A 57,195-nucleotide genomic window follows, 5' to 3' on the forward strand; every position below is an offset into this window, starting at 1 on the left:
TCAACGCGCTTTTTTCAAGTTTTTCGTTTTTCTTCGTATTCCAACCTAAAAACCGAAAGAAATCACACCCAACCCACTGATTCTAAACGATAATAAAAAACGACAAACAGGGCAGAAAACTTGCCAAACCGCGCATTTCCGGCCTTTTCAGCCATTCTTGCCGGCAAAACTCTAGCCCGCAAAAACCATGTCGCATTCTGACATGTAAAACTGCCCTTACGGCACCCTGACTTTTACCGTCATACCGTCCCGGGCGGGGACCGCTTCTCCCTCTATAAGGTGTGAGCCGATCCGGAGACCTCTTCTAGGGACGTCGGGAATGATCACCCGGCGTACAGCCGAAACGGGACTGAAACGCCCGGCTGAAATTCGCCACATGCCGATATCCGGCATCCCAGGCAGCCCGTTTAATGGAGACGCGCTCCAGCTTTATCCGCCGGGCGGCCTCATCCAGCCGGGCATTTCGGGTGAACTCCGCAACGGTCTCGCCGAACGCCTGGCGAAAGACCTCATTCAGACGCCGCGGCGCCATGCCCACTTCTTTGGAGAGATCTTCCAGCCCCGGCGCATCCGCCAGCCGCGAAAGAACAATATCCTGCGCCGCGCAGGCCGTGGACCGATCATGCTCGCTGATCGCGCGCTCATCTTCCTTGAGGCCGCTTTGCCTGATCACATCACAATAGATTGCCAGAAGCGCATTGACCGTGCCTTCCAGATGCAGGCGACGGGTTTCTCCGCCAAGCTGCGAGTCATTCATCATCGCGCAGAGAAAGCGCACCTCGGGACGGGTCTCGAAATGCTGCACCGTACGCTCTTCCATATGAAAGAGACGGTGCATGGCCTTGGGCGGTGCAAAGCCAAGCCGGCTCTCGATCATCTCCTCGCGCAGGCAGATGCCGGCGGCGCAGACCGCCTTGCCCGGCATGACCCGGAAAGTGCCCCGATGCTCGGGCAGATGCATGGCTAGATTATCGCGGTTCGTGAACACCCCGTCACAGCCATTGAGATCGTAGTGAACGACGCCGGAGGCGCACCCCATGAAACTGACCGTTCCCGGCGGCTGGGTGTTGCCGATTTCCATTTCCGTCTCTTCGCGGAAATGCATGCGGGTCAGATGCAGGATCACCCCGTCATTCAGTTCAAACCGTTCGAGTTCACAGGTCCCGAATGGCAGGGCGGACATCGCCTCGCTGTCATAGGCCGAACCGGCATGGCGCTCGCCACCCTCCGCTTCAAGTTTCACTTCAACGGTCGGTTTCTCGAAAGACCCTGCCATAGACATTTGAAACGCTCCCCCAAGCACACGCAGCCGCCACCCATATATGACGAAGCGGCGCTGCAAATAATGATAACAAAAAGCAATTCACCACAACCCTTGTAAGACTTAGCCGGCGTTTCGCTGTGTAGCATTGCAAATCAGGAACCTTCCGTGACCGTGCGCCGGTATTTCACCGCGCGGCGGGCGGATGCGTTTCGTTTTCAAGGGGGATGAAAGAAGGCCGGAGGCGTTCCGGCGACCTTCTTGTGCGGAATGCGTTCGCAAAGGCGCTCTTCGAGCAGCCGGCAGGCATCGTGTCCGGAAACCCCGACAAACGACATACCGCAACACACCGCATACCAAGGAACGCTTCATGACCGAGCAAAGCCCAACCGTGCTGGCCAATCGCCTGGCGCTTGAAGGCGGCACGCCCGTGCGCACCGCGCCCCTGCCCTGGGAACTGCCCGGCGCACACTGGATCGGCAAGGAGGAGCGCGAGCTGGTCGACCGGGTGATCGACGCGCAGAGCCCCTTCCGGTTTTACGGTCCCGACCCGCAGCACATGGTCGACACGCTGGAACAGGAGTGGCGCGCCGCCTATGGCCATCGCCATGCGCTTGGCGTTTCCTCCGGCACGGCCGCCCTTTCCATCGCCATTTCGGCGCTCGACATCGGGCCGGGCGACGAGGTTCTGATCGCCGGATATATGTGGGTGAGCTGCGTGTCCGCCATCGTGCGCAGCGGCGCGATCCCCCGGCTGGTCGATATTGACGAGACCTTCTGCATGGATCCGGCGGATCTGCGCCGCAAGATCACGCCGCGCGCCCGCGCCATCCTTCTGGTGCATATGAGTGGTGCGCCCGGCCATGTGGCCGAGATCGCAGGGATCGCGAAGGAGAACGGCCTCGCTCTCATCGAGGATTGCGCGCAGGCTGCCGGCGCAAGTTCCGGCGGCACGCCGGTTGGCCGCTTCGGCGACATCGCCACCTTCAGCTTCCAGCTCAACAAGAACATGACCGCCGGCGATGGCGGCATGATCGTCTGTCAGGACGACGCCATCTTCCGCCGCATCACCGCGCTCCACGATCTGGGCTTTGCGCGCAATGAAGAAGGGCGGCTCGACACATCCGACGAGACCTGCCAGCTCTGGGGTTTTGGCGCACGCATGTCGGATCTGGCCGGCGCCATGGCGCTTGCCCAGTCTCGCAAGCTCGGCCAGATCACCGGCGCCATGCGCACGGCCAAATGGCGCATCCGCGAAGCGCTGTCCGACATTCCGCAGATCGATTTCCGCACCGTGCCGGATCCATCCGGCGACAGCGGCCCCTTCCTTGTCACGCTCTATCGTGACGCCGAGACCTGTCAGGCCTTCACCGAGGCACTGCGCGCCGAGGGCATTCGCGGCCCGGCAGGTTCGCTGAGCTGCATCACCATGCGCGAATGGGGACTGCACTGGTATTTCAACATTCCGAGCCTCACCGAGAAGCGATCCAACAGCCGTGACGGCTTCCCGTGGACGCATCCGCTCAACGCCTTTGCCGGCGAGATCGATTATCGCCGCGGCGCGCTGCCCAATTGCGATGCGCTCAGCGAGCGCGGTGCGCTCCTCGCCATCGCTTCCAAACTCACCGACGACGACGTCACCGACATCATCACCGCATTCAGAAAAGTCGCCAATGCCCTCTTCAATCGCTGAGACCGCCGCACCGATGCCGACACTCTCTTCTCTCCTGACCTCCGATCCCTTTTCCATCTCCAAGGCGACCACCGGCATTGACGTGCTGGTGATCGGCTCCGGAACGGCCGGCGTCACCAGCGCCATCGAACTGGCGCGCAAGGGTCTTTCCGTGGTGATCCTGGAGGCCGGCCCTTTCCTGCTGCCAAGCCATGTGGGCTCCACCCCTTTCCGCAGCCGCGAGGACATCACCCCGCAGATCCACAATCTGGTGCGCTACCGCACCGCCTGGACCGACCATGAGCACTTCAGCGATGGCGTCGCCTCACCGCTCAACAATGATGCATGGTCGGCTGTCGGCGGACGCACGCTTTTCTGGGGCGGCTGCACGCCGCGCTTTTCGGAATGGGATTTTGACGACTGGCCGTTCTCTTATGAAGAGTTCGCCAGCTATTACGACCGCGCCGAGCGCATCATGCATGTCTCCGGCCGCTCGGAGGAGCGCCCGCCCTTCTTCCGCGGCAAGGCGCAGGACACGATTCTGGACCGCCTCCACAAGGCCGGCATCGATGCCGAACACGCCGCACTCGGTGTCGACACGCAGGAATCGCGCAATGGCTATGTGCCGCGCGGCTTCGATTCTGCTGCCGACCGCCTGCTGCGCAGCGGCCTTCTCTCAAGAGAAGTGGCGCGCGGACGCATCGTGCTGGTTCCCGACACCATTGCCGAGAGCATCGAGAACAATGGCCGGCAGGTGACCGGCATCGTCGCGCGCGGTGCGCAGAGCGACCGCCGCTTCCGCCTTGTCGCCCGTCATTACAGTCTGGCCGGTGGCGCGATCCAGTCGACGCGGCTGGCGCTCGATTCCGGTCTGCGCGACATTCACCCGCTGGTCGGCACCCACATCGCCGACCACCTGTTCATTCAGGGCCTGTTCCGTCTGAAGGCGCCGCTCAACGAGCCGATCTACACCTTCATTCCCGCCGGCAAGGACCGTCCCTACCACATCCAGATCCAGGGACCGTTCGACGAGACCTGGTATTCGCCCTATCACGCAACCGTGTGGCTCGACTGCGATCCCCAGGGGCTGTACCTCCTCGCCTATTGCTTCGGCGTCGGCGAAGCGGCCAAGAGCAACGAGTTACAGCTGACCGGACAATGCGGCGACGGCCCCGGCAATATGGGCCGCTATGCAGTCCTCAACGGACGCACCGAAAACGACCTGCGCATTCTCGACGAGATGAACGCCTTCCTTCCGCAGGTGGCGGAAGGCATGGGCGCGGAGCTGGTGCGCAGCCAGATCAACCCGCCCGGCGCGGCCCTGCATGAAATCGGCGGCCTGCGCATGTCGGCGGAGCCGGGCGTCGGCGTCACCGACACCCATGGCCGGTTCTGGGCTCTGCCCAATCTGTCCGTTGCCGATTCCGCAGCGTGGCCTTCACAGGGTTCGGCCAACAGCTACCTGACCATCACGGCCTGGTCGCTTCGTCATGCAGAAGGCGTGGCCGAGCTGCTTGGGGAGGAGAACTGATCCATGCTGATCCGACTGGTGATACTGGCCGCCCTGTTCGGCTTTCTCTTCGGGTTCGATGAAGGCGTGATTGCCGGCGCTCTGCCGCTCATTACTTCGACCTTCGAAATCTCCGCCTCCGGTGAAGGCCTCGTCACCGCCTCCGTGCCGCTTGGCGCGGTGGGTGGCGCGATCCTCGCCGCGCTGTGGGCCGACAGTCTGGGCCGCCGCAAGGTGCTCATCATGTGTTCGGTTCTGTTCGGCATCGGTGCAATCGCCAGCGGTCTGGCGCAGGAAGAAATCGCGCTCATCCTTGCGCGCCTTCTGCTCGGCATCGCCATCGGCGCGTCGGCGCTCGCCGCCCCCATGTTCCTCGCCGAACTTGCGCCGGCGCGGCATCGCGGCGCGATCGTCTCTGCCTTCCAGCTCATGATCACGATTGGCATTCTGGTGTCCTATCTGATCGACCTGGCGCTGGAGCCGCTCGGCGCATGGCGCTGGATGCTGGCGCTTGGCGCGGTGCCCGCCTTCGTCTCGCTGATCGGCATCGCGCTCTCGCCGGAAAGCCCGCGCTGGCTCGTCATGCGCGGCCGCCGCGAAGAGGCCGGCTCGGTCATCGCCGCCATCCAGCCGGACCTCGACCGCAAGGAAGTGGACCACATTGTCGGCGACATCGCCGCAACGCATGCAGGCGAACCGCGCACAGCCCCGTGGTCGGACTTCCTGTCGGATCACATCCGCCCGCTGGCGATCTTCGCCATCGCCGCCTTCCTGCTTCAGCAGGTCAGCGGCATCAACGCCGTCATCTATTATGCGCCGACCATTCTCGGCCATGCCGGCTTCGATGGTTCGAGCACCCAGCTCACCGCCACGGTGGGCATCGGCCTCGTCAATGTCGTGATGACCGTTGTTGCGATGCTCTTCGTCGACAGGCTCGGTCGCCGACCGCTCTTCATTCTGGGTTTCATCGGTTCTGCCGTGAGCCTCGCCGTGATCGCCTATGCGATGAACGGACAGGGTTCCGAGCTTGCGACACTGGCGCTGATCGGGCTGTTTGCCTACATCGCCTTCTTCGCCGTCAGTCTCGGGCCGCTTCCCTGGCTTTACATGTCCGAGCTTTTCCCGCTCGCCATGCGCAGCCGCGGCATGGCCATGGCCTCGGTCGCCAACTGGTCGTGCAACTTCCTCGTGGTCTTCATGTTCCCGGTGCTTGTCAGCTATGCCGGTGCGGCGGCAACCTTCGCCGTGTTCTGCGCCTTCTGCGTTCTGGGCGCGGTGGTCGCCTGGCTCTATGCGCCGGAGACCAAGGGCGTAAGCCTTGAAGATCTGGAACAGCGCGAGCTCGTGGCGGCGCAATGAGCGATGCCGCCATTCCCGGCAGACCCGCCGCCTTCGCGGTTGCGCGGGTCGCCGCACTGACAGCCTGCAGCGGGCTGCTGTTCGGCTACAGCACGGCCAGCATCGCCGACTGGCTGGAGCCCATCGCGGCAGTGTTCAGCCTCACCGTTCGCGGGCAGGAATATCTCACCGTCTCGCTGGTCATCTCCTGCTTCTTCGGCGCGGTTGCAGCCGCACCGCTTGCCCGCCGTTTTGGCCGGCGCATGGCTTTGGCCGGCGCATTCGTTCTGGCTGCCGCCGGCTATGGCGTGGTTCTCACCGAACCGTCCCTCTCCCTGCTGGTCTTTGCGCGCGTCCTGATCGGGCTTGCCGTCGGCATCTCCTCCATGGTCGCGCCCATGTATGCGGGCGAGGCCACCCCGGCAGACCGGCGCGGCGGCGTGGTGGCGCTGTTTCAGCTCGCCGTCACGCTCGGCATTCTCGCCGCCTATGCCGTGCCGCTCATCCTGCTCGATCATTCCGCATGGCCGCTCGCCATTGGCGGCGGCATGGTCATCCCGCTCGCCGGGCTCCTCATGCTTGTCGCCGTGCCGGAAAGCCCGAGCTGGCTCATCGCCACGCGCGGCGACGCCGCCGCCCGCGCAGCAGCCGGTGTGCTTGGCGTGCCCACCCCGCACGCCGCGCCGTCCACCGCCGGGCACGCGCGGCCTTCGCTCTCGCTGCGCACCGGCGCGACCTTGGCCGTCCTCGCCCTGTGCTGCGGTCTCTTCATTCTGCAGAACCTGAGCGGCATTGACGGCATTCTCTATTATGCGCCCACCATTTTCACCGAGCTTGGCTTTCCGCCGGGGCTCGCAGCGCTGGGCGCAACCTTCGGCCTTGGCCTCATCAATGTGATCGCCACCGTCATCGCCATCCTGACCGTCGATAGGCTTGGCCGCCGCCCGCTGGCGATCTACGGATCGCTGGTCATGATCCTCGGCCTCTCCGCCGTGGTCGCCGCGCATCTGTGGGACATGCCGTTTCTCGGCCTCGCCGGCCTGTGCGTCTACATCGCCGCCTTCGCCCTCAGCCTCGGGCCACTGCCCTATGTGCTGATGGCCGAACTCATGCCTTCCAGCCTGCGTGAGGCGGGCCTCTCCGCTGCGTCCGCAACCTCATGGCTGTTCAACGCGCTGGTCGCGCTGTTCTTCCTGACCGGCGTAACGCAGTTCGGTCTCTCGACCGTGTTCATGTTCTTCGCCCTGATCTGCCTGTTCGCACTGGTGATCTCGATCATCTGGCTGCCCGAGACCAAGGGCCGCTCGCTCGAGGCCATCGAGGAGAACGTGCTGAAGGGCGTCCCGCTCCGGCAGGTTGGCCGCTGATCAGAGCGCGGCCAGCCGCCGCTCCAGAAACCGGCGCTCCGCCGGCTGGCGGGCCAGCTCCAGCGCCGTGCGATAGGCATCCCGCGCCACGTCGATGCGTCCCAGCCGGCGCAGCATGTCGGCGCGGGCCGCATGGGCCAGATGATAGGCGCCGAGCCTTCCATCGGCCATCGCTGCATCAATGGCCGCAAGCCCCGCTTCCGCACCGTCGCGCATGCTGAGCGCCGCAGCCCGGTTGAGCGCCACAACCGGCGACGGGTCCACCATCGCCAGAATGTCGTAGAGCGACACGACCTGCCGCCAGTTCGTTTCATCCGTGCGCGCCGCCGCGCCGTGCTCCCCTGCAATCGCCGCCTGCAAAAGATAGGGGCCAAGCCGTCCCGCCTGCAGCGCGTGATCGATCAACGCCCGCGCCTCATCGATCAGGGCGCGGTCCCAGCGCGAGCGGTCCTGATCTTCCAGCAGAACGATGTCGCCTGCCGCGTCCACCCGGCTTTCGCGCCGCGCCTCGTGCAGAAGCATCAGCGCCAGAAGGCCCGCCACTTCCGGATCGTCCATCAGCCCCACCATCAACCGGCCGAGCCGGATCGCCTCACCGGAAAGGTCGGCGCGCGTCAGCGCCGGCCCGTCGGTCGCGGCATACCCCTCATTGAAGATGAGATAGATCACGCGCAGGACGCTCTCGATCCGTCCCGGCAGCTCCGCCCGTGCGGGTATCTCGAAGGGGATCGCCTCGTCGCGGATCTTCGCCTTGGCGCGCACGATCCGTTGAGCAATCGTCGGCGGTCGGGTCAGATAAGCCCGCGCGATCTCTTCCGTGGTCAGCCCGCCGACTTCGCGCAGTGTCAGCGCAATGCTGGCATCGGCAGGCAGGTCCGGGTGGCAGCAGGTGAAGATCAGCCGCAGTTCGTCATCGCGGATATGTTCGGGAATAGCCGGTTCCGAAGCCGGATCGGCCAGCGCTGCAAGTTGCGGCAGCGCGCCGGCAAGCCGCGCCTGCCGACGCCAGCGATCCACCATTTTGAAACGGCCGGTCGACACCAGCCACGAATAGGGATTGGCCGGCACGCCTTCGCGTGGCCATCGGTCCGCTGCGGCGGCGAAGGCTTCATGGAGCGCTTCCTCCGCCGCATCGAACCCGCCCAGAAGGCGGATCAGTGTTGCGAGCACGCGCCGCTTCTCGCGGCGATAGACCGCCTCGACGGCAGCGCGTGCGTCGGCCCCGCTCACAGCTGCGGCGGCGGGCTCGAGAAGTCGACCAGCGGACGCACTTCGATGGAACCGATCTTCGCCAGCGGATGACCGCTGATCGCGCGCACCGCATCGTTCAGGTCGGGCGCTTCGACGAGCACGATGCCGCCAAGCATGTCCTTCGTCTCCATGAAGGGGCCGTCCACCGCCGACATCTTCCCGTCGCGCATCTGCACGGTCATGGCGTTTTCCGGCAACTCCAGCGCCTCGCCCATGACGAAGTGGCCGGTCTCCTTCAGCTTCTCGTCATAGCCAGCGCACTCGGCCAGCGCCGCATTCGCTTCCGGGCTACCGCCGAACAGCTCTTTCGGATTGTAATAGATCAGGCAGGCATAGCGCATGGTGTCTCTCCTTATATGAGCGCTTCGAACGCCCATGGTCGTCTGGCGGCAGCCGGATTCGACAACACCATGAAAAATTTTTCGCGCCCTGTCGAAATGAACCTGCCGATACGGCCCACCTTCTCCCCGCCTCTTGCCGTTCCCCGCAGGAAGGATAGAACGCTCGAAACCGTTTTGAACAAGGATGGAATGGCCGTGAGCGTCACAATCGAAGTTACCGAAACGCCGGACAAGGCGGCGCTGGCGCGGGTGGAGACGGAGCTCGCTGCATTCAACGACGCCGATGTCGGCCCGTCCGAAAAGGCCACGCTCGCCATCATCGTGCGCGATGAGAACGGCGCTGTGCTGGCCGGCATCTCCGGCTACACCGCCTGGGGCTGGCTCTACATTCAGAAACTGTGGGTGGATGACAGCCTGCGCGGGCAGGGCATGGCCGGGCGCATGCTTGCGGCGGCAGAAGAAGAGGCAGAGCGGCGCGGTTGCCACTCCGCGCTGATCGACACGTTCAATCCCAGCGCCGAGAAGGCGTATACCCGTCAGGGCTATGTGGAATTCGGACGGCTTGAGAATTTCCCGATCGGGCGCAGCCGCATCTTTCTCCAGAAGCGGCTGCCCTCGTCTCACACAAAAATTTAGCGGGCAATCTTCCCGCCGCGCAGCGGCTCGGGCGCGCCCGTCGTCGTCGGGAAGCTGATCGGCAGATCGCGCAGCACGCGCACCGCAAGGAAAGCGAAGCACTCGGCCTCGATGGCGTCGCCACGCCAGCCAACCGTTTCGGCGGGGGCTGCTTCCACGCCGGCGCGTTCGCCCAGCATCTTCATGATGGTCGGGTTGTGCCGGCCACCACCGCACACGATCAGCCGGTTTGGCCGAACCGGCAAAAGATCGAGCGCCTTGCCAACCGCCGATGCGGTGAAGGCCGTCAGCGTCGCCGCACCCGTGCTGGCGTCGAGACCATCGGCCATGGACGCACCGAAGTCGAAACGGTCGAGCGATTTCGGATAGGGCGCGGTGAGGTAGGGATGCTTCAAAAGCTCCGCCAGCCGCGCCTCGTCCACCGTGCCCGAAGCCGCCAGCGCACCGTCGCGATCCATGTCGCCAAGCCCCTGCGCCTTGACGAAATCATTGATCGGCGCATTGGCCGGGCCGGTGTCGAAAGCGATAAGCCGGTCCGCACCGTCCCACCAGCTCACATTGGCCACGCCACCCAGATTGAGCACCCCCGTCTCGCCGTCCGTGTCCACGTCCCGCAAGAGAGCTGCATGATAGGCTGCCGAAAGCGGTGCCCCCTGCCCGCCGGCGCGCATGTCGGCCGAGCGGAAATCATAGACCACCGGACAGCCCAGAATGGAATGCATCAGATCGCCGTCGCCGAGCTGCCGCGTCTCGCCGAGACGCCCTTCCTGCGGCGCACGGTGCAACACCGTCTGCCCGTGGAAACCGACCGCGCCGATATCGGCCATGGTCAGGCCATGGCTCTCCACCAGCTCTCGCACAGCGTGCGCCTGCGCGCGCGTCAGAACCTCTTCCGCCTCGGCGAAGATCGCCGGTTCATCGCCCTCGAAATTCCAGGCCCGCGCCTGCTGCAACGTCTCTTCCAGAAGGTCGCGCGTCGATTGCGGATAGGGCGCCAGCGCGTAAGCGCCGAACGCTTCGATGCGCTCGCCATCCGTTTTCAGAAGCGCCACGTCGATGTTTCCGTCGAGTACGGTGCCGGTCATCAGGCCGACGGCCCAGACAGGCTCAAATCCTTCAGCCATGTGCGTTCCTATCCTGCGTTCATGCAATCGCCGACCGCCTGTCGCAGCGCAGCGATGCCGCTGTCGAAATGCCGGGTCGGATGTATGCGGTTGGTGAGAAGGGTCCACGCAAGGCCATTGTCGAAATCGACCCACAGCCCTGTTCCCGTGAAACCCGTATGCCCGATCGTGCCGGCGCTGGCCAGCGCCCCGCCGGGCCAGTTTTCATATGGCCGTTCCCAGCCATGGGTGCGTTTTTCGGAAAGCGGCGTGCGCATCAGCGCCACCGTCTCATCCCCATCGGCGTCGCCTGCAAAAAGCCCTGCCGCGAAATCGAGCACGGCGTCGGCCGTGCCGAACAGTCCGGCATGCCCCGCGCCCTCAAGCGCTGAACAATTGTCGTCATGCACCTCGCCGCAAAGCACCCGGTGCCGCCATGTGCAGTCCTCGGTCGCCGCCGTCTTTTCCGGATCGGCGGCAAAGGCGAAGCCCGGCCCCGGATCGAATGCCCGCAGCCGCTTGCCCTCAAGCCGCTCCAGCGCGACGCCGAGCAGAATAAAGTTGATGTCGGAATAGACCGACGGGCCTTTTTCCCAGCGCCGCTGGAGAATGAAGGCGCGCAGCAGGTCAGCATCGCGGCCATAGGTGTAGATCGGCTCCACCGCCGGGAACGGCGTCTGGTGGCCGAGGCACTGGCGAAATGTCACCTGTCGTTCCCATGCGCCCGGATCATACTGGCGCAGATCCGGCAGAAGCGTGGTGAGCCGCGCATCGAGATCGATCACGCCCTCTTTCGCCAGTTCCAGAATGCGCGTGGTGGTGAAGATTACCTTGGTCAGCGATGCAAGATCGAACCAAGTGTCGGTGCGCATTTCACGCTCATGCGGCACACGCTGCGCATAACCGGTGGCGCGCACCATGCGCCCGCCATCCCGGTCGATCACACCGAGCACCCCGCCGGGAATGCGCCCCGCCTCCACCGAAGCGTTCAGCAGGGCAAAGGCGCACTCGAAGCGCGGCGCAAAGGCAGGCGTGTCCGTCATGCTCATGCCTCCGCCCGCGCCATGTGGTCGGGACCAAAACTCTGCCAGTTGGCCGGCTCCGGCTCGAAGCCCAGCGGCCGCACCAGCGACGGCACCTGCCGCGTGTCCACCTCAAAGGTCTCTTTGCGCCGGTCGACGCTCGGCACCGCCGAGATCAGCCGTTTCGTATAGGCGTGTTTCGGATCGGAAAGAACCGACGCCGCATCACCGATCTCGACGATCTGCCCCGCATAGACCACCGCGATGCGGTGCGCGATGCGCTCCACCACCGCCATGTCGTGCGAGACGAAGAGATAGGCGAGGCCGAACTCGCGCTGCAGGTCCACCAGGAGTTCCAGCACCTTGGCCTGCACCGAAACGTCGAGCGCCGAGACGGCCTCGTCCAGCACCACCACGGACGGGTTGAGCATCAGCGCGCGGGCGATGCAAAGGCGCTGCCGCTGGCCGCCGGAAAACTCGTGCGGATAGCGCTCCAGCGCATTCTCCGGCAGGCCCACCCGGTCGAGCAGCATGCGCATGCGCGCCTGCGTTTCACCGTTCAGCCCGCCGCCGGCGGCAATCACCGGCTCGGCCAGAATGCTGTCCACCCGAAGCCGCGGATTGAGCGAGGCATAGGGGTTCTGGAACACCATCTGCACCGGCTTGCTGCTCTGCCGCGCCGCGCCATTCGTGTTCGCGGAGAATGTGCCGCGCGTCGGCTCGACCAGCCCCAGAATGGCGCGCGCCGTGGTCGATTTGCCCGAGCCGCTTTCGCCGACAATGCCCAGCGTCTCGCCCGGCATCAGGTCGAAATCGACCCCGTCCACCGCATGAACCGCACCGGTCTGCCGGCGCAGGAGACCACCGGTCACCGGAAAGCGAACCGTCAGCCCTTCCACTTTAAGCGCCGGCGCGGCGCTTGGCTCGTCGGCCCGGCGATAGTCGGTGCGCGTGGCGCGCCCGGCCTCGAAATGCGGCACGGCGCTCAGAAGATGCTTCGTATAGGGATGCTGCGGCGCATCAAGCACCGCGTCGAGCGGTCCCTGCTCCACCGCCTCGCCATTCTGCATCACCATCACCTTGTCGGCGATGCCGGCCACCAGCCCGATGTCATGGGTGATGAAGATCATGCCCATGCCGGTCTCGCGCTTCAGCTCGGCGAGAAGCGCCATGATCTGCGCCTGCACCGTCACGTCGAGCGCCGTGGTGGGCTCATCCGCGATCAGGAGACGCGGATTGCACGACAGGGCCGTGGCGATCATCACGCGCTGGAGCATGCCGCCGGAAAGCTGGTGCGGACAATATTTCAGCCGGCGCGCGGCATCGGGAATGCGCACGCGGTCGAGCGCGTCCTTCGCCGCTTCCCGCGCCTGCCGGCCGGTCAGGCCACGATGCAGGCGGAACGATTCCTCAATCTGCTCGCCAATGGTCAGAACCGGATTGAGCGAGGTCATCGGCTCCTGGAAGATCATGCCGATCTCGCCGCCGCGGATCTTCGTCAGCTCCTGCTCGCCGGCTGCTGCCAGATCGAGCGTGCTGCCGTCCTCGCGCCGGAACCGGATAGACCCGTCGATGATGCGGCCACCGCCGAAATCCACCAGCCGGTTGATCGACAGCGCGGTGACGGATTTGCCCGAACCGCTTTCGCCGACAATGGCCAGCGTCTCGCCGGCAGCGAGATCGAAGCTCACGCCATGGACGATTTCATTGTCTTCTGGCTTGCGGCCAAAACCGACGCGCAGGTTTGAAACGGACAGAAGCGATGTCATGCGACCGACCTCCGCGTCTTGGGATCGAGAATGTCGCGCAGCGCATCCCCCAGAAGATTGAACCCGAGAATGCCGATCATGATCGCAATGCCCGGGAAGATCAGGAGCCAGGGCGCCATCTCCATCAGATTGCGGCTGTCGGCGAGCATCAGGCCAAGCGACGAGGCCGGCGGCTGCGTGCCGAGGCCGAGAAAGCTCAGGCCCGCCTCCGTCAAAAGGCCCCATGCGAGCGCCAGCGTCACCTGCACCGTCAGCGGCGCGACGAGGTTCAGCATCAGATGGCGCGTCAGAATGTAGTTGCGGCTCGAACCGAAGGTGCGCGCGGCGTCCACGAAGTCGCGCGTCTTCAGGGAGAGCGCCGGCCCGCGCACCACACGGGTGAAGATCGGCGTGTAGACGATGGCGATGGCCATCACGCTGGTCCAGGTGCCCGGCCCCACGATTGCGATGATGAGCAGCGCAAGAAGGATCGCCGGGAAAGCCAGAAGCACGTCCATGAAGCGCATGATCGTGCCGTCCCACCAGCCGCCGAACCACGCGGCCGCAAGACCGAGCACAATGCCCGCCACAGCCGCCAGCGCCACCGAGGCGAAAGCGACGATGAAGGACTGGCTGATGCCCAGCATCAACCGGCTCGCCACATCGCGGCCGAACAGGTCCGTGCCCATCCAGTAGGTCGCGTCGGGCGCATGCAGACGGTCGACGCGGAACTGCATCAGCGGGTCATGCGGCGTAATGCCGAGAAGCCCGAGAATGGCGATGATGATGTAAAGGCCAACGATGGCGCCGCCGATGCGGCCGCTCGAATGGCTGAAAATGGCGCGCAGCAACTGCATCACTTGCCCCCCAGCCGAATGCGTGGGTCGAGCACCGCATAGGCGAGATCGACCAGAAGATTCACGATCATGAAGTTGAGCGCGATGAACAGGACCGAGCCCTGCACCAGCGCGTAGTCGCGCTGGAGGATGGCGTCGAGCACCATGCGCCCGAGGCCCGGCAGCGCAAAAATCTGTTCCACGATCACCGCGCCGCCCAGGAGATAGCCGAACTCGACGCCGCTCAGCGTCACCACCGGGATCAGCGCGTTGGGCAGCGCATGCCGCCAGATCACCTTGCGCGCCGGCACGCCCTTGGCGCGCGCGGTGCGGATGTAATCGTCGCTCAGAATGTCGAGCATGGCCGAACGCGAAATGCGCGTCACGGCGGCGGCGAAGGCAAAGCCCAGCGTCAGCGCCGGCAGGATCATCTGCCCCAGATTGCGCAGCGGATTTTCAAGGAAGGGCGTGAACTCGCCCATGGCCGGCAGCACCCCGAAGCCCACCGACAGAACATAGATCGCCAGAAGCGCGAACACGAAGTTCGGCGTCGACTGGCCGATCATCGCGAAGATGCGCACGGCGAGGTCCGAGGGCTTTTCATTGCGCGTGGCGGCGAAGATGCCCGCCGGAAGACCGATGGCGAGCGCGATGACCATGGAGAGAAGCGCCAGCTCCAGCGTCAGCGGAAAGCGTTCGAGAATCACGTCGAGCACCGGCTTGCCGAAGGTCACGGACACGCCGAGATCGCCCTGAACCGCACCCGCAAGCCAGCGCCAGTACTGGGTGAACCAGCCCTGATCGATGCCGAAATAGGCCTCAAGCGCTGCGCGCTGATCGGGCGTCAGAAGCCCGGCCTCCGTTCCCAGCATGGCGGTGATGGCGTCGCCCGGCACCAGCCGGATCGAAACAAAGACGAGGATGGACACCCCGAGCATGACCAATGGAAAGGTCATCAGCCTTCGGGCCAGGTAATTCATGAAGCTTCCACTCCGTGTCCTTCTAACTGCAATCGTCTTGTGCCGTGGGGTTGAGGGCCGCGCCCTTCATGCCGCCCCCGTGGTTCGACAAGCTCACCATGAGGGCTGGGGATCAGTTCTCACATTGAGGACCTTGGCCCCGGCACTCTGAGGGTTTGAACCAAACACCACACATCTCATACGCCTCCGGTACCGACCTGCAGATCATTGCAGGGTGACGGGCCATCAATAGCCCTCATGGTGAGCTTGTCGAACCACGAGGGCGCTGGGCGGAGCCGCATCAAATTCTCACGTTTCAAGCGCGACAGGGCGCCAGGCGCAAACGGGGCCGCACCTGAACGTGCGGCCCCATTTGGCAATCACTCGCCGACCGTTACCTCGGTCAGGCCGAACAGCGTGCCGGTCGGGGAAGGCACGAAGCCGCCCACATTCTTCTGCTGTGCGGTGTAGGTGTAGCCCGTGTAGAGCCAGATCCACGGCGAAACCTCGGCGAGATGCGTCTCGAACCTGGAGAAGATCTCCTTGCGCTTCGCCGGGTCGGTCTCTTCACGGCCTTCCTGCATCAGGCTGTCCAGCGTGTCGTCGATATAGTTGGCGACATGCTGCAGGTTGCCTGCCTTGGTCCAGTAGCGATTGTACATGGAGAACGGATCGGCGCGGCCGCCATTCAGAGCCACCGCCATGTCGAAATCCCCCTTCAGCCAGGTGTCCACATAGACGTTGAGCTCCATCATCTTGATGTCGAGATCGATGCCGATCTCGGCGAGCTGCGACTGGATCACCTGCGCTTCGGCAGCGGCTGTGGGCGGCTCGCCCGTGGCTGCGATCACCGTTGCGGAAAAGCCGTCTGCATATCCGGCCTCGGCCATCAGCGCCTTGGCCTTCTCGACATCGCGCTCATAGCAGAACAGCGAAGCCGGGTCCGAGCGGTAGGCCGGCATGGTCAGCGGGCCGGTCACGGCGCCCTCGCCCAGAAGCGCTGTATCAAGCACGTCCTGACGGTCGATGGCGCAGGAGATCGCCTGACGCACGGCCAGCTCCGTCATCGGCTCGCGCGACGGGTTCAGCTGCAGCACGTGATAGGCCAGAACCGGCGTGCGGCTCAGTTCGAGGCTCGCCTCGTTCGGCACCAGCGTGGCCACGAGCGGATCGTTGATCAGCGCGAAATCCACCTGCTTGGTGCGCAGCGCCGCCAGAATGGCGGTCTCGTCCGGCAGAACGGAAATGTTGATGCCGTCGACCTTCACCTCGCCGCCGGCCCAGTCCGGGTTGGCGCTCAGAACCTCTTTCTGGTTCGGCTCCCAGCTGTCCAGCTTGAACGGGCCGGAGCCGATCGCCTTCGTGCCGATCGTGCCGGCCTCGATCTCGCTCGCCGGAGCAACGGCAGCGTTGATGCTCGTCATCGCCGTCAGCATCGGAACGTCCGGCTGCGAAAGGTTGAAGACAACGGTCGTCTCGTCCGGCGTGTCGATGCTCTCGATGGAGGTGAAGTTGGCGCGGGCGGCAGCGCCCGTCGCTTCGTCCAGAATGCGCTGGAAGGAAGCCTTTACGTCAGCCGACGTCACCTTTTCGCCGTTCTGGAACTGCGCATCGCCATCCAGCTTGAAGGTCAGCTTCTTGCCGTCCTCGGAGAACTCCCAGGTCTCGGCCACTGCGGGAACGATCTGCAGCTCGGCGTCGAGACGCACCAGCGGCTCATAGACCAGTTCCAGAAGCCGAAGCGACGAGAAGGCCGTCTGCTTGTGCGGATCAAGACCCGTCGCGTCCTGCGACCAGGCCATGCGCAGCGTCTCGGCCGCAGCCGGCGCAATTGCCGTCGTTGCGCCGAGCGTTGCCGCGAGCGCCACCGACGCTGCGAAATTCTTCATCAAAGTTTTTCCCATGATCATCTTCCTCCGAAAGCGATTGATGCCAGCGGCCTTTCGACGGACCGCATGAATGCCTGCTTCACTTGCTGGCCGTCTGGCCCTGCCTGTCGTTTATTGCCTTGCGCAGAAAGCCGCCAGCCTGCTCGAGCGCCGCGCGCGCCTCCTCCACATCCATGTCCGTCAATGCGATGAAGATCGCGAGTTTCACATCATTGCCACTCTGGCCCAGCAGCGTCTCGGCCTCGTCCGCCGAGCAGCCCGTTGCCTCCATGACAATGCGCGATGCACGCGCCAGAAGCTTCTGGTTGCTGATGTTAACGTCCACCATCAGGTTCTGGTAGATCTTGCCGATGCGGATCATGCTCGCCGTGGAGAGCATGTTGAGTATGAGCTTCTGCGCCGTACCCGATTTCATCCGCGTCGAGCCGGTCAGGATTTCCGGCCCCACCACGGGCGCGATGGCGATATCGGCAATCGCGCCGATGGCCGAATCCGGGTTGCACGAAAGCGAAACGGTTTTCGCACCGGTCTCGCGGGCGTATTTCAGGCCGCCGATCACATAGGGCGTGCGGCCGCTCACCGCGATGCCCACCACGACATCCCTGTCGGTGAGCGCCAGATCGACAAGCGCCTGCCGACCCTGTTCCGGGTCGTCTTCCGCGCCTTCAACGGCGTGCCTCAGCGCATGGTCGCCGCCGGCGATCACCCCGGTCACCATGTCTTCTGGCACGCTGAAGGTGGGCGGGCATTCCGAAGCGTCGAGCACGCCGAGCCGGCCGCTCGTGCCAGCGCCCATATAGATGAGCCGGCCACCGTTCTGAAACGCCTCGACGATCCGGTCGACGGCTTCCGCGATCTCCGGGATCACCTTTTCGACCGCCAGCGGCACGTCCTTGTCTGCCGTATTGATGAGTTTGAGGATTTCGGTCGTCGGCTGCAGATCGATCTGCATCGTGTCGGGGTTGCGTCCTTCCGAAACGAGCTTTTCCAGCTCCGACATAAGCGTCTGCGCGTTCATAACGTCTCCCGAAATCGCCTTCCGGCGCGCGGTCTCACCGCTTTCGCCGGTCTACTCGCCTTTCAGAAGTGTTAAGATTGAAAATTCCAAGAGTCAATTACAGTCAGGAATAATCTATTCCTGACTGGATGCGCAGAAACCCCGACCGGACCGGCTCTCCCATGAGAGCTGGTCCGCCGGTTCAGGTACAAAATGACCGTCTGGAAACAGGATGGCGGGGTGCCGGCGCTACCCCCCGGAAGGAGGAGGCCGGCGTCCGATTCAGCCTTCGCGCAGCGCCGTGATGCGTTTCACCATGCCTGCGGTTGCGGCATCGCGATCGGCAGCGTCCGCCTTGCCCTCGACCACGGGCAGGAGTTCCGTGGCAAGCTCCTTGCCCAGCTCCACGCCCCATTGGTCGAAAGCGTTGATGCCGAAGAGCTGCGCCTCGACGAAAACCCGGTGCTCATAGAGCGCGATCAGGCGGCCAAGCGCATAGGGATCAAGCTTGCGGTAGAGAACCGTCAGCGACGGCCGGTTGCCGGTGAAGACCCGATGCGGCGCGATCCGCCTGATCTCGTCTTCGGGGAACCCCTTGTCCAGAAGCTGCGCTTCGGCCTCGGCCAGCGTGCGCCCCTTCATCAGGGCTTCAGCCTGCGCAAGACAATTGGCCACCAGCAAATCGTGATGGTGCTGCAGGCCAGCCTCATGGCCTTTCGCCGCCAGCATGAACTCCACCGGAATAATGTCGGTGCCCTGGTGCAGAAGCTGGAAGAAAGCGTGCTGGCCATTGGTGCCCGGCTCGCCCCACACCAGCGGCCCGGTGGGCGTGATGACCGGCGAACCGTCGAGCCGCACGCCCTTGCCGTTCGATTCCATATCGAGCTGCTGGAGATAGGCCGGCAGCCGCTCAAGGCGCTGGTCATAGGGAATGATCGCGCGGGCCGGATAATCGCACACGACCCGGTGCCAGTAGCCGACGAGACCAAGAATAGCCGGCAAATTTTCTCTGAGCGGTGCGGATTTGAAATGCCGGTCCATGGCTTCCGCACCGGCGAGCAGACGGCGGAAATCATCAGCACCAAGCGCGATCATGATCGGCAGGCCAATGGCCGACCACAGCGAATACCGCCCGCCGACCCAGTCCCAGAATCCGAACACGCGCGCCGGATCGATGCCGAACTCCGCCACCTTGTCGAGCGCGGTGGAAACGGCGGCGAAATGATCGCCCGTCGCCGACTGCCCGAGCTTTGCGGCGACCCATTTCTGCGCCGTGCGGGCATTGGTCATCGTCTCGATGGTCGTGAAGGTCTTCGAGGCGATGATGAAGAGCGTGGTCTCCGGATCGAGCCCCGACAGCGTGTCGGCAATATGCGCGCCATCCACGTTGGAGACATAATGAAGGCGCGGCCCGTCATGATAGGGCGAGAGCGCCCGCGTCACCATGACGGGGCCAAGGTCCGAGCCGCCAATGCCGATGTTCACCACATCGGTGAAGGCCTTGCCGGTCGCGCCATGGATCGCGCCCGAACGCACGCCGTCGGCAAAAGCGTCCATCGCCTCCAGCACGGCGCGCACATCCGGCATCACGTCATCGCCGTCATTGTAGACAGCACCGCCGGAGAGCGCGCGCAGAGCCGTATGCAGCACGGCGCGGTCCTCGGTGACGTTAATGTGTTTGCCGGCAAACATATCGTCCCGCGCCTGCTCCAGCCCGGCAGCCTCGGCAAGCTTGAGGAGCAGCCCCACCGTTTCCTCGTCCACTGCGGCGCGCGAATAATCCAGCGTCAGATCGTCGAGAGCGAGCGAGAAGCGGGCAAAACGATTCGGGTCGGAATCAAAGGCGGCGCGCATATCCATGGGCGCGGTTTTCCCGCGATGCTCCTGAAGCGCAGCCAGCGCGGTTTCGAATGCCGTGTCCAAGGGGGCCCTCCTGCAAAAAGAAACGCGCCTCTTTTATCAGACAAAATGAGGCGGCACAGGGGGTTGCTGGCATCCATCAATTTCTTTGTTGGAACAATCAATTGTACCAGGGTTGACATGCATTGCCCCAAGGTTACGCTCCGCCCCGGAGAGGAAAACCATATGTCAGCCAGAAACGACACCGCCCTCTGGACCGGTCTGTTCAAGATTTCCCCCGAATCGGGACAGACGCTCCAGGCACAGATCCGCCAGGCCATCGTGTCGGCAATTCTCGATCGCCAGATCGCCCCTTCCATGCCGCTTCCATCCTGCCGCATTCTCGCGGAAAAGCTGGGTGTTGCGCGTGGTACGGTGGTGCTGGCCTTCCAGCAGCTCGTCGATCAGGGCTTCCTGATCGCGCGCGAGCGCCGCGGCCACTTTGTCAATCCGGAAGTGCTGGCCGCGCCCCCGCGCCCGCCGCGCAAACAGGGTGGCAAGGATGGCGTGAACTGGGGCGAGCGGTTCCAGATTCTGGCCAGCGAAATGCCCGAACCGCGCAAGAACGAAGACTGGATGAAGGCCTCTTATCCTTTCGTCTATGGGCAGTTCGATCCGGGGCTTTTCCCGACCGCCGAATGGCGCGAATGCAACCGCATGGCGCTTGCCGTTCTGGAGATTCGCAACTGGGCGGCCGATATGGTCGACCGTGACGACCCGTTGTTGATCGAGCAGATCCAGGCGCGGCTCCTTCCGCGTCGCGGCATCTTCGCCAATCCCGACGAAATCCTGATCACGCTCGGATCGCAACACGCGCTTTACATGCTCGCCACGCTGCTCATGAGTCGTGGCAAGAAGGTGGCTGTCGAGAACCCCGGCTATCCCGACGCGCGTTCCATCTTCCAGCTCGCCGGCGCACAGATCGCACCGGTTCCCGTCGACCGGCAGGGCATCGACGTGGCGCAGATCCCGGAAGATGCAGACTTCGTTTTCGCCACGCCGAGCCATCATTGCCCGACGATGGTGCCGCTCAGCCAGGCGCGCCGCGAGGCGCTTCTGGAAGGGGCGGAGCGCAATGACTGGATCGTCATCGAGGATGATTATGACAGCCAGCTCGCCGACGAGCGCCCGCAGGCAGCCCTCAAGGGGCTCGACCGCACGGGCCGCGTTGTGCATCTGGGCTCCATGTCCAAGACGCTCGCACCGGGCCTGCGCATGGGCTACATCGTTGCCCCGGCTGACCTGATCGCAGAACTGCGCGCCTTACGCCGCTTCATGCTGCGCCATCCGCCGGCCAACAACCAGCGGGCCGTGGCGCTGTTCCTGTCGCTTGGCCATCACGACACGCTGGTGCGCCGTATCTCTGCGGCTTTCGAGGAGCGGCGTGAAAAGCTTTATCAGGCTGTCGGCGACATCCTGCCGGACTGGAACGCAGCCGACATTCGCGGCGGCACCTCGCTCTGGCTCGAAGGCCCGCCCGGACTGGACACCGTGGCCCTTGCCAAATCGGCGGCCCGGCGCAGCGTTCTGATCGAGCCCGGTGCGCGCTTCTTCATCGACCGCCCGCGCGCGACGCAGTTCATGCGGCTTGGCATTTCGTCCATCGCGGCCCAGCAGATCGAGCCCGGCATCCGCGAACTCGCAGCAGCCGCTTCCGCAGAGCATCGACGCGCCGCTGCATAACCGCAGACAAAGGCCCCTCCCGGTTTCCGGGACGGGCCAGCCCGTTAAATGCCGGCCAGCGCCATTCCCGCCAGCGCGCACAGCACCACCACCACCCATGGCGGGGTCTTCCACACCGTCAGAAGCAGAAAGCCGACCGCCGCCAGCGCAAAGTCTGCCGGTGCAAGGATCGCCGTGGTCCAGAGCGGATCGTAGAGAGCCGCCGCCAATATGCCGACCACCGCCGCATTCGTGCCCATCATCGCCGCGCGCGCCGCATCGAACTGGCGGAAACGGTCCCAGAAGGGCGCAACGCCCATCAAAAGCAGGAAGCCCGGCAGGAAGATCGCGACAAGCGCGATTGCAGCGCCGGCCACGCCCGTGGGCGGCATGTCCAGAACCGCGCCCAGATAGGCAGCGAATGTGAAGAGCGGTCCCGGCACGGCCTGCGCCGCGCCATAGCCGGCAAGAAACGCATCCTGCGGGACCCAGCCGGGCTCGACGACGCCCGCCTCAAGAAGCGGCAGCACCACATGCCCGCCGCCAAACACCAGCGCGCCCGCACGATAGAAGGTGTCGAACACGGCAAGCCCCTGCGTCATCTGCCCTGCCAGCGGCAGACCGAACAGCAGAAACGCGAAAAGGGAAAGGCAGATGATCCCGGCGCGCTTCGACAGCCCGAAGGCCACCGTCTGCCCAGCCTCACCAACCTTATCCCGGCACAGCCACCAGCCAAGCAGCGCGCCAGACAGAATGGCCGCAATCTGCGCGAAGGCGCTGGCCGCGAACGTCACCAGAACAAGCGCTGCAAGCGCGATGCCTGCGCGCTCGCGGTCCGGGCAGAGCGACCGCGCCATGCCCCACACCGCCTGCGCCACCACGGCCACCGCCACGATCTTCAGCCCGTGCAGCAGCCCCGCGCCGAGCGGATTGTCGAGCGCCCCCGCAAAAAGCGCGAACGCAAAGAGAAGCAGGGCCGAAGGCAGGGTGAAGGCCGCCCACGCGGCTGCCGCCCCCATGGGGCCTGCCCGCAGGAAACCCAGCGCAAAGCCCACCTGGCTGCTCGCCGGGCCGGGCAGGAACTGGCACAGCGCAACGAGGTCCGCATAGGCCTTTTCGTCCAGCCATTTGCGCCGCACCACCAGCGCGTCGCGGAAATAGCCGAGATGCGCGATGGGGCCACCGAACGAGGTCACACCGAGCTTGAGAAAGACGCGGAAAACCTCTCCCGCCGTTCCCTTTGCCTCTGCCCCTGTTCCGCCCCGCACGTCGCTGTCGCTCATTGTTCCACCTGATGTCTCGGCCGATTCGATGTCGCATAATCGCGGCACATGTCACCTGCAAGACAAGACTGGTCACCCGCAAGACAACACTGCCGACGCCCGCGCGGATGGACAAGACGCAAGCAGTGGGTTAGCCAGATTGAGACATGATTTCAGGAGGGACGCGCCATGGCCATGGTCATCGAAGGTGAAGAACGCATCGAAGCGCCGGTGGAAACGGTCTGGCAGGCGCTGAACGACCCGGATGTGCTGAAAGACTGCATTCCCGGCTGTCAGGAACTGGAAAAGACGTCGGACACCGAGTTCGAGGCAATCGTCGCCCTGAAGATCGGCCCGATCAAGGCCAAGTTCAGCGGCGCGGTTGAGCTCACCAATCTCAACCCGCCGCACTCCTACACGATCAGCGGCGAGGGCAAGGGCGGCGTGGCCGGTTTCGCCAAGGGCGGCGCCGATGTGTCGCTCAAGGAAGACGGCCCGGACGCCACCATCCTGACCTACAGCGCCAAGGCCGATGTCGGCGGCAAGATGGCCCAGCTCGGCAGCCGCCTCATCCAGTCGACCTCCAAGAAGCTGGCCGGCCAGTTCTTCTCCGACTTCAACACCCGCGTCACCGGCGGCGACACGGAAGAAGCCGAAGCGCCCTCAGCCTGAGGACGCTTTTTCGTTCTGGAGATTTCCTGATCGAGCAGGTCATCGTTTCAGTGAAACGCTGCCCGCTCTTTCTCTTTTGCACCTGAATACGCAAGGGCGCATGAATAAATGTCAGGCACGGGCAACTGACTGCAAGATGCCCTAGCCCTTGAACACCGGCTTGCGCTTTTCGAGGAACGCCGCGACGCCTTCGCGGTAATCGTCCGAGCGGCCGGCCTCGCGCTGCAGCTCGCGCTCCAGCTCCAGCTGCGCGTCGAGAGAGCTTCCCGGCGCGGCGTGGATCGCCTTCTTGATCAGGCCATAGGCCTGCGTCGGACCGTGCGCCAGCTTGGTCACCAGCGCTTCGGCCTCTTCCATCAGGGCTTCGTCTTCCACGGCACGCCAGATCAGGCCCCAGTTCGCAGCATCTTCCGCCGAGAGCGGCTCGCCCGTCAGCGCCAGCGCCTTGGCGCGCGGCTCGCCCAGAATGCGCGTCAGGAACCATGTGCCGCCGGAGTCCGGCACCAGCGCGATCTTGGCGAATGCCTGGATAAACTTCGCCGATTTCGCCGCCAGCACGATGTCGCATGCCAGCGCGATGTTCGCGCCGGCGCCGGCCGCAACGCCGTTCACCGCACAGACGATGGGCTTGTTCATGCCGCGCAGCTTGCGCACCAGCGGATTATAGAAATTTTCGATCGTATAGCCGAGGTCCGGCTTGCTTTCCATCTTGGCCGGATCGCGATCGCCCAGATCCTGCCCGGCGCAGAAGCCGCGCCCCGCGCCCGTCAGAAGCACCGCACGGCAGCCCTCATCCGCAGAACAGGCTTCCAGCGCGTCCCGCAGCGCCACATGCTGCGCTTCGTTGAAAGCGTTGAGCTTTTCCGGCCGGTTCAGCGTGATCCGGTGCCAGCCATCAAGGCGCTCATGGAGAATGGTTTCGTTGTTTTCGACGCTCATGCTTCAACCTCCAGAGCAAATGGCACGCGATTGGCAGAGCGTCCCGCGCACGCCCGAACGGGCGTGCGGTGCTCCCTGATGGCGGTTACGTTACACAGGCGACCGCTTTGTTCAATCGCCCGTAACGCATTATTCCCCTAACGCATTAATCGAAGACGATGGCCGGGGCCTCGTCCGCCGCGCTCTGCATGGCCGCTGCCAGCTGCGTCTGCACCTTAGCGGCGATGTCCCTGTAGACCTTCGCCTGCGCGCCCTCCGGGTTCGACGCCACAACGGGCGTTCCCGCATCCGAGGTTTCGCGCACATCCATCGTCAGCGGCACTTCGCCAAGGAACGGAACGCCAAGCCGCTCCGCCTCGTTTTTCGCGCCACCATGACCGAAGATGTCGTAGCGTGCGCCCGTATCGGGGGCGAGGAAGTAGCTCATGTTCTCGACGATGCCGAGCAGCGGCACATCCACCTTGCGGAACATGTTCAGCCCCTTGCGCGCGTCGATCAGCGCCAGGTCCTGCGGCGTCGAGACGATTACCGCGCCGGCCAGCGGCACCTGCTGCGCCATGGTCAGCTGTGCGTCGCCCGTGCCGGGCGGCATGTCGACCACAAGCACGTCCAGTTCGCCCCAGGCGACATCGCGCAACATCTGCCGCAGCGCCGAAACGACCATCGGACCGCGCCAGATCATCGGCGTGTCTTCCTCGACAAGGAACCCCATGGACATGACCTTCACGCCGAACGCCTCCATCGGCTTCAGCGTCTTGCCATCGGCGGTTTCCGGCTTTCCCGTGAGGCCGAGCAGACGCGGCATGGAAGGCCCGTAAATATCCGCATCGAGAATGCCGACCCTGAGCCCGAGCGTCTTCAGCCCCAGCGCCAGGTTGACGGCGGTGGTGGATTTGCCGACGCCGCCCTTGCCGCTGGCCACGGCGACGATGGCCTTGATGCCCGGCACATCCTGCTTGGCCGGCTGCTGACCGGCTTGTGCGGCGGGGCCACCCGGCATCGGACGCTGGGGTGCCGGTTTCGGACGCGGCGGTGGTGTGGCGCCCATGCCGCCGCCCTGCTTCTCGGCTGTCAGCGCCACCACGGCGCCCTTGACGCCCGGCAGCGACTTCACGGCGTTCTCCGCCGCCTGCCGCAGAGGCTCCAGTTCCTGGGCGCGGCTCGATGGCACGGTGATCGAGAAGAACACCTTGCCGTCGGCGATGAAAATCTCCGAGACGAGCCCGAGCGAAACAATGTCGCCCTCCAGATTCGGCCCTTTCACGGACTTTAAGCGGTCGATGACGGTCTGTCTGTCGAGAGTCATGTGCACGTGCCTTTGCTTTTTCTCCCAGATAAAGCAGATGGGTTCGATGGCCAAGAGAGGCAAATCGACCGACCCCGTAATGCAGCATTGCCAAACCGCCCCGTCACGCCCTGCAAGATGGGCGCTCTGCAAGATGGATTGCCCGCAGCGCGGCTGCGCTGTAGCGTCGGCGCATGATCGACAAGCTGGAATTCTTCATCGCGCTCGCCAGGGAGCAGCATTTCGGGCGGGCGGCAACGGAGCTCGGCGTCACGCAGCCAACGCTCTCAGCCGCCATCAAGCAGCTGGAAGACCAGCTCGGCGTCATGCTGGTTCAGCGCGGATCACGCTTTCAGGGCCTCACGCCCGAAGGCCAGCGCGTGCTGGAATGGGCGCGTCGCATCGTTGGCGACACGCGCACCATGCGCGCCGAGATGAAGGCTGCGCGGCGCGGTCTTGCCGGCCATGTGCGCATCGCGGCGATCCCCACCGCGCTCGCCATGCTGCCCGAACTCACCACGCCCTTTCGCGACAAACACCCCGAGGTGACCTTCTCGATCATCTCGCGCACCTCGCTGGAAGTTCTCTCGCTTCTGGAGAATTTCGAGATCGACATCGGCATCACCTATCTCGACAATGAGCCGCTCGGCCACGTCGCTGCCGTACCGCTCTACTCCGAGCGCTACCAGCTCATCACCGCCGCAAAGAGCCGGATGTCCGACCGCGAGAGCGTGACCTGGAAAGAGGTGGCCGACCTGCCGCTTTGCCTTTTGACGCCGGACATGCAGAACCGCCGGATCATCAACAAACACCTGGAAGAAGTGGGGGCGACGGCCCACCCCACGCTCGAATCGAACTCGATGATCGTGCTGTTCTCCCACATCCGCACCGGGAGATGGGCCTCGATCATGCCGCTCAACCTGGCCGAAGTTCTCGGCTTCTCCGAGCCGATCCGCGCCATTCCCATCGTCGAGCCCGACGCCAGCCACCTGGTCGGTCTGGTCGCCGTCAAGCGTGAACCGCACACGCCGCTCGTCTCCGCCCTGCTCTATGAAGCGGGCCTTCTGGCCGAGCGATACGGCGAGCATCGATAGAAATTTTCTATCGTCTGACGGATATGCTATATTGATCCTTCACACGGGATTTGTTTCTCCTCCAGAACGAGCATCGTTAGGGAGGGCGCTGCGAGATGCAGCAAGCACGTACCGAAATCACTTCCGCCGTCGAGGTCATTATCGACCGCTGGAAGAACGAAGAGGGCCCGTTACTCCCCATTCTCAATGGGATTCAGCGGGAACTCGGCCATGTGCCGCGTGAAAGCCTGCCCATCATCGCCGAGGCCCTCAACCTGACACGCGCCGAAGTTTATGGCGTCGTATCGTTTTATCACGACTACCGCGAGAAGCCGGCAGGCCGTCACGTGCTGAAACTGTGCCGGGCCGAAGCCTGCCAGTCGATGGGCGGCGATGCGGTGGCCGAGAAGCTGCAGAAGCTGCTCGGCATCAAGTTTCATGAGACCTCCGCCGATGGCGCGGTGACGCTGGAGCCTGTCTATTGCCTCGGTCTGTGCGCCTGTGCGCCCTCCGCCATGCTCGACGGCGAGGTGATTGGCCGGCTGGATGAGGCGCGGGCCGAGGAAATCGCAGCAGAGGTGCGAGCATGACCATCAACATCTACATTCCGCGCGATGCCGGTGCGCTGGCGCTGGGCGCCGAAAAAGTCGCTGCCGCCGCGCGCGAGGAAATCGGGAAACGCGGCCTCGACGCGAAGATCGTTCGCAATGGCTCGCGCGGCATGTTCTGGCTTGAGCCCATGGTCGAGGTGGAAACCGCCGAGGGCCGCGTGGCCTATGGGCCGGTGAAGCCCGGCGATGTGGCGGGCCTGTTCGACGCAGGCCTGATCGAAGGCGGCGCGCACGACCTCTCCCTCGGCAAGCCCGAGGAAATCCCCTTCCTTGCAAAGCAGACCCGGCTGACCTTCGCCCGTTGCGGCATCATCGATCCGGTCTCGCTTGAGGACTACGAGAAGCATGGCGGCCTCCGTGGCCTGCGCAACGCGCTTGAAAAGACGCCGCTCGGCATCGTCGAGGAAGTCACCGAATCCGGTCTTCGCGGCCGTGGCGGAGCGGGCTTCCCGACCGGCATCAAGTGGAAGACGGTGCACGACACCGACGGCCCGCAGAAATACATCGTCTGCAACGCCGACGAAGGCGATTCGGGCACCTTCTCCGATCGCATGATCATGGAAGGCGATCCCTTCGTGCTCATCGAGGGCATGACGATTGCCGGCATCGCGACGGGCGCCACCAGGGGCTATGTCTATCTGCGTTCGGAATATCCCAATGTTCACCGCATCCTGAACGAGGCCATCGACGCCGCCCGCGCCGCCGGCATGCTCGGCAAGAACGTGCTCGGCTCGAAATACGCCTTCGACATGGAAGTGCGCGTGGGTGCCGGCGCTTATGTCTGCGGTGAGGAAACGGCGCTGCTCGACAGTCTGGAAGGCAAGCGCGGCCAGGTCCGCGCCAAGCCGCCGCTGCCGGCGCATGAAGGCCTGTTCGGCAAGCCGACCGTCATCAACAATGTGATCTCGCTCGCCTCCGTGCCGATCATTCTCGACAAGGGCGGGGCCTATTACCGCGATTTCGGCATGGGCCGTTCGCGTGGCACCATTCCGATCCAGATCACCGGCAATGTGAAGCATGGCGGATTGTTCGAGGCAGCCTTCGGCATGACGCTCGGCGAGCTGGTGGACGATATCGGCGGCGGCACCGCCACGGGCCGTCCCGTGCGCGCCGTGCAGGTGGGCGGTCCGCTCGGCGCTTACTGGCCGCGCGACCTGTTCGACACGCCCTTCGACTACGAGGCGTTCGCCGCCAAGGATGGCCTCATCGGCCATGCCGGCATCGTGGTCTTCGACGATACGGTCGATCTCCTGAAGCAGGCGCGCTTCGCCATGGAGTTCTGCGCCGTGGAAAGCTGCGGCAAGTGCACACCCTGCCGCATCGGCTCGACGCGCGGTGTCGAAGTGCTCGACCGGCTGAAGCAGGGCATCGCGCCCGAAGAGCAGATCGAGACCGTGACCGATCTCTGCAACACGATGAAGTTCGGATCGCTGTGCGCACTGGGTGGCTTCACGCCTTACCCTGTCATGAGCGCACTGACCCATTTCCCGGAAGATTTCCGCCCCGCGCCCGTGCGCGAAGCAGCGGAATAGGAGGAAACCCATGTGCGGAACTCAAGAACGTGGAACCGACAAGCGTTTCGTAGAAGAAATCGACTACGGCACACCCGCTGTACGCTCTGAAAAGACGGTAACGCTGACCATCGACGGCCAGTCTGTCACCGTTCCGGAAGGCACCTCGATCATGCGCGCCGCGCGCGAGGCCGGCATCGCCGTGCCCAAGCTGTGCGCCAACGACATGGTCAAGAGCTTCGGCTCCTGCCGTCTCTGCCTCGTCGAGATCGAGGGCAAGGGCGGCACGCCGGCATCGTGCACCACCCCGGCCATGGACGGCATTGCCGTCAACACGCAGACCGACCGCCTCAACACCATCCGCCGCGGCGTGATGGAACTCTACATGTCCGACCATCCGGAAGACTGCCCGGCCTGCGCCATGGGCAATTGCGAGATGGCCAACATGGCCGAGAGCGTCGGCCTGAAGCAGAACCGCTATGGCGATGAAGGGGCAAATCACCTCGAACCCTCGCCGATCGGCGAGCATGGGGTGAACTTCAAGGAACTGGACGTTTCCAACCCCTATTTCGCTTACGATCCGTCCAAGTGCATCGTCTGCTCGCTGTGCGTTCGCGCCTGTGAGGAGCAGCAGGGCACCTTCGCCCTGACAGTGGAAGGCCGTGGCTTCGAAAGCCGCATCACCGCCGGCATGGACGAGCCCTTCCTGCAGTCGGAATGCGTTTCCTGTGGCGCCTGCGTGCAGGCCTGCCCCACCGGCGCGCTTCAGGAAAAGTCCATCATCGAGATGGGCATGCCCGATCATTCCGCCGTCACCACCTGCGCCTATTGCGGCGTTGGCTGCTCGTTCAAGGCAGAGATGAAGGGCGAGGAAGTCGTCCGCATGGTGCCCTACAAGGATGGCAAGGCCAATCGCGGCCACTCCTGCGTGAAGGGCCGCTTCGCCTATGGCTACGCCACCCACAAGGACCGCATCCTCAACCCGATGATCCGCGAAAAGATCACCGACCCGTGGCGCGAAGTGTCCTGGGAAGAGGTCTACGCCCATATCGGCAGCGAGATCGGCCGCATCCAGGAAAAATACGGCAGGGCTGCCGTCGGCGGCATCACCTCGTCGCGCTGCACCAATGAAGAGACCTATCTCGTTCAGAAACTGGTGCGTCAGGGCTTTGGCAACAACAATGTCGACACCTGCGCCCGCGTCTGCCACTCGCCCACCGGCTATGGTCTGAAAACCACCTTCGGCACCTCTGCCGGCACGCAGGATTTCGATTCGGTCGAGCATTCCGACGTGGTTCTGGTCATCGGCGCAAACCCGACCGACGGTCACCCCGTGTTCGGCTCGCGCCTGAAGAAGCGCCTGCGCGAAGGCGCGAAGCTGATCGTCATCGACCCGCGCCGCATCGAGCTGGTGCGCACGCCCCATGTGGAGGCGAGCTACCATCTGCCGCTGAAGCCCGGCACCAACGTTGCCGTGCTGACCGCGCTTGCCCATGTGATCGTCTCCGAAGGCCTCTTCAACGAAGCGTTCATCCGCGAGCGCTGCGACTGGGACGAGTTCCAGGACTGGGCGAGCTTCGTTCTCCAGCCGGAAAACAGCCCGGAAGCCATCGAAAAGATGTCCGGCGTTTCGGCGGAGCTGATCCGCGGTGCGGCGCGTCTTTACGCCACCGGCGGCAATGGCGCGATCTATTACGGCCTCGGCGTCACCGAGCACAGCCAGGGCTCCACCACCGTCATGGCCATCGCCAACCTCGCCATGGCCACCGGCAATATCGGCCGGCCGGGCGTGGGCGTGAACCCGCTGCGCGGTCAGAACAACGTGCAGGGCTCCTGCGACATGGGCTCGTTCCCTCACGAGATGCCGGGCTACCGCCACATCTCCGAGGATGCGACCCGCGCGATCTATGAGAGCCTGTGGGGCGTGAAGCTCGACAATGAGCCGGGCCTGCGCATTCCCAACATGCTCGACGCCGCCGTCGAAGGCACCTTCAAGGCGCTTTACGTGCAGGGCGAAGACATTCTCCAGTCCGATCCCAACACGCATCATGTGGCGGCCGGTCTGGAAGCGATGGAATGCGTCATCGTTCACGATCTCTTCCTGAACGAGACCGCCAACTACGCCCACATATTCCTGCCGGGTTCGACCTTCCTTGAGAAGGACGGCACCTTCACCAATGCCGAGCGCCGCATCAACCGCGTCCGCAAGGTGATGGAACCCAAGAACGGCTATGCCGACTGGGAGGTCACGCAGGACATGGCCCGTGCGCTGGGTCAGGACTGGAACTACACGCATCCTTCCGAGATCATGGCCGAAATCGCGGCCACCACGCCAAGCTTCGCAGGCGTGACCTATGAGCTTCTGGAAAAGGAAGGCTCGGTCCAGTGGCCGTGCAACGAGAAGGCCCCCACCGGCACGCCCGTCATGCATATCGACGGCTTCGTGCGCGGCAAGGGCAAGTTCGTGCGCACCGCCTATGTGGCCACCGACGAGAAGGTCGGTCCGCGCTTCCCGCTGCTGCTCACCACCGGCCGCATCCTCTCGCAATACAATGTCGGCGCACAGACGCGCCGCACGGAGAATGTGGTCTGGCATGAGGAGGATCTGCTTGAGATCCATCCCTTCGACGCCGAGACCCGTGGCGTTCGCGAGGGCGACTGGGTGAAGCTCAAGAGCCGCTCCGGCGAGACCAGCCTGCGCGCCACCATCACCGAGCGCGTTGCGCCGGGCGTCGTCTACACCACCTTCCACCACCCGGCCACGCAGGCCAATGTGGTGACGACCGAGTATTCCGACTGGGCCACCAACTGCCCCGAATACAAGGTCACGGCGGTGCAGGTTGCCCCGTCCAACGGTCCGTCCGAGTGGCAGGAAGACTACGAGGAGCACGCGCGCCAGAGCCGTCGCATCGTGCATGTGGAGGCGGCGGAATAACCCCGCCGGTTCCAGCATGAGCAGCGGTGTTCCAGCCACAGCCCGCGTTACCAGAACGGCCCGCCGAACCGGCGGGACGAAGGTCAGCGCGCGCACGGTGCCCGAGGAAACGCCGGTGGCGCTTTCCTATGGTGGCACAACCCATGCCGTGATGATGGCGACGCCGGCGGACCTCGAAGACTTCGCCCTGGGCTTCAGCGTCACGGAAGGCATCATCGCCAGCGCCGACGAGATCGACACGATCACGGTTCAGGAGCTGGGTGCGGGCATCGACCTGCAGATCCGCCTGCGCGACACCGCCAACAGACGCTTCGAGGCGCGGCGCAGGCGTCTTGCCGGCCCGGTCGGCTGCGGCCTGTGCGGCATTGAAAGCATCGAGGAAGCGATGCGCAGCGTGCCGGAGGTTTCCGCATCGCCGCGCTTCACCGCCGCCGATCTCACCGGGGCGGTCAGCGAGCTTCACAAGTTTCAGGAGCTGCATCACGCCACCGGCGCGGTGCATGCCGCCGGCTTCTATGTCGCCGGCAAGGGCATCGTGGCCGTTCGCGAGGATGTGGGCCGGCACAATGCGCTCGACAAGCTGGCGGGCGCACTGGTGAAGGCGGGCATCGATGGCGCTTCCGGCGCGGTCGTCGTTACCTCTCGCGTGTCCGTCGAGATGGTGCAGAAAACGGCGGCCATCGGCGCGCCGCTCATCGCCGCCGTCTCCGCGCCGACAGCACTTGCCATCCGCACGGCGGAAACCGCCGGCATGACCCTCGTCGCCCTCGTGCGGGGCGAGGAGTTCGACATTTTCACCCATCCGGAACGCGTGACGATTGGAGCGACCAGACATGTCGCATGACGATAAGTTCAAATCCGGCGACGAGCGCCTGGTCTACATGGCCAACCAGATCGCCACCTTCTTCACTTCCCAGCCAAAGGAAGAGCAGGTCGCGGGCGTGGCCGACCACATCAACAAGTTCTGGGAGCCGCGCATGCGCACGCACCTGTTCCAGATCATCGAGCAGGGCGGAATGGGCCTGTCGCCCATGGTCATGGAAGCCTCCGGGCAGATCAACCGTCCGAAGGCGGCCTGAGTCATCAATGGAGCATCGGATCAATCCGAAAACCGGGTTCCACTTTTCGGTCCGATGCTCAAAACGACTTCCTTAAATTGATCGAGACATCCGTCACCGCGCTCTCCGGCGCGGTGATGAAGAGATCCGCATTGGCGTTGAGGCTCAAATCGAAATTCCGCGCTGTGCGATGCGTATAGGAAAAACCGAAGCGCGCGGGCAGATCGCCGCTCGCCAGGTTCACATCCACGGTTTCATATGTGATCAGCCCCTCTTTTGTGCGCGCCACCGGCACGCGCAGCGTGGTGTGGCCCGCCAGCGGGTTGGGTTTCATGCCCGCATAGAACCTTGCGCGGTCCCCCGCCTGCAAAAGCCCGGTCTTGTCCAGCATCAGGCCGCCACTCGCATAGGTGAGTGCGCCGTAATCGATCAGCGCCTCCTCTCCTTCCTGCGCATGAGCCAGACCCACCTCGCCATAACCCGAGAAGGACCAGCCCCCGCCGAGCCGAGCCGTCAGCGTTGCGCCGGCGGAGAACCGGCCGCTGCTTTCAGCAAGGGCGAACGGGCTTGACGTCGACATGCCAAAAAGCCGGCCGCGCCCGTGCCCGCCCGAAAGCGTGACCTCGCTCGTTATGCTCCCGCGTCTTGTCAAACGCGACAGCGCGAACTGAACCGCCGCGCTTTCATTCCGCTCCACCATACCGCCTGCAAATTGCAGGTAGTCCCCCGCCCCCAGCGGCATCAGGCGGGAGAGAACCAGCCCGTCCTGTGTCTCGGTGAAGCCGTGTGAAAAGAACAGTTTGGCCGATGCGGTGCTGTGCAGGCTCTGCCACTCGGATGAGGGCAGGTTTGCAAAGGCAAAGGCGAAATCCAGCTTTTCCTGCTGCGCGGCGAGCCTCTGCGCCACACCGATGCCCGATGGCGCATGCATCCTGTTTGCTGGCGCGAGCACCCTGCCATCGAGATAAAAATCTCCGCCCAGCGCATCAAGCGCCATGATCCGTCTGCCCGAAAGCGCCTTGGAAACCGCGTTGCCGACAATCGGTGGCGCGCTTGTGGCGGCTGCTGAAAGCGGCGTCTGCGGCCCCTCGCCCACCCTTGCGCCCGAGGCGATTGAGAGCCCCCCCACCGGCGAAAGCGCCGCCTTCATGTCCGGCACGCCATGGCCGTAAAGATGCGAATAGGCGCGGCGGACACCCGGCGCAAAATTCTGATGCCCGGCGATCGAATTCTGAAAACCGTCCCAGTCGCGCTGCGCCGTGGCGAGCAGGCGCGTGGTCCACTCCCCCGGCGAAAGGGTCGGAAACGCCTGCGCGAGAAGCGCTATCTCTCCCGCCACCTGTGGGGCGGCGTAAGATGTTCCCGTGCCAAGCTGGTAACTCCGGTCATCGACATCTGTCGCGACACGCAGCGTCCCGTCGGCAATGACGCAATAGCGCGCCGCCATACCACATGGCGCTGAAAGGAGATCTGCGTCGAGAATGTCTCCCGTCCTCCCGTCGACGGAGAAGAGCGCATTGCCCACGGCGATCCACGCCTCGGCGAGTTCGGGAACGAACTCGGGCAGGGCAGCCCAGGCTGTTGCATCATGCAGAGTCCGGTCGTTGGAGTTCGTGAAAACCAGAACACCGCCTCTCTGGAACGCATTATATGCTGCAAACAGCGTACGCCATGTCTGAGGGTCGTCGCCCTGCCGGTCAGCAAGATGTCGCGCATAATCCGTGGTTCCCGAGGCCCCGAAATCCCGCGCCTCCGCATCGGCCTGCTTCTCCGTTTGCCAACCCCAGGAATTGTTTTGCGCCACAGCCCCGTGCCTGGCTGCATCGCGAATTGCGGCCACCATATGGGCCATGGCGTCATCGTCCGACACGTCTTCCCAGGAAGAGAGATGAAGACGTGCATCGGGCGCCACCCCCATCGCGCCGACACCATCGGCGGCCCCTGCTGCAATTGCGGCGACCGCCGTGCCATGGCTGTCACGCCCTATCGTGCGGCCCGGCGCGGTGTAGCGGATGATATCCTTGCCCGCGAGTTCTCGATGCGACAGGCGATATCCATTGTCGAAGATCGCAATCGTCTGGCCATGGCCCGTCAGGGGCCTGCCGCTCCAGTCGGTGGCCGTATGGGCGAAATGGATGTTCTGCAAGGCATAGGCGGACGTGCCCGTACAATCGGGATTGGCAGACTTCGAACACAATTGCGGCTGGCCGAACTGGCTGCGAATATGGTTCTCCTCACCTTCGCCAGGGTCGGAACGTCTGAACTCCAGCGTCTCCCGGTATTGCGCTGCCGCCACCGGATCGAGAACGGGGTAATCGCCCGTATAGACCGGCGGCTCGGGTGGCTCGGGTGGCGCGGGCTGTTGAACACTGCTCGTCTTTTCCCCGTCTCCACCACCGCAGGCGGTGAGAAAAAGGCTAATCCAGACTGTCAGAAAGAAGTGACAGTAGCGACCCATGAAATGACGCTCCCTTGTCGAGACCGAATGGCATCAACACGGATACATCCTTATGCGCAAAGCAAGATGAACTTATGCAGGGTCAGGACCCATTAATATGGCCGCTCATCATGCCGTCAGGCGCATTGTCCCGACGGCGCGAACAGGCAACAGAAAACCGGCCGCAACCTCCGGCGCGGCTTACTTCACCACGGCCCAGTGGATCGGGAACATCGGATCGAAAACAGTGATCGTCCCGTCCGAACTGTAGACCGAGTGCGGGAACTCCACCGGTTCGTCGCGACGCTCGAGCGTGATCGTGTCTTCATTGGCCGGCAGACCGTAATAGGCCGGTCCGTTGAGCGAGGCGAAGGCCTCCAGCCGGTCCAGCGCCCCCTCTTCCTCAAACACATGCGCCAGGCACGACATGGTGTTGATGGAGGTGTAGATGCCAGCGCAGCCGCAGGCCGATTCCTTGGCAGGATCCAGATGCGGAGCCGAGTCCGTGCCGAGGAAGAAGCGGCTGTCGCCCGACGTCGCCGCCTTGCGCAGCGCCAGCCGGTGCTCTTCGCGCTTGGCGACGGGCAGGCAGTAGTAATGCGGGCGAATGCCGCCGGCCAGAATGGCGTTGCGGTTGATGATCAGGTGATGGGTGGTCAGCGATGCCGCGAGGTTCTTCTCCGCATCCTGCACATAGTCGACGCCATTCTTCGTCGTCACATGCTCCATGATGACCTTGAGCTCGGGCAGACGCTCGCGCAGCGGCTGCAGCACGGTTTCGATGAACACGGCCTCACGGTCGAAAATGTCGATGGAAGCATCCGTCACCTCGCCATGCACGCAAAGCGGAAGACCGATTTCAGCCATGCGCTCCAGCACCGGCTGCACCTTCAGAAGATCGCGCACACCGCTCTGCGAATTGGTGGTCGCGCCCGCCGGATAAAGCTTCACCGCCGTAATGTGTCCGTCGCGATAGCCCGCAGCCACATCCTCGGCACCCGTCTGCTCGGTCAGATAGAGTGTCATCAGCGGCGTGAAATCATGGCCTTCCGGCTTGGCCGCCATGATCCGCTCCCGATAGGCGAGCGCGTCTTTCACCGTCACCACCGGCGGCACCAGATTGGGCATGATGATCGCGCGGGCAAAGTCGTCGGAGGAATGCGGCAGCACCGCCTCCAGAACCGCGCCATCGCGCAGATGCAGATGCCAGTCGTCGGGGCGGCGGATGGTGAGAGATTTCACGGAACGGATACTCCTGACAGCAAACGGGGCGCGCATGGAACCTGCGCGCCCCTTTTCAATCGCTCATGCCGCACCGGATTTCAAGGGCGGGCGCAGCGCCGCCAGTCGATGAAGGCGGCGCGGCAAAGCCTCACGCCACCTGATAGTCGGGCGCAGACCGCAGATAGCGCGCATAGGCATCGGCATCGGGCGGCGAGAGGTTCTCGGCCAACGGGTTCCGCCGCTTCTCCCGCGCGCCCATATCGTCGATCAGCTCATCGAAATGCTTGAAGTGATAGGGCGCGACGCAAAGGCCACCATAGATCTTGGCCGCCGGGCGTTCATTGCGTCGCCAGTTCAGCATCATGTCCATATTGGCCCGCATCTCGTCCGGCGTCGGCTGCTTCGCCAGCTGGCCGTCCGCGTAACGCACCAGCCATTCGGAGGCGAGGTCGGCGCACAGCACCGTGCAGAAGGACGAGTTGAAACCGACAAAGCCCAGATCTGGAATGTCCGGATTGGCGATCAGGCGATAAAGCCGGTACTGGCCGTCCGGCTCCACCAGCTTTTCGCGATACTCGGCCGGCAAATAGGGCACGCCCAGTTTCCAGCCCACTGCGAGAATGGCCATGTCGGCCTTGATCCGCTCGCCGCCCGTGAGCCGGATCGCGCCGGGCTCATAGCTTTGAAACGTGCCCTGCACCGCCTTGATGCGCCCGTCCGCCACCATCTCGAAAAAGCCGGGCGTGGCGATGGGCACCGAGCAGTTGACCCCGCCCTCAATCGGCTCTTTCGGCTTCAGCCCGGTCTTGTTCAGCTTGAGCTGCACGGTCAAAAGCGCCTCGAGCGCGCGCCAGTGCGCCCAGACGAATGGACGGGCAACTGCATGGTTGAAACGCGCGAGACCGCTGAGGCTCCAGCCGGGAAACATCTTTTCCTGCGCGCGGATATAGAGGATGCGTTTGAAGTTGATCAGCCCGCCAACGAAGTAGGGAATGCGCCAGACCGATTCCAGATAGACGATGGTGACCGAGGCAGCGCCCGATCTGACCGCACTGACGGCAATGTCCGTGGCGGATTTCGAAAAACCCAGAACGGTGACATTCTTGCCCTTCACCATGGCGGGGTCGGTGTATTCTGAGGAATGGATGACCGTTCCGCCCGCTTCCTCGAATTGCTCCTGCCCCGGATGGGTGAGGATGTTCTTCTCGCTGAACTGCCCGGTGCAGATGGCGACGAAATCAAAGCTCTCGCTCACCTTCCCGCCATCGGCGGTTTCCAGATCGAGTTCCCAGCCGGGCATGCCGTCTGCCCGCCGGCGCATCGAGGAAACGGCGGTGTTGAAGCGGATGAGCGGGCGCAGGCCGTGGTCGTTCGCGTAATCCGAGAGGTAGGAAAACACCTGCGGCCCCTTGGGCCATTCGGGAAAATCCTTCGGCATCGCCTTGTCGGTGTAGCGATACAGATCCTTGGGGCTTTGCGTCTGCACATCCGGGTAGGAGCGTGACGGTTCCCACACCCCGCCCAGTTCGTGACTGCGCTCCAGAACCGTGACCGCGTGGCCGCGTTTCTTGAAGGAGCGGGCTGCGGCGAGGCCGCTGACGCCTGCGCCGATCACGCAGACTTTCTTTCGTGTTGTCATGGCGTTGTTCCTCCCGTCCGGCAAATTCGGGACGAGCATCTCCCCGCGCCGCGTTCCCGCACGTCGCCGAAGATCCGATTGCCGGTTCGATTGTTATCGGGTCTGTGGGCCGGCCCAACCCTGAGCCGGCCAAATGCCTGGAATGAAACGCTCTAGTCGTTTGCTTCCGGCGGCAGGAAGTCCACTTCGTGAAGCGCTGAGACCTTCACCACTTCCTCCGGGTCGGTCATGTTGTGCAGCTTCTCGAACAGGGCTTCGAGTTTGCGCGCCGGCGACACCCAGAAGAGCGCGCGGGCCGGCTTGTCGGACTTGTTGAAATAGCCATGCGGAACGCCGCGCGGCATGCGCACCAGGTCGCCGGCCTTCGCCTTCATCCACTTGCCGTCAAGCTTCAGGTCCAGCTCGCCCTCCTGCACCAAAATGAACTCTTCCTGGGTGGGGTGAACGTGAACGGGCACGAACTGGCCCGGGTCGCTGTTGGTTTCGAATGCGAAGGTGGAATCGCAGGTGGCCTTGGGGAAATAGACCTGGCCCAGAATGTTCCATTCCGTGCCGGCATAGCCCTCGCCATTCGCGGTGACGCCCTTTTCGAGTTCCTTTTCCATGATGTTCCTCCCTTGATCACAGAGGCTCATGGTGCGCCGAGGGAGGGCGAAAGAATATCCGGAAACCGCAGCGAATATCCGAAAAACGAAAAAAAATGACCGCATTTTTCCCGAAAACGAGACGGTTCTTGGCGAAACCGCAGCGCCTGCTAAACTCCGGGAATGGTGATCGCCCGGGAGGAGTGGGGCGGCCACCCGTTGTCCAGCCACGTCCTGTTTCAATCGGACGATTTGGACTGCGCGCGGGAGAAGGTCGCCCGGAAATTCTGCAACCATCGGCTTGAAGTGGTCGGTGGCGGGCAGTTTCGCGCCGCGCATCACCACCAGCCCGGACGCCTCATCTCACTCAACTACATCAGCTATGGCGCCGATGTGCTGATCGATCCCGGCGCGCTGGAAACCTTCTATCTCATTCAGCTTCCGATCTCCGGCTGCGCCACGATCAAGCACAACCGGCGGGAGTTTCTGACCGATGGCGAAACCGCCTCGCTGCTCAACGCCGACCGCGAAACCACCATGCGCTGGTGGGCGGGGTGCGAGCAGGTTCTGGTGCAGATCCACAAGGCCTCGTTCATGGATTTCGCCGAGCAGCTGTGCGAGCGCAGCCTGCCGGGGCCACTCGTGTTTGACCCGGTGATCGACTTCACCCGGCCCGAGCTTTCCGCCTGGCGCTATCTGGTCAACGCCATGTTTCGCGCCGCCGATGCGCGCGAGCAAAAGGCCTTCAGCCTGTGCGCCGCCTTCAACGAGCAGCGCATTCTCGAAGCGCTTCTCAGGCTCCAGCCCAACAATCTCTCGCCCTTTTTCGACAGGCCGCAGGAGGCAGCGCCCCGCCAGGTGAAACGCGCGGACGACTTCATCCGGGCCAATGCCCACCGCCCGGTCACGCTGACCGAGATTGCCGCCGCCTCCGGCGTTGGAGCGCGGGCGCTGCAGCTTGCCTACAAGCGCGCGCACGGCATGTCGCCCATGCATGCGCTGACGCATGAACGGCTGTGCCGTGTGCGGTTCGATCTGGAGAATGCGCAGGGCGACGTGTCGGTAACGGAAACGGCCCTGCACTGGGGCTTCACCCATCTCGGACGCTTTGCCGCCGACTACAGAAAAACATTCGGCGAACGCCCCAGCGACACGGCGCGCCGCGCCGCTTACTGACGGCCTGTTTTGCCTACGGCATTTTCAGCGCGGACACCGAAGCCTCACTGTTGTGAACGTAATCGGCCGCGTCCGGCTGCCGCTGCAGGATCAGGATGAACAGGAAATCCATCAGCGTGAGCTGCGCATCGCGCGAAGTGATGGCCGAGGAGCGCACCCGCTCTTCATCGGCCACCGTGTGCAGACGAATGTCGGCGGCGCGCATCAGCGGGTTCTGCTGAAGACCCGTGACGGAAATGACGGTCGCACCACGCGCTTTGGCGAGTTCGGCAATGCGCACGGTCTCGATGCTGGTTCCTGAATAGGAAAGCGCGAACAGCACATCCTCTTCGCGCAGTGTCGAGACATTGGCCATCTGCACATGGCTGTCGCTGTCATGCAGCGCGTTGCGGCCAAGCTTTTGCAGCTTGTAGGAGAAGTCACGCGCCACCAGCGACGAAGCGCCGACGCCGGCAATGTGGATGCGGCGCGCACTGTCGAGCGCATCAAGCGCCCGGACGATCTCCGGCTCGTGATTGGCGGCCAGCGTCTGCTGCATTGACAGAAGCTTGCTGCTGATCAGCTTCTGCGAAATCGTGGCATGGCTGTCGCCCATCTCGATGGTCGAGTGGATCATGCCCGGCGGCACCTGCCATTCCTGCGCCTTGGCCTTGCTGACGGCCAGCTTCAGATCCTGATAGCCGGAAAACCCGAGCTTCTGACTGAATTTCACCACGCTCGACTGGCTGCGGCCCGTCTCTTCGGCAAGGGCTGCCGATGAAAGCCTGAGCACCCGGTCGGGATTGTCGATGATGAACTGCCCGATCTGCCGATCGGCCGGAGCCATCGTCTCAAGCTGCGCGTCGATGATCTTCAGGACGGACATGGCTTCCTTTCGTGGGCGCAGGGCCGGAAATGCGGCCGGGCATGAGACTGGGGCGCGAAACTAGATGAATTTCGCTGCCAGGGGAATCCCGAAGGAATTACGGTATGGAATAATATATTCCCAAGAGGGCTTGATCAAAGGAATTCGCCCGTAGAGACTGGCCCTTCGCCACACGGTGTTACCGGAACAGCAATCATGGACAGACTGAGAATAACAGGCGGAAAGCCTCTTCACGGCACCGTCGCCATTGCCGGGGCAAAAAACGCAGCCCTGCCGCAGATCGCAGCGGCGCTTCTGAGCCCGCACCCGGTTGAGCTTTCAAACCTGCCGCTGGTTTCCGACGTGGAGAACATGCTGTGCGTCGCAGAACTCTACGGCGCGAAGGTGACCCGCAACGCGCATTGCGCCACCATCGACGCCAAAGAGATCGCGGCGCGCGAAGTCTCCTATGAGACCGTGCGCAGGATGCGCGCCACGGTTCTGTTTCTGGGACCGCTTCTGGCGCGCTTCGGCGTGGCGCGGGTTTCGCTGCCGGGTGGCTGCGCCATCGGCGCGCGGCCCGTGGACATGCATCTGAAGGCGCTTGAAATGCTCGGCGCGGAAATCGACATGGAGGGCGGCCTGATCGTCGCCCGCGCGAGTGACGGCCTCAAGGGCACGCGCGTGATCCTGAGCTCGCCCTCGGTGGGCGCGACCGAGACCACCATGATGGCGGCGACCACGGCGCGCGGCGAAACGGAGATCCTGAACGCTGCGCGCGAACCGGAAGTGGCCGACCTCGCCGCCTGCCTGAACGCCATGGGCGCGAAGATCGAGGGAGCGGGAACGCACCGCATCATCATTGAAGGCGACACGGCGTGGCGCGCAGCGGCGCATCACATCATTCCCGACCGCATCGAGGCGGGCACCTATGCGGTGGCTGCGGCCATCACCGGCGGAGCGCTGGAGCTGGTCAATGCACGCATGGAGAACCTCGCTGCCGTAATCCAGGCGCTGGAGGTGATGGGGGTGAATGTGTGGCCGAGCGACCGGGGGCTGGTCGTTTCAAGAAACGCGCCCCTGCGCACGGCGGACCTGACCACCGAACCCTATCCCGGCTTTCCGACCGATCTTCAGGCGCAGTACATGGCGCTTGCCTGCTGCGCGGAAGGCACCTCGCTGTTCCGCGAGACGATCTTTGAAAACCGCTTCATGCATGTGCCGGAACTGACGCGGCTCGGGGCCGACATCGCGCTTCAGGGCACCACCGCCGTGGTGCGCGGCGGGCGACCGCTCAAGGGCGCACAGGTGATGGCGACGGATCTGCGCGCCTCGGTCTGCCTTGTGCTGGCGGCGCTGGCAGCCGAAGGGGAAACCGTCATCAACCGCGTCTACCATATCGACCGGGGCTATGAACAACTCGACCGCAAGCTGGCGCAGTGCGGCGCGGATATCGAACGGTTGCGGGCATGAGTGGATCGCAGGCGCAGGAGCGCTTTTATCTTGGCGTCGATGGCGGCGGCACGGGTTGTCGGGCGCGCATCGAGGATGCACGGGGCGCGGTGCTCGGACAGGGCCTGTCAGGCCCTGCAACCACCCGGCTTGGCGTCAATGAGGCCTGGGCCTCGGTGCGGCGCGCCTTCGAGGCCGCCATCGAGGAAGCGGGTTTTGGCGACGCGCAGACTGCCCGCACATATGCCGGCGTCGGCCTTGCCGGCATGCGCCGCAAGGGCGCGGTTGAAGCCTTTGAGGCGCTGCCGCATCCATTTGCCGGCATCGTTTTCGCCAGCGACAGCGACACGGCCTGTCTGGGTGCGCATTCGGGCCTCGACGGGGCCATTGCGATTGCCGGTACCGGGTCTGTCGGGCTTGGTCTCGTGGAAGGAAGACGGCTGCGCATCGGCGGTTATGGCTTTCCGATTTCCGATGAAGGCAGTGGCGCGGATATGGGTCTCAACGCCGTGCGCGCAGCCCTTCAGGGGCATGACGGGCGCATCCCCAACAGCGCGCTGCTGACGGAACTCATGCGCCGGTTTGACGATGATCCCGCCGAGGTTATCGCGTGGATGGATCGGGCCACCGCCACCGACTACGCCACCTTTGCGCCCATGGTGCTGCGCCACGCAGATCAGGGGGACGCGGCAGCCCGGCGCATCGTGCAGGATGCGGCGGCGCAGATCGACATGCTGGTGCGCACGCTTTTCGATCAGGGCGCACCGCGCGTGACGCTTCTGGGTGGTCTCTCGGGGCCGCTGGAACCCTGGCTCTCGCCCGATGTGCGCCGGCGGCTGAAACCCGCCGATGGCGACGCCGTGGATGGCGCGATCATTCTGGCGCGCCGGGCGGCGGAGGGGCGGGCAGCGCTTTAGGCGCATCACGGTTGGGTTGAACCGTACAACCGCGTTGCATCAACGCGGTGCGTGGTTCGACAGGCTCACCATGAGGGAGGACGCTGGCTGCATGCCTGATCCAGGCACCTTGGAAAAGAGGGCACCTAAACACAGTCCCCTTTCCGCAAGGTATGTTCCTCCCTCATGGTGAGCCTGTCGAACCACGCACAGCGCTGCTGCCACGAAATCACCGCATGCCGCCCTCAAGAAGCGAGGCCCGCGCACCGGGCGCGGGCCATCCTGTTCAGCGCAGTTCCTTGCGCAGGATCTTGCCGACATTGGATTTCGGCAGATCGTCGCGGAACTCGACATATTTCGGACGCTTGTAGCCGGTGAGGTTTTCCTTGCAGAACTTCTTCAGGTCCGCCTCGGTGAGGTTTGCGTCCTTGCGGACAACGAAGAGCTTGGGCACCTCGCCCGAATGCTCGTCCTCGACCCCGACAATGGCCGCTTCCAGAACGCCGGGATGACCAGCGACCACCTCTTCCACCTCATTGGGGAAGACCTTGAAGCCGGACACCACGATCATGTCCTTCTTGCGGTCGACAATGGTGACCTGACCGTCTTCGGCCATGGTGCCCATGTCGCCCGACCGGAAGAAACCATCCTCCGTCATCACCTTGGCGGTCTCGTCCGGGCGGTTCCAGTAACCGGCCATGACCTGCGGGCCGCGAATGCAGATCTCGCCGACCTTGCCGCCGGGCAGATCCTTGCCGTTGTCATCGCGAATGGTGATGTCGGTCGAGGGAACCGGATAGCCGATCGTTCCGGTGAATTCCTTCGCGTCGAAGCTGTTGACGGTTGCGACCGGAGAGGTTTCCGACAGGCCGTAGCCCTGTGAAATGACACAGCCCGTCAGCTCCTGCCAGCGTTCGGCAACGCCGCGCTGCACCGCCATGCCGCCGCCGAAGGTGACAAGAAGGCTCTTGAAGGGAAGCTTGCGGAAATCCTCATTGTTGAGGAGCGCGTTGAACAGCGTGTTGAGGCCCGGGAAAATGTGGAAGTCGAAGCTCTGCAGCTCCTTCACGAAGGCCGGGATATCACGCGGATTGGGGATCAGCACATTGTTGCCGCCCAGCTTCATGCCCATCAGCGCGTTCACCGTGAGCGCGTAGATGTGATAGAGCGGCAGCGCGCAGATGAGCACCGGCGCTTCGGGCTTCGGCTTGCCGATATAGGCGCTGCGGAACCACAATTCGTTCTGGATCACATTGGCCATGACATTGCTGTGCAGCAGCGTCGCGCCCTTGGAAACGCCCGTCGTGCCCCCCGTATATTGCAGGAACGCATTGTCGGACAGTGTCACATTGACCGGCTTGAAGCCCTTTGATGCGCCGCGCTTCAGCGCATCGTTGAAGGAAACATGCCCCGGCAGCGACCAGGCCGGCACCATCTTCTTCACCCGGCGCACGACCAGATTGACGATGAAGCCCTTGAGCCCCAGAAGATCGCCCATCGAGGCCACGACCACATGCTTGACCGTCGTTCTTGCCGCGACGGCCTGAAGCGTGTGGGCGAAATTCTCAAGGATGACGATGGCCTCGGCCCCGGCGTCGTTGAGCTGATGCTCAAGCTCGCGCGGCGTGTAGAGCGGATTGACGTTGACCACCACGTAACCGGCCCGCAGCACCGCCATCATGGCGACGGGATATTGCAGGACATTGGGCATCATCAGCGCAACGCGCGCGCCGGGCTTCAGTCCAAGCGACTGGAGATAGGCGGCGAAGCGCTCCGACAGCGCATCAAGCGCGCGATAACTGAGCGCCTTGCCCATGCAGGTGAAAGCCGGACGGTCGCCATGGGCCTTGCAGGCATCGACCAGAAGATCGCCCAGCGACGCGAACGGATAGTCCCCCATCTCGGCGGGAACGCCTTCGGGGTAATGATCGACCCAGGGGCGCGGAAAATCCGCCCCGGTATTTTTTGTCTTTTTGGCCGCCGTTTTGGCGCTTTTGGCGGGCTCCGCCGTGGGGGCGACGGTCTTCTCGCCCTTGGCGGTCGTCTTTGCGCTTTTAGACAACTGTTCCTCCCAGAAAGAAAACCCAGCTATAACGTTTACGTTCACGTAACAAAAAACGCAACGCCAAGCGTTTTTGAAAGGCCAACCGTATTTGAAAGAAAGGGCGGGCGCACGGCTTCACTGCGGCTCTGCCCGGAGCAAGGCGGGGGACGGCATCACTGTCCATAGCCTTCATGCTCTTCGAGAAACGCCAGCTCTTCCGGCCCGCTCTCGCGGCCAAGCACCCGGTTTCGATGCGGAAACCGGCCAAAGCGCGCAACGATGTCGCGGTGCTCGATGGCGAATTTCAGCGCCTCTTCCTGCCCGAGCGAACGGAACAGCATCACCGCGCGCTCCTGATCCGCAAGCACTTCGGAGTGCATGTAGGGCATGTAGAGGAATTGCCGCTCGCGCTCGTCCATCCCATCGTCGAAGCCTTTCTCGATGGCCTGCGCTGCGACCTCGATGGCGAGTTCATCCGAGGAGAACGCGCCGGGCTGACGCCGATGGATGTTGCGCGGGAACTGATCGAGTACGATCACGGCGGCCAGAGCGGCCTTTGGATCGGTCTTCACATTTTCAGGCAGCTTCTGCACGAGCTGTTCGTGCAGCGCGCCGAAGCGCTCGCGGATCAGCGCGTCCGTCTCTTCACTGACGGTGAACCAGTCCCTGGGCGTCAGCGTGCCGAACCAGAAGTCCAGAACCTCGTCTTGCCAGTTTTCGCCCATGCGGTTCTCTCCTCGAAATAACGGTATGCTTATGCATATGGTCCTTGCGGGACCTATACTACAATATCCTGGATGGAGATTTGTTGCGCCCATCAAGACTGATTCGACAAAAAGTTGCATTTGCGGCGTGAAAGTGATCGAGGGAGTTCCCTCACCTTTCGATCTTTGCTTATATGCCGGCTTCCAGGGCCTCATAAGCAGGCTCATGCGAGAGTTAGGGAGACCTCAATGAAAACCAAAACGACCTTTGCGGCTGCGCTGCTTGCCGCCACGGTTCTGAGCGGCGCTGCCAGCGCCAAGACGCTTGTCTATTGCTCGGAAGGAAGCCCGGAAGGCTTTGATCCGGCGCTCTACACCGCAGGCACCACGTTCGACGCGTCGTCGAAGCCCGTCTACAACCGTCTCGTGCAGTTCGAGCCGGGTACGACGAAGACTGTTCCGGGCCTTGCAGAGAGCTGGGAAGTTTCCGACGATGGTCTTGAGGTCACCTTCAAGCTTCGCGAAGGCGTCAAGTTCCACACCACGGACTTCTTCACGCCGAGCCGCGACTTCAACGCTGACGACGTGCTGTTCTCCTTCAACCGTCAGTACAGCAAGGACCACCCGTACAACGCCTATGTCGAGGGCGCGTCCTGGGAATACTTCAACGGCATGTCCATGCCGGACCTGATCAAGTCCATCGACAAGGTCGATGACTACACGGTCAAGTTCGTGCTGAACCGCCCGGAAGCACCGTTCATCGCCAACCTGGCCATGGACTTCGCCTCCATCTTCTCGAAAGAATATGCTGACCAGCTCGCAGAAGCCGGCACCATGTCTGACCTGAACCAGAAGCCCGTCGGCACCGGCCCCTTCCAGTTCGTGGCTTACCAGCCCGACGCCGTGATCCGCTACAAGGCGCATCCGGACTACTGGAACGGCAAGCAGCCGATCGACGATCTGGTGTTCGCCATCACCACCGAAGCCTCCGTGCGCCAGCAGAAGCTGATCGCAGGCGAGTGCCACATCACGCCTTACCCGAACCCGGCCGACATCGAGAGCCTGAAGGCAAACGATGCGCTGAAGGTTGACGAGCAGGAAGGCCTGAATGTCGGCTACCTGGCTTACAACACCAAGGTTGCGCCCTTCGACAATGCGAAGGTCCGCAAGGCGCTGAACTCGGCGATCAACAAGGAAGCCATTCTCGACGCCGTGTTCCAGGGCGCCGGTCAGGCAGCCAAGAACCCGATCCCGCCGACAATGTGGTCGTACAACAACGCCGTTGAAGACGACGCCTACGATCCGGAAGCATCGAAGAAGATGCTTGAGGAAGCAGGCGTTACGGATCTCTCCATGAAGATCTGGGCGATGCCCGTTCAGCGTCCGTACAACCCGAACGCACGCCGCATGGCAGAGCTGATCCAGGAAGACTTCTCCAAGGTCGGCGTCAATGTCGAGATCGTCTCCTTCGAATGGGGTGAGTATCTCGAGCGCTCCAAGGAGGAAGACCGCGACGGCGCAGTGCTGCTCGGCTGGACCGGCGACAATGGCGATCCGGACAACTTCCTCGCCGTGCTGCTCGGCTGTGACGGTGTTGGCGGCTCCAACCGCGCCCAGTGGTGCAACGAGGAGTTCGAGGGTCTGATCCAGAAGGCCAAGACGCTTTCCTCGCAGGACGAGCGCGCCAAGCTCTATGAAGAGGCCCAGGTCGTCTTCAAGCGCGAAGCACCCTGGGCAACCATTGCGCACTCCGTGGTTCACATGCCGATGCGCAAGGAAGTCACCGGCTACAAGATGGACCCGCTCGGTGGCCACGCCTTTGAAGGCGTAGACCTCGCCGAGTAGGCCCCACAACAGAGACAGGAACCGGCGGCAGCGCGAGCTGTCGCCGGTCGTGTATTAGATGCTCCGTTTCTTTCTTTCACGGCTGGCGCTGCTGATCCCCACATTCATCGGGGTCTCCATTGTTGCCTTTGCCTTCATCCGCCTCCTGCCAGGCGATCCGATCATGCTTCTCGCCGGCGAACGCGGCATGAGCGAGGAGCGCTACCAGCAGCTTCAGTCGCTCTACGGGTTCGACCAGCCGCTGTTCGTTCAGTATTTCCATTACATGACGGACCTGCTGCAGGGTGATTTCGGCACCTCCATCGTCACCAAGCGCCCGGTGCTTCAGGAGTTCCTGACGCTGTTCCCGGCCACGCTGGAACTGTCGCTGTCCGCGATCATCGTGGCGATTGCCATCGGCGTTCCCGTCGGCGTCATCGCCGCCGTCAAGCGCGGCTCCTGGCTCGACCAGACGGTGATGGGTGCGGCCCTTGTCGGCTATTCCATGCCGATCTTCTGGTGGGGTCTGCTGCTGATCATCCTGTTCTCCGGCATTCTTGGCTGGACGCCGGTGTCAGGCCGTATCTCGCTGCTCTACTTCTTCCCGCCCGTGACCGGCTTCATGCTGATCGACAGTCTTCTGTCGGGCCAGCCCGGCGCCTTCAAATCGGCGGTTTCGCACCTCATCCTGCCGACCATCGTGCTGGCCACGATCCCGCTTGCGGTGATCGCCCGCCAGACGCGCTCGGCCATGCTTGAAGTGCTTGGCGAGGACTATGTGCGCACGGCGCGCTCGAAGGGCCTTCCGCCCCGCCGGGTGATCGGCCTGCACGCGCTGCGCAACGCTCTTATCCCCGTGGTGACCACCATTGGTCTCCAGGTGGGTGTGCTGCTCGCAGGCGCCATTCTGACCGAGACGATCTTCTCCTGGCCGGGCATCGGCAAGTGGATGGTCGATAGCGTGTTCAAGCGCGATTATGCGGTGGTGCAGGGCGGACTTCTGCTCATTGCCGCCATCATCATGATCGTGAACCTGATCGTGGACGTCCTCTACGGTCTGATCAATCCGAGAATCAGGCACTGACCATGACCTCGACAAACACAAAAGACCCGAATGCCGCCGTCGGTCTCGAAGGCGGCACGGTCATCGCGGTCTCACGGCGCGCCCGTCTTGCGGAGTTCTGGTACTATTTCAGCCAGAACCGTGGCGCCGTGATCGGCCTCTATGTCTTCATCGCAATCGTTCTGATCGCCATTTTCGCGCCGGTGCTTGCACCGCACAGCCCGACCATGCAGAACCGCGGCTTCTTCCTGCTGCCGCCGGTCTGGGAGGAGGGCGGCAACTGGTCGTTCATCCTCGGCACCGACGCCGTGGGCCGCGACGTGCTTTCACGCCTGATCTATGGCGCGCGCTTCTCGCTGTTCATCGGCGTGGTGGTGGTGTCGGTCGCCGTCTCCGTGGGTATTCTGATCGGCCTCATCGCCGGTTATTTCCGCGGCGCGGTAGACACGGTCATCATGCGCGTGATGGACATCATCCTCGCCTTCCCGTCGCTGCTTCTGGCGCTGGTTCTGGTCGCCATTCTGGGCCCGGGCCTCGTCAACGCGATGATCGCCATCGCGCTTGTGCAGCAGCCGCACTATGTGCGCCTGACGCGCGCTGCGGTGATGTCGGAGAAGGGACGCGACTATGTGACGGCGGCACGCGTTGCCGGCGCGGGCAACATCCGGCTGATGTTCAAGACCATCCTGCCGAACTGTACCGCACCGCTGATCGTGCAGGCGGCCCTCTCCTTCTCGGCCGCGATCCTTGATGCGGCGGCGCTGGGCTTCCTGGGCATGGGCGCACAGCCGCCCACACCCGAATGGGGCACGATGCTGGCCGAAGCGCGCGAGTTCATCCTGCGCGCCTGGTGGGTCGTCACCTTCCCGGGTCTCGCCATCCTGATCACCGTTCTGGCCATCAACCTGATGGGCGACGGTCTTCGCGATGCGCTCGATCCCAAGCTGAAGAGGTCGTGACATGAGTAACAAGAACGGTGCTCTTCTCGACATCCGCAATCTGAGCGTCGAGTTCGAAACGGCGGGTGGCACCCTGCGTGCGGTGGATGGCGTTTCGCTGTCCGTCGATGCGCGCGAGGTGCTGGCCATCGTCGGCGAATCGGGCTCGGGCAAATCCGTTTCGATGCTTGCGGTCATGGGGCTTCTGCCCTGGACCGCGAAGGTCAAGGCGGATGCGATGCTCTTCCAGGGCCGCGACATCATGAACCTGTCTCCTGCCGAGCGACGCAAGATCGTCGGCAAGGACATCGCCATGATCTTCCAGGAGCCGATCGCCAGCCTCAATCCGTGCTTCACGGTCGGCTTCCAGATCGATGAAACGCTGAAGATGCACACCAACCTGACGTCCCGCCAGCGGCGCGACCGGACGGTGGAACTCTTCGAGGCCGTGGGCCTGCCCAACGCCGCCGATAGGCTGAGCGCCTATCCGCACCAGATGTCGGGCGGCCAGTGCCAGCGCGTGATGATCGCCATGGCGATTGCCTGTGATCCCAAGCTTCTGATCGCCGACGAGCCGACCACCGCGCTCGACGTGACGATCCAGAAGCAGATTCTCGATCTTCTGGTGTCGATCCAGGTCGAGAAGGACATGGGCATGATCATGATCACCCATGACATGGGCGTGGTGGCGGAAACGGCCGACCGTGTGATCGTGCAGTACAAGGGCAAGAAGATGGAGGAAGCCGACGTGCTTTCGCTGTTTGAAAAGCCCCAGCACCCTTACACCAAGGCGCTGCTTTCGGCCCTGCCGGAGAATGCGACGGGCGACCGCCTGCCGACCGTCTCCGACTTCGTGTTCGATGAAGCGCCGCAGACAGGAGCCCGCCCATGAGCGAGATCGTCCTGGAGACGCGCGGCATTACGCGCGACTATCACATCGGCGGCGGCTTTTTTGGAAAAGGCCGCACCGTCCATGCGCTGAAAGGCGTCGACCTGAAGGTCGAGAAGGGCAAGACGCTGGCCATCGTCGGCGAATCGGGCTGTGGCAAATCCACCCTCGCCCGCATCATGACGATGATCGATGCGCCCACCTCCGGTGAACTGCTGATCGACGGCAAGCCGGTTGAGATCGGCAAGAAGGGCGTGGATCCCGAAATGCGCCGCAAGGTGCAGATCGTTTTCCAGAACCCCTATGGTTCGCTGAACCCGCGCCAGAAGATCGGTGACGTTCTGATGGAGCCGCTGATCATCAACGAGAAGGTTCCTGCCCAGGAACGGCGCGAACGCGCCATGGAGATGCTCTTGAAGGTTGGCCTGCAGGCCGAACACTTCAACCGCTATCCGCACATGTTCTCGGGCGGCCAGCGCCAGCGCATCGCCATCGCGCGCGCGCTGATGCTGCGACCACGCCTGCTGGTGCTGGACGAGCCGGTTTCCGCGCTCGATCTTTCGGTGCAGGCGCAGGTGCTGAACCTTCTGGCGGACCTTCAGGAAGAGTTCGGCCTCACCTATGTCTTCATCAGCCACGACCTTTCGGTGGTGCGCTACATCGCAGACGAGGTGATGGTGATGTATTTCGGCGAAGCCGTGGAGTACGGAACCCGCGATGCGGTGTTCTCCGACCCGCAGCACGAATACACCCGGTCGCTCTTTGCAGCGACGCCGCGCGCCGATGTGGAAAGCATCCGCAAGCGGCTGGCTGAAAAGGCCGCCTGAAGCGCCTCAGCCTGACAGACATTGAAAAGCCCGGGACCACAGAGGCCCCGGGCTTTTTTTATGATCACAGCGCGGCGCCTGAAAGAATGCGGCTAAAGCAAATTCCAGGAAAAGTGGGAACCGGTTTTCCGTCCGGAATCGCGTTAAAACAAAGAGCCAGGGTGTTTTCGCGTTTCAGCGAAATTGCTCTAGGGGCTCTTCGGCAGCGCATAGCCTGCCTCTTCCGCCCAGCGCACATGCTCCTCCGCCTTTTCCAGAAGCCATGTGCGCATGGCGATGACGGAGGGGCTGACAGGCCCGCGCGACACCGAGGAGAGATAATAGCTGTTGCGTCCGGGCACGGACGGGCCGCAGGGCCGCACCAGACGCCCGTCGCGCAGCATGGCCGCCGCCGTGACGTCATCGCCAAGCGCCACGCCAAGCCCGCGCGCAGCAGCCTCAAGACAAAGCTGCGTGCGGTGAAAGATGAGATGGCCCGATGCGGCGCTGAGGCTGGACCCCTGACGCCGCAGAAGCTCGTCCCATGTGTTGACGCCCCGGTCGTAGATCAGCTTGTTGGCGATGAGCCCGTGGGTGCGCACATGCTCTGCGCGCTCCGGCGTGCAGACGGGGAAGATCGTGAAATCCAGAAATGGCTCGCGCGAATAGCCCGGCACATCGAGCCGCCCCCAGGTGAGCGCCAGATCCGTGTCGGGCGCGATGGTGCGCGGCGGCTCGGGATAGGAGCGCAGTTCCAGCTCGATGCCCAGCGTTTCCAGAACTTCGTCGGTGAGCAGCGGCATGAGCCAGAGGGCCGCCAGATCCGAATCGGATTCCAGCACCACCCTGCCCTTCGCGTTTCGCGTGGCGCGCGTGCCCGTATCCAGCGAGATGAGCATCAGTGCATCGGCGACGATTTCCGCATAGCGCGCGCCACCCGGCGTGAGCGCCACCTGCCGGTGCCGCCGCTCGAACAGCGGCATGCCGAGATCGGCTTCGAGATTCTTGATGTGTCGGCTGACGGAGGCATGGGTGACGCCAAGCTCTTCGGCGGCGCGCGAGAAGCTCTGGTGCCGGGCGGCGGCATCGAACGCCCGAACGGCGTTGAGATTGGGCAGACGCTGGCGCATGACTTGGGGTCAGGACCTCTTCCTATGGCCGCAATGGTCGGCCTGATTTGCGCGGATATGCTCGCCGGGCCGGTTCGATGGACGCTCGATCGACCGGCGACCTGCTGCGTCAAAGCCCTTGATCCCGGGGGGAGGGGGGAATGGCCCTGCCCGCAGCGTAACATAAACGCACACAACGGGAAGAATAATTTCTATTGTGTAAAACGGCCATAGACCCCAAATAGGAACTGTAGCGATGGGTTGACCGGCCGAAACCGGCAGCACACCGCCGCAGACTCTCTACATTGCTAACCCTCTCAAGGAGGTTCTGATGTCACACTACACGGTGGGCGTTGGTTCCAGCCCTGAAATGCAGCGCTATGCGCGGCAGGCGAACAAGGCCCGTTCGGCGGTCCTCAAGCATGCCCTGACCGCAATTGGCACGCGTATCGGGCACATCTGGCGCAAGCCCACGGGCACGCCGCCGATTGGTGGAGCGGATCCGGTTTGAGACTGCCAGGGCAGAGCGCCGAATCGCTTTTGGAACACGACGAATAAGGGCCGGTCCCGATGGCGGGAACCGGCCCTTATTGCATTCAGACACAGAACGCTTCGCTTGGGGCGCAACCGCCCGGCCGCAGACTGACTAGACCACCATGACCGGGCAACCGGCCAGACTGGTGACCTTGTGCGACACACTGCCCAATAGATACCCCTCCAGATCACCCAGTCCACGGCTGCCGAGCACGATCAGATCCACCTCGCGTTCCTTTGCGAACTTGACGATGGTGCGCGCCGGCTGGCCGTTCTTCACGAAGGCGCGGGGGTTTTCCGCCCCCATCTGCAATGCGGCCTTCTTGGCCGCATCGGCGATCTCCTTGGCATGCTCCCGCATCACGTCATCAATGTTCTGCGGATCATCGGGCCGCACCATCGACATGGACGCCTCAAGCAGGCTGTGATGCCGGAACACGGTGAGCGTCATCAACTCGGCGCCCGTGGTCTTCTGCATCTGAACGCCCATCTCGAGTGCCTTCAGCGCGTTTTCCGAACCGTCGACGGGTACAAGTATTCTCTTGAACATGACGCGTCTCCTAATCGAATGCCAGGCTGGGCAGGAACAGGGCGATCTGCGGGATGAAGATCAGCGCCACCGACACGCCAAGCAGGATGAGCGTGAATGGCGGGATGCCACGGATCACGTCCATATAGGGCCGCTTGAAGATGGCGATGGCCGTGAAGATGTCACACCCGAATGGCGGCGTGGCAGAGCCGATGGCCACCTGCAGCGTGATGATCGTGCCGACCAGAACCTTGTCGAGACCGACCGAATCCACCACCGGCGCGAAGATCGGCACCAGAACGAGAATCACCACGATCGGGTCCACGAACATGCAGCCGACGAAGAACGAGATCGAAATGACCGCGAGGACCATTTTCGGCCCCATCTCGTCAATTCCGATGGCGCCGAGGATCTCCTGCGGGATCTGGGCAAAGGAGATGACCCAGGAAAAGGCCGTGCCCGCTGCAACCAGAATGAACACCACCGCAGTGATGAGGCCGGTCGACTTGGAGATCTTGTAGATGTCGGCAATGGAAAGCGACCGGAAGATCACCAGCTCCAGGAACAGCGCATAGGCCACACAGATGGCCGCGGCCTCGGTGGGGCTGACGATGCCGCCATAAATGCCGCCAACGATGATGACCGGGAAGAACAGCGGCCAGATGGCCGCCCGCACGGCTGCGACCCGCTCGCCCCACGGCGCTTTTGGTTCCGTCGGCACGCCCTTGATGGTCGCGTAGACGATGCAGTAGGCGGAGAACAGGACCAGAAGCAGAAGGCCCGGCCCGATGCCGGCGATGAAGAGTTCTGCAATCGAGGTCTTGGAGACGACGCCATAGATGATCATGCCGATGGATGGCGGGATCAGGAAGGCGATGTCACTGGCGTTGATGATCAGCGCCAGAACGAAGGAATCATTGTAGCCGGCCTTGAGCATGCGCGGGCGCAGCGGCGAGCCGACAGCAACGACCGTGGCCTGCGTCGAACCGGACACCGCGCCAAACAGCGTACAGGCGGTGGCGGTGGAGACGGCCAGGCCGCCCTTGATGTGGCCGATGAACTTCATGACCATGTCGATCAGACGGTCGGCCGACTGGCCACGGGTCATGATGTCTGCGGCGAGGATGAACATGGGCACGGCGATCAGCGACGCCGGGCGAATGCCGGCCAGCATCTGCTGAACCATAAAGTCCATGCGGTCGAAACCGCCGAACAGGCCATAGAAGCCGTAGCCCGCGCCCAGAATGAGCGGAATCATCATCGGGAAGCCGAAGAGCAGCAACACGATCATGATGGTGGAGATTTTGAGTGTCATGGTCGCTGGCCCCGGTCAGATCTCGATTTCGTCTTCTTCGTATCCCTCCAGAACATGCGTGGAGAGATAGATGTCCTTCTGGACGACGTTCTTCAGCGCGGTGAGCGCGTACTGCACACCGGTGATGAAGAAGCCGACAGGGACCCAGAGATAGATCCAGTAAACGGGGATCTGCATGGCCGGCAGGATGCGACCGGACTTGGCCACCTTGCCGATGTAACCAATTGCGAAATAGCAGAGCGCGAACATGGTCAGCGCGGTGATGACCGTGATGACGATCATCAGCACCTTGCGCGTCTTGGGCGGCAGGGCGTCGTAAAGGGCGGACATGCGGATGTGACGCCCGTGACGCGCGGCATAGCCGATGCCGGCGAAGGTGATGAGAATGATGAGGATGCTGTTGAGCTCCTCGGAGAAAAAGATTGTGTGGCCGATGCCCCGGCTGACCACATTGGCGATGGTGTTGAGCGCCATGAGCATGACGCCGAGCGCGAGCATCACCGACTCGATGCGGCTGATGGCATTGTCGAACATGCCGATCACACCGGGCAGTGTGGATTCGTATGTTTCGCTGTGCTGTTCAGATGTTTCGTCGTCACTGCCCATCTTCATTCCCCTCAGTGAGATGACGGAACCCCGCGACCCAAAAGGGGCCGCAGGGCTCTTCTTGTTTTTGCTGCGGGCAGCGGGCTACTGCGTCGCGGCCTTCAGGTCTTCCTTCATCTGGTCAAGAATCTTCTTGCCGCTGTCGCCGGTCATCTCGATGAACTTGGCCTCAACCTGCGCGGCGGCTTCCTTGAAGGGAGCGCGCTGCTCTTCGGTGAGATCGCTGATGGTCATCTCGGGCTTGGCTTCCTTGATCTTCGCAAGCGATTCCTCGCTCAGACCCTTCTGGTATTCGAGGATGTGCTCGAATGCTGCGGAAGACGCGTCCTGGACGAGCTTCTTCTCCTCGTCGCTCAGGCCATCATAGAATTCCTTGTTGGCCATCACAGCGGTGGTGAAGTTGTTGTGGCCGGTAAGCGTGATCGCGCCGGTCACTTCATACATCTTCGTGGACTCGACCCAGAACAGCGGGTTTTCCTGACCCTGAATGATGTTGGTCTGCAGGCCGCCATAGACCTCGCCCCAGGGAAGCGGCGTCGGCGTTGCGCCGAATGCCTTGTAGCTTTCCACCAGAAGCGGGTTGGTCATGACGCGGAACTTCACTTCGTTCAGGTCTTCCGGCTTCTCCACCGGATCCTTGGTGTTCATCACCACTTCGCCCTCGGGGAACATGGTGAGAAGCTCGAGGCCCTGCTGAGCGTAGAGCTCCGGGAACATCTCGTTGATGGCCTTGGAGTTGCGGAAGAAGTCGCCCAGTTCTTCGGACTTTGCCGGAAGCAGGTAAGGCACGAAGAAGACCTGCGCTTCGGGGATCAGCGCGCCGGTGAAGCCCGGGGACTGGTCAACGAACTGCAGGATGCCGGCCTGTGCCTGCTCCATGATGTCGGCAGACTCGCCAAGCGTGCCGAACGGGAAGAGCTGGACCTCGTGGTCCGAATTGGCCTCGATCTCTTCCTTGAACTTCTGGGCGTAGACGCCCTGAACGTCGGTCATCGCTTCTTCGAAAGCGTATTTCCAGGTGTCCGCCTGGGCAGCGGTTACACCGGCCGCAAAGATCGCGACGCCGGCGAGGCCTGCCTTTAAGCGGGTCTTGATGGAACGCATTCTGTTCTCCTCTGTCTTTGACGTACTTGGTTTAGGCAAAAAGGGAATCCGCGCCAGAAGCCGTTGTCGGCTAAAGGCAAATCGTATTCAGGCGAACGGCGTCAACTGGCTGGAAACCAGCCCGGTACGGTCGCAATTCCGCGCAAACGCGCTTTTGCCGGGAATCTACGACGGCGCTTTTTGCTGCGCCCGAGAAGCAGGGGGAAAGATGCGGCGCTCATGATGACAGCGACGATATACGCCTGCTGCCAGCAGAACGAACGCAGATGGCCACACCGCAGGGGCATGGCCTCATCATTGTTCGCGCCGATCATTTGGGGTGCGCTCAAGCGCGCCTCCTTGCTCCCAGTCGTCGTTCGACCCGGCCAGCGTGAAACAGACGCACGGCAGAGTCAATCGATTGTGCAATCGATTGTTTCCATTAGCAGAAGCGACGGCGGGAGATAAAGTTCCCGAAAAATCGGAAACTTTATATTTGCGGCTGTAATTGAGGGGAGTGAAAACCGATGACGGGCTGCCCGCAATCCTGCGGACAGCCCTGTTTTATACTATGCGCGGGCTGCTGCCTGGCGATGCAAGACTTCCCTGAGATTGAACGCTGCTTCCATCAGGTCCTTCGTGTAATCGCTCTGTGGATTATC

General features: G+C 63.3%; 50 protein-coding genes (1 of these 50 running past the window's edge). 22 read left to right on the forward strand and 28 right to left on the reverse strand.

Annotated features, from left to right (window positions below; translation table 11 throughout):
• Positions 1 to 304: 304 nt before the first annotated feature.
• Positions 305 to 1,282: a helix-turn-helix domain-containing protein gene (locus AC4PTT_RS00295; protein WP_492161901.1), complete on the reverse strand. Its 978-nt coding sequence runs from the start codon at positions 1,280 to 1,282 to the stop codon at positions 305 to 307.
• Positions 1,283 to 1,631: 349 nt separating this feature from the next.
• On the opposite strand from AC4PTT_RS00295, the gene AC4PTT_RS00300 reads away from it, so the two are divergent.
• From AC4PTT_RS00300 to AC4PTT_RS00315, 4 genes are read left to right on the forward strand one after another with little or no spacing between them, the layout of a single operon-like run.
• Positions 1,632 to 2,954 carry a DegT/DnrJ/EryC1/StrS family aminotransferase gene (locus tag AC4PTT_RS00300; protein ID WP_420507367.1) on the forward strand — a complete coding sequence of 441 codons (1,323 nt, stop codon included), beginning with the start codon at positions 1,632 to 1,634 and terminating at the stop codon, positions 2,952 to 2,954.
• A complete protein-coding gene (locus AC4PTT_RS00305) occupies positions 2,935 to 4,464 on the forward strand; it encodes a GMC oxidoreductase (RefSeq protein ID WP_222512273.1) in 1,530 nt (509 codons plus the stop codon). Before AC4PTT_RS00300 ends, AC4PTT_RS00305 begins: the two co-directional genes overlap by 20 nt.
• A gap of 3 nt (positions 4,465 to 4,467) precedes the next feature.
• Positions 4,468 to 5,802: a sugar porter family MFS transporter gene (locus tag AC4PTT_RS00310; RefSeq protein WP_206549147.1), complete on the forward strand. Its 1,335-nt coding sequence runs from the start codon at positions 4,468 to 4,470 to the stop codon at positions 5,800 to 5,802.
• A complete protein-coding gene (locus AC4PTT_RS00315; RefSeq protein WP_492161902.1) occupies positions 5,799 to 7,148 on the forward strand; it encodes a sugar porter family MFS transporter in 1,350 nt (449 codons plus the stop codon). Before AC4PTT_RS00310 ends, AC4PTT_RS00315 begins: the two co-directional genes overlap by 4 nt.
• Here AC4PTT_RS00315 and AC4PTT_RS00320 read toward each other — a convergent pair whose 3' ends face one another.
• On the reverse strand, positions 7,149 to 8,378 hold the full coding sequence (locus AC4PTT_RS00320) for an RNA polymerase sigma factor (protein ID WP_492161903.1): 1,230 nt from the start codon (positions 8,376 to 8,378) through the stop codon (positions 7,149 to 7,151).
• Positions 8,375 to 8,740, reverse strand: coding sequence for a YciI family protein (locus AC4PTT_RS00325; RefSeq protein ID WP_113153789.1), 366 nt, complete (start codon positions 8,738 to 8,740; stop codon positions 8,375 to 8,377). The genes AC4PTT_RS00320 and AC4PTT_RS00325 overlap by 4 nt, the downstream gene beginning before the upstream one ends.
• 207 nt (positions 8,741 to 8,947) lie before the next feature.
• On the opposite strand from AC4PTT_RS00325, the gene AC4PTT_RS00330 reads away from it, so the two are divergent.
• Positions 8,948 to 9,376: a GNAT family N-acetyltransferase gene (locus tag AC4PTT_RS00330; RefSeq protein ID WP_492162576.1), complete on the forward strand. Its 429-nt coding sequence runs from the start codon at positions 8,948 to 8,950 to the stop codon at positions 9,374 to 9,376.
• Here AC4PTT_RS00330 and AC4PTT_RS00335 read toward each other — a convergent pair.
• From AC4PTT_RS00335 to pgi, 8 genes are all read right to left on the reverse strand, one after another.
• Positions 9,373 to 10,500, reverse strand: a complete 1,128-nt coding sequence (locus tag AC4PTT_RS00335) for an anhydro-N-acetylmuramic acid kinase (RefSeq protein ID WP_492161904.1) — start codon at positions 10,498 to 10,500, stop codon at positions 9,373 to 9,375. The two genes, AC4PTT_RS00330 and AC4PTT_RS00335, sit on opposite strands and share 4 nt — an antisense overlap.
• A gap of 8 nt (positions 10,501 to 10,508) precedes the next feature.
• Entirely contained in the window at positions 10,509 to 11,522 is a 1,014-nt protein-coding gene (locus tag AC4PTT_RS00340) for a serine hydrolase domain-containing protein (protein WP_492161905.1), read from the reverse strand.
• Between the two features lie 2 nt (positions 11,523 to 11,524).
• Entirely contained in the window at positions 11,525 to 13,270 is a 1,746-nt protein-coding gene (locus AC4PTT_RS00345) for an ABC transporter ATP-binding protein (RefSeq protein WP_206553376.1), read from the reverse strand.
• Positions 13,267 to 14,106 carry an ABC transporter permease gene (locus tag AC4PTT_RS00350; RefSeq protein ID WP_065816583.1) on the reverse strand — a complete coding sequence of 280 codons (840 nt, stop codon included), beginning with the start codon at positions 14,104 to 14,106 and terminating at the stop codon, positions 13,267 to 13,269. Before AC4PTT_RS00350 ends, AC4PTT_RS00345 begins: the two co-directional genes overlap by 4 nt.
• Positions 14,106 to 15,065, reverse strand: a complete 960-nt coding sequence (locus tag AC4PTT_RS00355; protein WP_113153785.1) for an ABC transporter permease — start codon at positions 15,063 to 15,065, stop codon at positions 14,106 to 14,108. Before AC4PTT_RS00355 ends, AC4PTT_RS00350 begins: the two co-directional genes overlap by 1 nt.
• Before the next feature lie 359 nt (positions 15,066 to 15,424).
• Positions 15,425 to 16,933, reverse strand: a complete 1,509-nt coding sequence (locus AC4PTT_RS00360; protein WP_492161906.1) for an ABC transporter substrate-binding protein — start codon at positions 16,931 to 16,933, stop codon at positions 15,425 to 15,427.
• A 79-nt stretch (positions 16,934 to 17,012) separates the two neighbouring features.
• Complete coding sequence (gene murQ, locus AC4PTT_RS00365; RefSeq protein WP_113153784.1) at positions 17,013 to 17,951, reverse strand: N-acetylmuramic acid 6-phosphate etherase; 939 nt, start codon at positions 17,949 to 17,951, stop codon at positions 17,013 to 17,015.
• Between the two features lie 261 nt (positions 17,952 to 18,212).
• The gene (pgi, locus tag AC4PTT_RS00370) at positions 18,213 to 19,790 is read right to left on the reverse strand and encodes a glucose-6-phosphate isomerase (RefSeq protein ID WP_492162577.1); all 1,578 of its coding nucleotides are present in this window, start codon (positions 19,788 to 19,790) and stop codon (positions 18,213 to 18,215) included.
• Between the two features lie 225 nt (positions 19,791 to 20,015).
• Here pgi and pdxR point away from each other — a divergent pair, with 225 nt between their 5' ends.
• A complete protein-coding gene (gene pdxR, locus AC4PTT_RS00375; RefSeq protein WP_113153782.1) occupies positions 20,016 to 21,512 on the forward strand; it encodes a MocR-like pyridoxine biosynthesis transcription factor PdxR in 1,497 nt (498 codons plus the stop codon).
• A gap of 44 nt (positions 21,513 to 21,556) precedes the next feature.
• Here the strand turns inward: pdxR and chrA are convergent, their stop codons facing one another.
• Positions 21,557 to 22,774: a chromate efflux transporter gene (gene chrA / locus AC4PTT_RS00380; RefSeq protein ID WP_492161907.1), complete on the reverse strand. Its 1,218-nt coding sequence runs from the start codon at positions 22,772 to 22,774 to the stop codon at positions 21,557 to 21,559.
• A 168-nt stretch (positions 22,775 to 22,942) separates the two neighbouring features.
• Here chrA and AC4PTT_RS00385 point away from each other — a divergent pair, with 168 nt between their 5' ends.
• A complete protein-coding gene (locus AC4PTT_RS00385; protein WP_113153780.1) occupies positions 22,943 to 23,425 on the forward strand; it encodes an SRPBCC family protein in 483 nt (160 codons plus the stop codon).
• Positions 23,426 to 23,566: 141 nt separating this feature from the next.
• Here AC4PTT_RS00385 and paaG read toward each other — a convergent pair whose 3' ends face one another.
• Positions 23,567 to 24,364 carry a 2-(1,2-epoxy-1,2-dihydrophenyl)acetyl-CoA isomerase PaaG gene (gene paaG, locus AC4PTT_RS00390; protein WP_206546572.1) on the reverse strand — a complete coding sequence of 266 codons (798 nt, stop codon included), beginning with the start codon at positions 24,362 to 24,364 and terminating at the stop codon, positions 23,567 to 23,569.
• Positions 24,365 to 24,509: 145 nt separating this feature from the next.
• Complete coding sequence (locus AC4PTT_RS00395) at positions 24,510 to 25,670, reverse strand: Mrp/NBP35 family ATP-binding protein (RefSeq protein ID WP_206546571.1); 1,161 nt, start codon at positions 25,668 to 25,670, stop codon at positions 24,510 to 24,512.
• 173 nt (positions 25,671 to 25,843) lie between these two features.
• Here AC4PTT_RS00395 and AC4PTT_RS00400 point away from each other — a divergent pair, with 173 nt between their 5' ends.
• The 6 genes from AC4PTT_RS00400 (at position 25,844) to AC4PTT_RS00425 (ending at position 32,858) form a co-directional block, all read left to right on the forward strand.
• Entirely contained in the window at positions 25,844 to 26,743 is a 900-nt protein-coding gene (locus tag AC4PTT_RS00400; protein WP_492161908.1) for a LysR family transcriptional regulator, read from the forward strand.
• A 95-nt stretch (positions 26,744 to 26,838) separates the two neighbouring features.
• Positions 26,839 to 27,312, forward strand: coding sequence for a formate dehydrogenase subunit gamma (locus tag AC4PTT_RS00405; protein WP_113153776.1), 474 nt, complete (start codon positions 26,839 to 26,841; stop codon positions 27,310 to 27,312).
• Complete coding sequence (locus tag AC4PTT_RS00410) at positions 27,309 to 28,865, forward strand: formate dehydrogenase beta subunit (protein ID WP_492161909.1); 1,557 nt, start codon at positions 27,309 to 27,311, stop codon at positions 28,863 to 28,865. The genes AC4PTT_RS00405 and AC4PTT_RS00410 overlap by 4 nt, the downstream gene beginning before the upstream one ends.
• Positions 28,866 to 28,875: 10 nt before the next feature.
• Complete coding sequence (gene fdhF / locus AC4PTT_RS00415; RefSeq protein ID WP_297563751.1) at positions 28,876 to 31,779, forward strand: formate dehydrogenase subunit alpha; 2,904 nt, start codon at positions 28,876 to 28,878, stop codon at positions 31,777 to 31,779.
• 16 nt (positions 31,780 to 31,795) lie between these two features.
• The gene (fdhD, locus tag AC4PTT_RS00420; RefSeq protein ID WP_283801163.1) at positions 31,796 to 32,623 is read left to right on the forward strand and encodes a formate dehydrogenase accessory sulfurtransferase FdhD; all 828 of its coding nucleotides are present in this window, start codon (positions 31,796 to 31,798) and stop codon (positions 32,621 to 32,623) included.
• Complete coding sequence (locus AC4PTT_RS00425) at positions 32,613 to 32,858, forward strand: formate dehydrogenase subunit delta (RefSeq protein WP_113153772.1); 246 nt, start codon at positions 32,613 to 32,615, stop codon at positions 32,856 to 32,858. Before fdhD ends, AC4PTT_RS00425 begins: the two co-directional genes overlap by 11 nt.
• A gap of 58 nt (positions 32,859 to 32,916) precedes the next feature.
• Here the strand turns inward: AC4PTT_RS00425 and AC4PTT_RS00430 are convergent, their stop codons facing one another.
• The 4 genes from AC4PTT_RS00430 to AC4PTT_RS00445 form a co-directional block, all read right to left on the reverse strand.
• Positions 32,917 to 35,295 carry a S8 family serine peptidase gene (locus AC4PTT_RS00430; RefSeq protein WP_492161910.1) on the reverse strand — a complete coding sequence of 793 codons (2,379 nt, stop codon included), beginning with the start codon at positions 35,293 to 35,295 and terminating at the stop codon, positions 32,917 to 32,919.
• A gap of 180 nt (positions 35,296 to 35,475) precedes the next feature.
• Positions 35,476 to 36,516, reverse strand: coding sequence for a dihydroorotase (gene pyrC / locus AC4PTT_RS00435; RefSeq protein ID WP_492161911.1), 1,041 nt, complete (start codon positions 36,514 to 36,516; stop codon positions 35,476 to 35,478).
• A 130-nt stretch (positions 36,517 to 36,646) separates the two neighbouring features.
• On the reverse strand, positions 36,647 to 38,137 hold the full coding sequence (locus tag AC4PTT_RS00440; protein ID WP_492161912.1) for a flavin-containing monooxygenase: 1,491 nt from the start codon (positions 38,135 to 38,137) through the stop codon (positions 36,647 to 36,649).
• Positions 38,138 to 38,289: 152 nt separating this feature from the next.
• Positions 38,290 to 38,742, reverse strand: coding sequence for a cupin domain-containing protein (locus tag AC4PTT_RS00445; RefSeq protein ID WP_113153768.1), 453 nt, complete (start codon positions 38,740 to 38,742; stop codon positions 38,290 to 38,292).
• Positions 38,743 to 38,940: 198 nt separating this feature from the next.
• Between AC4PTT_RS00445 and AC4PTT_RS00450 the strand changes: the two genes are divergently transcribed.
• Positions 38,941 to 39,897, forward strand: coding sequence for an AraC family transcriptional regulator (locus tag AC4PTT_RS00450; protein ID WP_224873500.1), 957 nt, complete (start codon positions 38,941 to 38,943; stop codon positions 39,895 to 39,897).
• A 13-nt stretch (positions 39,898 to 39,910) separates the two neighbouring features.
• Here AC4PTT_RS00450 and AC4PTT_RS00455 read toward each other — a convergent pair whose 3' ends face one another.
• Positions 39,911 to 40,762: a MurR/RpiR family transcriptional regulator gene (locus AC4PTT_RS00455; protein WP_206546564.1), complete on the reverse strand. Its 852-nt coding sequence runs from the start codon at positions 40,760 to 40,762 to the stop codon at positions 39,911 to 39,913.
• A 195-nt stretch (positions 40,763 to 40,957) separates the two neighbouring features.
• On the opposite strand from AC4PTT_RS00455, the gene murA reads away from it, so the two are divergent.
• Together murA and AC4PTT_RS00465 are read left to right on the forward strand one after the other, a co-directional pair.
• The gene (gene murA, locus AC4PTT_RS00460; RefSeq protein WP_492161913.1) at positions 40,958 to 42,214 is read left to right on the forward strand and encodes a UDP-N-acetylglucosamine 1-carboxyvinyltransferase; all 1,257 of its coding nucleotides are present in this window, start codon (positions 40,958 to 40,960) and stop codon (positions 42,212 to 42,214) included.
• A complete protein-coding gene (locus tag AC4PTT_RS00465; RefSeq protein WP_492161914.1) occupies positions 42,211 to 43,110 on the forward strand; it encodes a glucosamine kinase nucleotide-binding domain-containing protein in 900 nt (299 codons plus the stop codon). Before murA ends, AC4PTT_RS00465 begins: the two co-directional genes overlap by 4 nt.
• A 265-nt stretch (positions 43,111 to 43,375) precedes the next feature.
• Here the strand turns inward: AC4PTT_RS00465 and AC4PTT_RS00470 are convergent, their stop codons facing one another.
• Positions 43,376 to 45,151 carry a long-chain-fatty-acid--CoA ligase gene (locus AC4PTT_RS00470; protein WP_210346649.1) on the reverse strand — a complete coding sequence of 592 codons (1,776 nt, stop codon included), beginning with the start codon at positions 45,149 to 45,151 and terminating at the stop codon, positions 43,376 to 43,378.
• 155 nt (positions 45,152 to 45,306) lie between these two features.
• Positions 45,307 to 45,858 carry a DUF924 family protein gene (locus AC4PTT_RS00475; protein ID WP_206546560.1) on the reverse strand — a complete coding sequence of 184 codons (552 nt, stop codon included), beginning with the start codon at positions 45,856 to 45,858 and terminating at the stop codon, positions 45,307 to 45,309.
• 228 nt (positions 45,859 to 46,086) lie between these two features.
• Between AC4PTT_RS00475 and AC4PTT_RS00480 the strand changes: the two genes are divergently transcribed.
• From AC4PTT_RS00480 to AC4PTT_RS00500, 5 genes are read left to right on the forward strand one after another with little or no spacing between them, the layout of a single operon-like run.
• Positions 46,087 to 47,682, forward strand: coding sequence for an ABC transporter substrate-binding protein (locus AC4PTT_RS00480; RefSeq protein ID WP_206546559.1), 1,596 nt, complete (start codon positions 46,087 to 46,089; stop codon positions 47,680 to 47,682).
• 58 nt (positions 47,683 to 47,740) lie between these two features.
• Positions 47,741 to 48,745 (forward strand): ABC transporter permease subunit, encoded by a 1,005-nt coding sequence (locus tag AC4PTT_RS00485; protein WP_113153760.1) that lies wholly within the window; start codon positions 47,741 to 47,743, stop codon positions 48,743 to 48,745.
• Between the two features lie 2 nt (positions 48,746 to 48,747).
• Entirely contained in the window at positions 48,748 to 49,683 is a 936-nt protein-coding gene (locus tag AC4PTT_RS00490) for an ABC transporter permease subunit (RefSeq protein WP_210343997.1), read from the forward strand.
• A 1-nt stretch (position 49,684) separates the two neighbouring features.
• A complete protein-coding gene (locus AC4PTT_RS00495) occupies positions 49,685 to 50,554 on the forward strand; it encodes an ABC transporter ATP-binding protein (protein WP_113153759.1) in 870 nt (289 codons plus the stop codon).
• Positions 50,551 to 51,378: an ABC transporter ATP-binding protein gene (locus AC4PTT_RS00500; RefSeq protein ID WP_113153758.1), complete on the forward strand. Its 828-nt coding sequence runs from the start codon at positions 50,551 to 50,553 to the stop codon at positions 51,376 to 51,378. The genes AC4PTT_RS00495 and AC4PTT_RS00500 overlap by 4 nt, the downstream gene beginning before the upstream one ends.
• Positions 51,379 to 51,566: 188 nt before the next feature.
• On the opposite strand, the gene AC4PTT_RS00505 is transcribed toward AC4PTT_RS00500, so the two are convergent.
• Positions 51,567 to 52,487 (reverse strand): LysR family transcriptional regulator, encoded by a 921-nt coding sequence (locus AC4PTT_RS00505; protein WP_206546557.1) that lies wholly within the window; start codon positions 52,485 to 52,487, stop codon positions 51,567 to 51,569.
• Between the two features lie 310 nt (positions 52,488 to 52,797).
• Between AC4PTT_RS00505 and AC4PTT_RS00510 the strand changes: the two genes are divergently transcribed.
• On the forward strand, positions 52,798 to 52,977 hold the full coding sequence (locus AC4PTT_RS00510) for a hypothetical protein (RefSeq protein WP_113153756.1): 180 nt from the start codon (positions 52,798 to 52,800) through the stop codon (positions 52,975 to 52,977).
• A 135-nt stretch (positions 52,978 to 53,112) separates the two neighbouring features.
• Here the strand turns inward: AC4PTT_RS00510 and AC4PTT_RS00515 are convergent, their stop codons facing one another.
• From AC4PTT_RS00515 to AC4PTT_RS00540, 6 genes are all read right to left on the reverse strand, one after another.
• Positions 53,113 to 53,550, reverse strand: a complete 438-nt coding sequence (locus AC4PTT_RS00515) for a universal stress protein (protein ID WP_206546556.1) — start codon at positions 53,548 to 53,550, stop codon at positions 53,113 to 53,115.
• Between the two features lie 10 nt (positions 53,551 to 53,560).
• Positions 53,561 to 54,844 (reverse strand): TRAP transporter large permease, encoded by a 1,284-nt coding sequence (locus AC4PTT_RS00520; protein WP_206546555.1) that lies wholly within the window; start codon positions 54,842 to 54,844, stop codon positions 53,561 to 53,563.
• Between the two features lie 15 nt (positions 54,845 to 54,859).
• The gene (locus AC4PTT_RS00525) at positions 54,860 to 55,450 is read right to left on the reverse strand and encodes a TRAP transporter small permease (protein WP_222474306.1); all 591 of its coding nucleotides are present in this window, start codon (positions 55,448 to 55,450) and stop codon (positions 54,860 to 54,862) included.
• 84 nt (positions 55,451 to 55,534) lie between these two features.
• Positions 55,535 to 56,554: a TRAP transporter substrate-binding protein gene (locus AC4PTT_RS00530; RefSeq protein WP_113153752.1), complete on the reverse strand. Its 1,020-nt coding sequence runs from the start codon at positions 56,552 to 56,554 to the stop codon at positions 55,535 to 55,537.
• A gap of 101 nt (positions 56,555 to 56,655) precedes the next feature.
• Positions 56,656 to 56,883: a hypothetical protein gene (locus AC4PTT_RS00535; protein WP_317562487.1), complete on the reverse strand. Its 228-nt coding sequence runs from the start codon at positions 56,881 to 56,883 to the stop codon at positions 56,656 to 56,658.
• 219 nt (positions 56,884 to 57,102) lie between these two features.
• Positions 57,103 to 57,195: the 3' end of an ABC transporter ATP-binding protein gene (locus AC4PTT_RS00540; RefSeq protein WP_113153751.1), read on the reverse strand. 1,548 nt of this gene lie beyond the right edge of the window; only the last 93 of its 1,641 coding nucleotides appear in the window; its start codon lies off the right edge, out of view; the stop codon is at positions 57,103 to 57,105.

The sequence above is a fragment of the Nitratireductor sp. WH36-1 genome, assembly GCF_058725515.1.

Coding starts and splice junctions, on each gene's coding strand:
- AC4PTT_RS00295 (WP_492161901.1), bottom strand. CDS start 1,282: ATGTCTATGGCAGGGTCTTTCGAGAAACCGACCGTTGAAGTGAAACTT.
- AC4PTT_RS00300 (WP_420507367.1), top strand. CDS start 1,632: ATGACCGAGCAAAGCCCAACCGTGCTGGCCAATCGCCTGGCGCTTGAA.
- AC4PTT_RS00305 (WP_222512273.1), top strand. CDS start 2,935: ATGCCCTCTTCAATCGCTGAGACCGCCGCACCGATGCCGACACTCTCT.
- AC4PTT_RS00310 (WP_206549147.1), top strand. CDS start 4,468: ATGCTGATCCGACTGGTGATACTGGCCGCCCTGTTCGGCTTTCTCTTC.
- AC4PTT_RS00315 (WP_492161902.1), top strand. CDS start 5,799: ATGAGCGATGCCGCCATTCCCGGCAGACCCGCCGCCTTCGCGGTTGCG.
- AC4PTT_RS00325 (WP_113153789.1), bottom strand. CDS start 8,740: ATGCGCTATGCCTGCCTGATCTATTACAATCCGAAAGAGCTGTTCGGC.
- AC4PTT_RS00335 (WP_492161904.1), bottom strand. CDS start 10,500: ATGGCTGAAGGATTTGAGCCTGTCTGGGCCGTCGGCCTGATGACCGGC.
- AC4PTT_RS00340 (WP_492161905.1), bottom strand. CDS start 11,522: ATGACGGACACGCCTGCCTTTGCGCCGCGCTTCGAGTGCGCCTTTGCC.
- AC4PTT_RS00345 (WP_206553376.1), bottom strand. CDS start 13,270: ATGACATCGCTTCTGTCCGTTTCAAACCTGCGCGTCGGTTTTGGCCGC.
- AC4PTT_RS00350 (WP_065816583.1), bottom strand. CDS start 14,106: ATGCAGTTGCTGCGCGCCATTTTCAGCCATTCGAGCGGCCGCATCGGC.
- AC4PTT_RS00355 (WP_113153785.1), bottom strand. CDS start 15,065: ATGAATTACCTGGCCCGAAGGCTGATGACCTTTCCATTGGTCATGCTC.
- AC4PTT_RS00360 (WP_492161906.1), bottom strand. CDS start 16,933: ATGAAGAATTTCGCAGCGTCGGTGGCGCTCGCGGCAACGCTCGGCGCA.
- murQ (WP_113153784.1), bottom strand. CDS start 17,951: ATGAACGCGCAGACGCTTATGTCGGAGCTGGAAAAGCTCGTTTCGGAA.
- pgi (WP_492162577.1), bottom strand. CDS start 19,790: ATGGATATGCGCGCCGCCTTTGATTCCGACCCGAATCGTTTTGCCCGC.
- pdxR (WP_113153782.1), top strand. CDS start 20,016: ATGTCAGCCAGAAACGACACCGCCCTCTGGACCGGTCTGTTCAAGATT.
- chrA (WP_492161907.1), bottom strand. CDS start 22,774: ATGAGCGACAGCGACGTGCGGGGCGGAACAGGGGCAGAGGCAAAGGGA.
- AC4PTT_RS00385 (WP_113153780.1), top strand. CDS start 22,943: ATGGCCATGGTCATCGAAGGTGAAGAACGCATCGAAGCGCCGGTGGAA.
- paaG (WP_206546572.1), bottom strand. CDS start 24,364: ATGAGCGTCGAAAACAACGAAACCATTCTCCATGAGCGCCTTGATGGC.
- AC4PTT_RS00395 (WP_206546571.1), bottom strand. CDS start 25,670: ATGACTCTCGACAGACAGACCGTCATCGACCGCTTAAAGTCCGTGAAA.
- AC4PTT_RS00400 (WP_492161908.1), top strand. CDS start 25,844: ATGATCGACAAGCTGGAATTCTTCATCGCGCTCGCCAGGGAGCAGCAT.
- AC4PTT_RS00405 (WP_113153776.1), top strand. CDS start 26,839: ATGCAGCAAGCACGTACCGAAATCACTTCCGCCGTCGAGGTCATTATC.
- AC4PTT_RS00410 (WP_492161909.1), top strand. CDS start 27,309: ATGACCATCAACATCTACATTCCGCGCGATGCCGGTGCGCTGGCGCTG.
- fdhF (WP_297563751.1), top strand. CDS start 28,876: ATGTGCGGAACTCAAGAACGTGGAACCGACAAGCGTTTCGTAGAAGAA.
- fdhD (WP_283801163.1), top strand. CDS start 31,796: ATGAGCAGCGGTGTTCCAGCCACAGCCCGCGTTACCAGAACGGCCCGC.
- AC4PTT_RS00425 (WP_113153772.1), top strand. CDS start 32,613: ATGTCGCATGACGATAAGTTCAAATCCGGCGACGAGCGCCTGGTCTAC.
- AC4PTT_RS00430 (WP_492161910.1), bottom strand. CDS start 35,295: ATGGGTCGCTACTGTCACTTCTTTCTGACAGTCTGGATTAGCCTTTTT.
- AC4PTT_RS00440 (WP_492161912.1), bottom strand. CDS start 38,137: ATGACAACACGAAAGAAAGTCTGCGTGATCGGCGCAGGCGTCAGCGGC.
- AC4PTT_RS00445 (WP_113153768.1), bottom strand. CDS start 38,742: ATGGAAAAGGAACTCGAAAAGGGCGTCACCGCGAATGGCGAGGGCTAT.
- AC4PTT_RS00455 (WP_206546564.1), bottom strand. CDS start 40,762: ATGTCCGTCCTGAAGATCATCGACGCGCAGCTTGAGACGATGGCTCCG.
- murA (WP_492161913.1), top strand. CDS start 40,958: ATGGACAGACTGAGAATAACAGGCGGAAAGCCTCTTCACGGCACCGTC.
- AC4PTT_RS00465 (WP_492161914.1), top strand. CDS start 42,211: ATGAGTGGATCGCAGGCGCAGGAGCGCTTTTATCTTGGCGTCGATGGC.
- AC4PTT_RS00475 (WP_206546560.1), bottom strand. CDS start 45,858: ATGGGCGAAAACTGGCAAGACGAGGTTCTGGACTTCTGGTTCGGCACG.
- AC4PTT_RS00480 (WP_206546559.1), top strand. CDS start 46,087: ATGAAAACCAAAACGACCTTTGCGGCTGCGCTGCTTGCCGCCACGGTT.
- AC4PTT_RS00485 (WP_113153760.1), top strand. CDS start 47,741: ATGCTCCGTTTCTTTCTTTCACGGCTGGCGCTGCTGATCCCCACATTC.
- AC4PTT_RS00490 (WP_210343997.1), top strand. CDS start 48,748: ATGACCTCGACAAACACAAAAGACCCGAATGCCGCCGTCGGTCTCGAA.
- AC4PTT_RS00495 (WP_113153759.1), top strand. CDS start 49,685: ATGAGTAACAAGAACGGTGCTCTTCTCGACATCCGCAATCTGAGCGTC.
- AC4PTT_RS00500 (WP_113153758.1), top strand. CDS start 50,551: ATGAGCGAGATCGTCCTGGAGACGCGCGGCATTACGCGCGACTATCAC.
- AC4PTT_RS00505 (WP_206546557.1), bottom strand. CDS start 52,487: ATGCGCCAGCGTCTGCCCAATCTCAACGCCGTTCGGGCGTTCGATGCC.
- AC4PTT_RS00510 (WP_113153756.1), top strand. CDS start 52,798: ATGTCACACTACACGGTGGGCGTTGGTTCCAGCCCTGAAATGCAGCGC.
- AC4PTT_RS00515 (WP_206546556.1), bottom strand. CDS start 53,550: ATGTTCAAGAGAATACTTGTACCCGTCGACGGTTCGGAAAACGCGCTG.
- AC4PTT_RS00520 (WP_206546555.1), bottom strand. CDS start 54,844: ATGACACTCAAAATCTCCACCATCATGATCGTGTTGCTGCTCTTCGGC.
- AC4PTT_RS00525 (WP_222474306.1), bottom strand. CDS start 55,450: ATGGGCAGTGACGACGAAACATCTGAACAGCACAGCGAAACATACGAA.
- AC4PTT_RS00530 (WP_113153752.1), bottom strand. CDS start 56,554: ATGCGTTCCATCAAGACCCGCTTAAAGGCAGGCCTCGCCGGCGTCGCG.